The organism is Sphingomonas sp. ERG5, from assembly GCF_000803065.1.
Lineage (GTDB): Bacteria > Pseudomonadota > Alphaproteobacteria > Sphingomonadales > Sphingomonadaceae > Sphingomonas.
The window spans coordinates 230,687-288,357 of the sequence record NZ_JSXI01000024.1; the positions used below are offsets into that span (position 1 = coordinate 230,687).

40 protein-coding genes (2 of these 40 running past the window's edge) are annotated in these 57,671 nt (G+C 64.1%); 18 read left to right on the plus strand and 22 right to left on the minus strand.

Going from position 1 to position 57,671, the window contains the following annotated elements; genetic code table 11:
* From OO12_RS09655 to OO12_RS09680, 6 genes are all read left to right on the plus strand, one after another.
* Positions 1-106: the final stretch of an acetolactate synthase large subunit gene (locus OO12_RS09655; protein WP_034158434.1), read on the plus strand. The gene continues 1,532 nt to the left of window position 1, outside the view; only the last 106 of its 1,638 coding nucleotides appear in the window; its start codon lies beyond the left edge, outside the window; it ends in the stop codon at positions 104-106.
* Positions 103-1,536 carry an aldehyde dehydrogenase family protein gene (locus OO12_RS09660; protein ID WP_034158435.1) on the plus strand — a complete coding sequence of 478 codons (1,434 nt, stop codon included), beginning with the start codon at positions 103-105 and terminating at the stop codon, positions 1,534-1,536. Before OO12_RS09655 ends, OO12_RS09660 begins: the two co-directional genes overlap by 4 nt.
* A gap of 149 nt (positions 1,537-1,685) precedes the next feature.
* Positions 1,686-3,077, plus strand: a complete 1,392-nt coding sequence (locus OO12_RS09665) for a multiheme c-type cytochrome (RefSeq protein WP_082006444.1) — start codon at positions 1,686-1,688, stop codon at positions 3,075-3,077.
* Entirely contained in the window at positions 3,077-5,047 is a 1,971-nt protein-coding gene (locus OO12_RS09670) for a heme-binding protein (protein WP_034158436.1), read from the plus strand. Before OO12_RS09665 ends, OO12_RS09670 begins: the two co-directional genes overlap by 1 nt.
* A gap of 2 nt (positions 5,048-5,049) precedes the next feature.
* Positions 5,050-6,891, plus strand: coding sequence for a hypothetical protein (locus tag OO12_RS09675; RefSeq protein WP_034158437.1), 1,842 nt, complete (start codon positions 5,050-5,052; stop codon positions 6,889-6,891).
* A 35-nt stretch (positions 6,892-6,926) separates the two neighbouring features.
* On the plus strand, positions 6,927-10,865 hold the full coding sequence (locus OO12_RS09680; protein ID WP_034158554.1) for an LVIVD repeat-containing protein: 3,939 nt from the start codon (positions 6,927-6,929) through the stop codon (positions 10,863-10,865).
* Positions 10,866-11,021: 156 nt separating this feature from the next.
* Here the strand turns inward: OO12_RS09680 and OO12_RS09685 are convergent, their stop codons facing one another.
* From OO12_RS09685 to OO12_RS09700, 4 genes are read right to left on the minus strand one after another with little or no spacing between them, the layout of a single operon-like run.
* Positions 11,022-11,867, minus strand: a complete 846-nt coding sequence (locus OO12_RS09685) for a phosphodiesterase (RefSeq protein ID WP_034158438.1) — start codon at positions 11,865-11,867, stop codon at positions 11,022-11,024.
* A 13-nt stretch (positions 11,868-11,880) separates the two neighbouring features.
* Positions 11,881-13,692, minus strand: a complete 1,812-nt coding sequence (locus tag OO12_RS09690) for a cytochrome c3 family protein (protein WP_034158439.1) — start codon at positions 13,690-13,692, stop codon at positions 11,881-11,883.
* A 10-nt stretch (positions 13,693-13,702) separates the two neighbouring features.
* A complete protein-coding gene (locus tag OO12_RS09695) occupies positions 13,703-14,566 on the minus strand; it encodes a hypothetical protein (RefSeq protein WP_082006459.1) in 864 nt (287 codons plus the stop codon).
* Positions 14,567-14,580: 14 nt separating this feature from the next.
* Positions 14,581-17,034 carry a cyclic nucleotide-binding domain-containing protein gene (locus tag OO12_RS09700; RefSeq protein WP_034158440.1) on the minus strand — a complete coding sequence of 818 codons (2,454 nt, stop codon included), beginning with the start codon at positions 17,032-17,034 and terminating at the stop codon, positions 14,581-14,583.
* A 134-nt stretch (positions 17,035-17,168) separates the two neighbouring features.
* Between OO12_RS09700 and OO12_RS09705 the strand changes: the two genes are divergently transcribed.
* Together OO12_RS09705 and OO12_RS09710 are read left to right on the plus strand one after the other, a co-directional pair.
* On the plus strand, positions 17,169-18,107 hold the full coding sequence (locus OO12_RS09705) for a tetratricopeptide repeat protein (RefSeq protein ID WP_235364730.1): 939 nt from the start codon (positions 17,169-17,171) through the stop codon (positions 18,105-18,107).
* A gap of 215 nt (positions 18,108-18,322) precedes the next feature.
* Positions 18,323-18,610 carry a hypothetical protein gene (locus OO12_RS09710; RefSeq protein ID WP_034158441.1) on the plus strand — a complete coding sequence of 96 codons (288 nt, stop codon included), beginning with the start codon at positions 18,323-18,325 and terminating at the stop codon, positions 18,608-18,610.
* A gap of 79 nt (positions 18,611-18,689) precedes the next feature.
* Here OO12_RS09710 and OO12_RS09715 read toward each other — a convergent pair whose 3' ends face one another.
* Positions 18,690-19,814, minus strand: a complete 1,125-nt coding sequence (locus tag OO12_RS09715; RefSeq protein ID WP_034158442.1) for a citrate synthase — start codon at positions 19,812-19,814, stop codon at positions 18,690-18,692.
* A gap of 80 nt (positions 19,815-19,894) precedes the next feature.
* Between OO12_RS09715 and OO12_RS09720 the strand changes: the two genes are divergently transcribed.
* Together OO12_RS09720 and OO12_RS09725 are read left to right on the plus strand one after the other, a co-directional pair.
* Positions 19,895-20,989, plus strand: a complete 1,095-nt coding sequence (locus OO12_RS09720) for a citrate synthase/methylcitrate synthase (protein ID WP_200887429.1) — start codon at positions 19,895-19,897, stop codon at positions 20,987-20,989.
* A gap of 167 nt (positions 20,990-21,156) precedes the next feature.
* Complete coding sequence (locus tag OO12_RS09725; protein ID WP_200887430.1) at positions 21,157-22,968, plus strand: DUF885 domain-containing protein; 1,812 nt, start codon at positions 21,157-21,159, stop codon at positions 22,966-22,968.
* A 90-nt stretch (positions 22,969-23,058) separates the two neighbouring features.
* Here OO12_RS09725 and OO12_RS09730 read toward each other — a convergent pair whose 3' ends face one another.
* Positions 23,059-25,296 (minus strand): CHASE2 domain-containing protein, encoded by a 2,238-nt coding sequence (locus OO12_RS09730; protein WP_160296773.1) that lies wholly within the window; start codon positions 25,294-25,296, stop codon positions 23,059-23,061.
* 227 nt (positions 25,297-25,523) lie between these two features.
* Between OO12_RS09730 and OO12_RS09735 the strand changes: the two genes are divergently transcribed.
* Positions 25,524-26,105 (plus strand): CC0125/CC1285 family lipoprotein, encoded by a 582-nt coding sequence (locus tag OO12_RS09735; RefSeq protein WP_034158444.1) that lies wholly within the window; start codon positions 25,524-25,526, stop codon positions 26,103-26,105.
* Between the two features lie 205 nt (positions 26,106-26,310).
* On the opposite strand, the gene secA is transcribed toward OO12_RS09735, so the two are convergent.
* The 4 genes from secA to OO12_RS09755 all read right to left on the minus strand — a co-directional run bounded on the left by secA (position 26,311) and on the right by OO12_RS09755 (position 31,050).
* On the minus strand, positions 26,311-29,046 hold the full coding sequence (gene secA, locus OO12_RS09740) for a preprotein translocase subunit SecA (protein ID WP_034158445.1): 2,736 nt from the start codon (positions 29,044-29,046) through the stop codon (positions 26,311-26,313).
* A gap of 98 nt (positions 29,047-29,144) precedes the next feature.
* Positions 29,145-29,423, minus strand: coding sequence for a hypothetical protein (locus tag OO12_RS09745; RefSeq protein WP_034158446.1), 279 nt, complete (start codon positions 29,421-29,423; stop codon positions 29,145-29,147).
* Positions 29,424-29,478: 55 nt separating this feature from the next.
* Positions 29,479-30,354 carry an energy transducer TonB gene (locus OO12_RS26830; RefSeq protein WP_052215707.1) on the minus strand — a complete coding sequence of 292 codons (876 nt, stop codon included), beginning with the start codon at positions 30,352-30,354 and terminating at the stop codon, positions 29,479-29,481.
* 93 nt (positions 30,355-30,447) lie between these two features.
* Complete coding sequence (locus OO12_RS09755) at positions 30,448-31,050, minus strand: TonB family protein (protein ID WP_082006446.1); 603 nt, start codon at positions 31,048-31,050, stop codon at positions 30,448-30,450.
* A gap of 169 nt (positions 31,051-31,219) precedes the next feature.
* Between OO12_RS09755 and ppk2 the strand changes: the two genes are divergently transcribed.
* Positions 31,220-32,170, plus strand: a complete 951-nt coding sequence (ppk2, locus tag OO12_RS09760; RefSeq protein WP_034158448.1) for a polyphosphate kinase 2 — start codon at positions 31,220-31,222, stop codon at positions 32,168-32,170.
* Between the two features lie 316 nt (positions 32,171-32,486).
* On the opposite strand, the gene OO12_RS27985 is transcribed toward ppk2, so the two are convergent.
* Genes OO12_RS27985 through OO12_RS09770 form a run of 3 tightly spaced genes read right to left on the minus strand, consistent with a single transcriptional unit; the run spans position 32,487 to position 35,380 of the window.
* A complete protein-coding gene (locus tag OO12_RS27985; protein WP_152616339.1) occupies positions 32,487-32,723 on the minus strand; it encodes a hypothetical protein in 237 nt (78 codons plus the stop codon).
* A 36-nt stretch (positions 32,724-32,759) separates the two neighbouring features.
* Entirely contained in the window at positions 32,760-33,728 is a 969-nt protein-coding gene (locus OO12_RS09765; protein WP_235364731.1) for a CorA family divalent cation transporter, read from the minus strand.
* Positions 33,729-33,778: 50 nt separating this feature from the next.
* The gene (locus tag OO12_RS09770; protein WP_034158449.1) at positions 33,779-35,380 is read right to left on the minus strand and encodes an inorganic phosphate transporter; all 1,602 of its coding nucleotides are present in this window, start codon (positions 35,378-35,380) and stop codon (positions 33,779-33,781) included.
* 151 nt (positions 35,381-35,531) lie between these two features.
* Between OO12_RS09770 and argJ the strand changes: the two genes are divergently transcribed.
* The 4 genes from argJ (at position 35,532) to OO12_RS29405 (ending at position 38,630) form a co-directional block, all read left to right on the plus strand.
* Positions 35,532-36,761, plus strand: a complete 1,230-nt coding sequence (argJ, locus tag OO12_RS09775) for a bifunctional glutamate N-acetyltransferase/amino-acid acetyltransferase ArgJ (RefSeq protein ID WP_034158561.1) — start codon at positions 35,532-35,534, stop codon at positions 36,759-36,761.
* A 5-nt stretch (positions 36,762-36,766) separates the two neighbouring features.
* Positions 36,767-37,375: a glutathione S-transferase family protein gene (locus OO12_RS09780; protein ID WP_034158562.1), complete on the plus strand. Its 609-nt coding sequence runs from the start codon at positions 36,767-36,769 to the stop codon at positions 37,373-37,375.
* A gap of 21 nt (positions 37,376-37,396) precedes the next feature.
* On the plus strand, positions 37,397-38,302 hold the full coding sequence (locus OO12_RS09785) for a glutathione S-transferase family protein (protein ID WP_034158450.1): 906 nt from the start codon (positions 37,397-37,399) through the stop codon (positions 38,300-38,302).
* A gap of 211 nt (positions 38,303-38,513) precedes the next feature.
* Positions 38,514-38,630: an SEC-C metal-binding domain-containing protein gene (locus tag OO12_RS29405; RefSeq protein WP_443024563.1), complete on the plus strand. Its 117-nt coding sequence runs from the start codon at positions 38,514-38,516 to the stop codon at positions 38,628-38,630.
* Positions 38,631-38,665: 35 nt separating this feature from the next.
* Here OO12_RS29405 and trxA read toward each other — a convergent pair whose 3' ends face one another.
* The 8 genes from trxA to OO12_RS09820 all read right to left on the minus strand — a co-directional run bounded on the left by trxA (position 38,666) and on the right by OO12_RS09820 (position 50,355).
* Entirely contained in the window at positions 38,666-38,989 is a 324-nt protein-coding gene (gene trxA, locus OO12_RS09790) for a thioredoxin (RefSeq protein WP_034158451.1), read from the minus strand.
* Between the two features lie 48 nt (positions 38,990-39,037).
* Positions 39,038-42,466, minus strand: coding sequence for a double-strand break repair helicase AddA (gene addA / locus OO12_RS09795; RefSeq protein ID WP_034158452.1), 3,429 nt, complete (start codon positions 42,464-42,466; stop codon positions 39,038-39,040).
* A complete protein-coding gene (addB, locus tag OO12_RS09800; protein WP_034158453.1) occupies positions 42,447-45,416 on the minus strand; it encodes a double-strand break repair protein AddB in 2,970 nt (989 codons plus the stop codon). The genes addA and addB overlap by 20 nt, the downstream gene beginning before the upstream one ends.
* A gap of 172 nt (positions 45,417-45,588) precedes the next feature.
* Positions 45,589-46,353: a nucleotidyltransferase family protein gene (locus tag OO12_RS09805; RefSeq protein WP_034158454.1), complete on the minus strand. Its 765-nt coding sequence runs from the start codon at positions 46,351-46,353 to the stop codon at positions 45,589-45,591.
* Entirely contained in the window at positions 46,350-47,348 is a 999-nt protein-coding gene (locus OO12_RS09810; protein ID WP_200887435.1) for an aminoglycoside phosphotransferase family protein, read from the minus strand. The genes OO12_RS09805 and OO12_RS09810 overlap by 4 nt, the downstream gene beginning before the upstream one ends.
* On the minus strand, positions 47,345-47,788 hold the full coding sequence (gene tsaE, locus OO12_RS09815; RefSeq protein ID WP_034158455.1) for a tRNA (adenosine(37)-N6)-threonylcarbamoyltransferase complex ATPase subunit type 1 TsaE: 444 nt from the start codon (positions 47,786-47,788) through the stop codon (positions 47,345-47,347). Before tsaE ends, OO12_RS09810 begins: the two co-directional genes overlap by 4 nt.
* 3 nt (positions 47,789-47,791) lie before the next feature.
* Positions 47,792-47,944 (minus strand): type II toxin-antitoxin system CcdA family antitoxin, encoded by a 153-nt coding sequence (locus OO12_RS27455; protein ID WP_200887431.1) that lies wholly within the window; start codon positions 47,942-47,944, stop codon positions 47,792-47,794.
* A gap of 53 nt (positions 47,945-47,997) precedes the next feature.
* Complete coding sequence (locus OO12_RS09820) at positions 47,998-50,355, minus strand: sensor histidine kinase (protein WP_034158456.1); 2,358 nt, start codon at positions 50,353-50,355, stop codon at positions 47,998-48,000.
* 245 nt (positions 50,356-50,600) lie between these two features.
* Here OO12_RS09820 and OO12_RS09825 point away from each other — a divergent pair, with 245 nt between their 5' ends.
* On the plus strand, positions 50,601-53,696 hold the full coding sequence (locus OO12_RS09825; protein ID WP_082006449.1) for a TonB-dependent receptor domain-containing protein: 3,096 nt from the start codon (positions 50,601-50,603) through the stop codon (positions 53,694-53,696).
* Positions 53,697-53,793: 97 nt separating this feature from the next.
* Positions 53,794-55,560 carry a tetratricopeptide repeat-containing sulfotransferase family protein gene (locus OO12_RS09830; RefSeq protein WP_052215708.1) on the plus strand — a complete coding sequence of 589 codons (1,767 nt, stop codon included), beginning with the start codon at positions 53,794-53,796 and terminating at the stop codon, positions 55,558-55,560.
* 145 nt (positions 55,561-55,705) lie between these two features.
* Here the strand turns inward: OO12_RS09830 and OO12_RS09835 are convergent, their stop codons facing one another.
* A protein-coding gene (locus tag OO12_RS09835) for a TonB-dependent receptor domain-containing protein (protein WP_052215709.1) crosses the window boundary here: on the minus strand, positions 55,706-57,671 show its 3' portion. Its footprint extends 1,124 nt past the window's final position; 1,966 of the gene's 3,090 nt are visible here — the last part of the coding sequence; the start codon falls outside the window, past its right edge; the stop codon is at positions 55,706-55,708.

The window sequence follows — 57,671 nt, forward strand, 5'->3', positions numbered from 1 at the left end:
GACGCTCAATGCGACGGGCGTGCATGTGATCGATTGCCCGGTCGACTATGCCGATAATGACCGCATCCTCAACCATGAGATCAAGGAATTGAGTGCAGCATTATGAGTATATTGCAGGAGATTTATCCGCTTTATCTCAACAACAAGGCAGCTCAACCTAATACTGACCTTGAGGTTACTGACAAGTTCACCGGCGCAGTCGCGTTTCGCGTTGCGCAAGCCGATGCCGCCACGATCGATGCCGGGATCGCCGGCGCCGTGCGCGCTGCTGAACCGATGGCGCGTCTGGCAAGCTATGAGCGCCAGGCGGTGCTGCAGCATTGCGTCGATCGCTTCAAGCAGCGCTTCGACGAGCTCGCTTATGCGCTATGCGTCGAAGCGGGCAAGCCGATCAAGGACAGCGAGGGCGAGGTCGGCCGGCTGATCGATACCTTCCGCATTGCCGCCGAGGAAGCGGTGCGGATGACCGGCGAAGTGCAACCGCTCGACATCTCGCCGCGCGCTAAGGGTTATCAGGGCATCTGGAAGCGCGTGCCGATCGGCCCCTGCTCGCTCATCTCGCCATTCAACTTCCCGCTCAACCTCGCCGCGCACAAGATCGCTCCTGCGATCGCGGTCGGTTGCCCGTTCGTCATGAAGCCCGCCAGCCGCACCCCGCTCGGCGCGATCATCATGGGCGAAATCCTTGCCGAAACCGACCTGCCCGAGGGCGCCTTCTCGATCCTGCCCGCGCACCGCGAAGGCGCGGACCTGTTCACCGAGGACGACCGGCTGAAACTGCTCAGCTTCACCGGCTCGCCCGCAGTCGGCTGGGACCTGAAAGCCAAGGCGGGCAAGAAGAAGGTGATTCTCGAACTCGGCGGCAATGCTGCGGTAATCGTCGATCATGACGCCGATCTTGACGATGCGCTGGAGCGGATCATCTTCGGCGCTTTCTATCAGTCGGGACAAAGCTGTATCGGGGTGCAGCGGATCATCATCCATGCCGATATTTACGACCGCTTCCGCGACATGCTGGTGGCGAGGACCCGCACACTTGTCGCTGGCGACCCGAAGGACCGCGCAACCTTTATCGGCCCGATGATCTCGGAGGGCGAAGCGCGCCGGCTCGACGGCTGGATTCAGCAAGCCGTGGCAAGCGGCGCGACATTGTTATGCGGCGGCAGGCGTGACGGCGCGATGCTGCAGGCGACACTGCTCGACAATGTCGACCGCGCCACCGCCCTATATCGCGAAGAGGCGTTTGGCCCGGTCGCTTTGCTTAGTAAATTCAACGACTTCAATACCGCTCTTGCCGAGGTGAATGACAGCAAGTTCGGATTGCAGGCGGGTATCTTCACCCGCGACCTGTTCAAGATGTTCGACGCCTGGGACCGGCTCGAGGTCGGCGGCGTGGTGATCAACGACGTGCCGAGCTACCGTGTCGATAACATGCCCTATGGCGGCGTGAAGGATTCCGGGCTGGGCCGCGAAGGTGTGCGCTTCGCGATGGAAGATATGACCGAGATCCGCAATCTGGTCATCCGCCGCCGCTGAGGCGGCGAGCCCTTGATCGTCCTATCCGCAGACAAGATTTTTCTGTTCCGACGCGGCCGTTTCGGGCAGGATTATCAGGAGGGTTGCGTGCGTAAATTTCACTGCCGAGGTGCACGGCATCAGGTGGTCAGAGGGGAATAGCTCGCAGCATGGCGATCGCTGGCCATATCGTTGGATCACGCCTTGCCGCGTTTGTGATGGGCGTGGCCAGCCTGGGCTTGCTGGTGACGGCGCTGCTGGTCGGGTCGCCGCTATCGCGCGCCGACGCCGCCGACCGCGCGCAGGCCAGCTTCCAGGGTGTCGCGAGCTGTGCTGGATCGACCTGTCATGGCCGGATGGAGGCCGATGGCGCGGTGGTCCGCCAGGACGAGCTGATGCGCTGGCAGGAACCGTCCACACCCGGCGGCGCGCACAGCCGCGCCTTTTCCGTCCTGTCGAGCGTACGCGGACGTCAGATCGCAGCGACGCTCGGTCTGGGCGATCCGGCCACCTCGCAGACCTGCACCGGCTGCCATGCCACGCCGGCCAGCGGAACCCACGGTATGCGCTTCCAGCAAAGCGATGGCGTCGGCTGCGAGGCCTGTCACGGCCCCAGCTCTGGCTGGATCGCCTCGCATTATGCGGTCGGCGCAAGCCATGCCGCCAATGTGGCGCGCGGCATGACGCCGCTCGACCAGCCCATGGCGCGCGCCAATGTCTGCCTCGACTGCCATTTCGGGAGCGGTAAACCCGGCCAGTTCGCCTCGCACCGGCTCTATTCGGCAGGTCATCCGCGCATCTCGTTCGAGCTCGACCTGTTCTCGACCATGCAGCAGCATCATGACGAGGATGCGGATTATATCCGGCGCAAGGGTCGGTCGGACGGCGTGCGCACCTGGGCGGTCGGTCAGGCGATGGCGGTCAACCGCGCGCTGACGCTCTACGCCAGCCCGCGCGGCAGCGAGGGCGCCTTTCCGGAATTCGCCTTTTTCGACTGCCATAGCTGTCATCGGAAGATCTACGACCAGGAGGATCGAGTAAAGAGCTGGGAGAACAATCCCGGCCGCCCGATCCCGGCCGGCATGCCGCCCTTCAACGACGAGAATATGATCCTGCTCACCGCTGCGGCGCGCGTCGCCGCACCCGGCATGGCCGCGCGCTTCGACAGCGACAGCCGCGCCTTCCATGCCGCACTGGGCAAGGATCGCGCCGCTGCCATCGTTGCAGGCGGAAAGCTGGCAGCCACCGCCTCCGGTCTCGCTTCAGCCTTGTCGGCAAGTGCGGGCGGCGATACGGCATTCGCCATGGTCGATGCCATTGCCGGTACGGCCATCACGCCGCGCTTCACTGATTATGAGGGCTCGGTTCAGGCCGTGATGGCGATCGACACATTGCTCAACGCACTGGTCAAGCAGGGCCGGATCACGGTCGGCGCGGCGGCGGGCATCCGCGCCAATATCAACCGCGCCTATGCCGCGGTGCGCGATCCGAACGACTATCGCGGCCCCGCCTTTCGCACCGCGCTCGCCGAAGCGGTGCGCAGCATTCGAGTACTGCGCTGATGCGCGCTGGAACCCTGCCCGCTTTGCTCGCCGGCGTATCGCTGCTGCTCGCATCATGCGGCGGTAGCGGAGGTGGGAGCGGAGGCGGCAGCGGGGGGACGCCGACACCAACGCCCGGTCCGACCGGGAACAACCTCTACGCCGTGCCCGCCGCCGAGGCGCTGAGCATCGCCGATGTCCAGACGATCATCGCGCGAGCCGCCGCCGAGGCGCGCGCGCATAACCTGCCTGCCGTGATCAGCGTGGTCGACCGGGTCGGCAATGTGCTAGCGGTGTTCCGCATGACCGGCGCTCGCGCCGCCGCGACAACCAGCGCCGCCCCGAATGGCGCCAATATCGACGCGCAGAATTTGCTCATCCCGGCCGAAGCCGGGGCGATCGCCAAGGCAGTGACCGGAGCGTACCTGTCGAGCAGCGGCAATGCCTTTTCGACCCGGACCGCGAGCCAGATCGTCCAGCCGCATTTCCCGCCCGCGCCCTCCACCGCCGGTCTTGAAAGCGGCCCGTTGTTCGGCGTGCAGTTCAGCCAGTTGCCCTGCTCCGACCTGTCGGCGCGCTACGTATCGGGCGGCAGCGGCGCGCTGATCGGTCCCAAACGCTCGCCGCTCGGTCTGTCGGCCGACCCGGGTGGCTTTCCGCTGTATAAGAATGGCGTGGTGGTCGGCGGGATCGGCGTGATGGCCGATGGAATTTATGGCTTCGACCCCAACACACTCGATATCGATAACGACCCGGAAGAATATATCGCGCTCGCCGGCACGGTCGGCTTCGAGGCGCCCGAGAATATCCGCGCCAACCGCATCTTCGTCGACGGCACGCAATTGCGCTTCAGCGATTCGAGCTATGCCGGGCTGATGAGCAGCGGCACGCCGAGCTATGCCGCAACTGATCCGGCGCTGGGCAACCTGGTCGCGGTACGCGGTTATTTCGGCACGCCAAGCCCGATGATCCTCGCCGGCACGGCCTATGGCAGCGAGGCATCGGGCATTCGCGCCGCCACGCCGGCCGAATTCTCCAACCGCGACGCCTTCATCCTGACCGACGGGTCGGGCGTCAATCGCTTCCCGGTCCGCGCCGGCACCGATGGCGGCGACATCGCGCAACCGCTCTCCGCTGCCGAGACAAAGGCTGTGCTGGAAGAAGCCTTCACCATCATGAGCCGCGCCCGCGCACAGATCCGCCAGCCGCTCGACAGCCGCGCGCAAGTCACTGTGTCGCTGGTCGATACGCGCGGCGCGGTGCTTGGCATCGTGCGCTCGCCCGATGCGCCGATCTTCGGTACCGATGTCTCGCTGCAAAAGGCCCGCACCGCCGCCTTTTTCTCCAACGCCGGTGCCGGTGCGCAATTGCTCGGCGATCCAAGCGCCGACGTGCGCGGCTTCGTCGCCGCGACCCGTACATTCCTGAACGATTCCACCGCATTGACCGGCAGGATCGCCTTTACCGACCGCGCCGGCGGCTTGCTCTCGCGTCCTTATTTCCCCGATGGCGAGGTCGGACGCCCCAATGGCCCGCTGTCGCGTCCGATCGCGCAGTTCAATCCCTTCTCCACCGGGCTGCAATCGGCGCTGATCCTGAGCAATCTCGGCCAGCATCTTGCCTTCGTCACGGGCGCGAACCCGACCGACACGCCGCAACGCTGCACCTTCATTCCCGATGCCGCGACGGGCCAGAACCGGCTGCAGAACGGCATTCAGATTTTCCCCGGATCAGTGCCGATCTATCGTGGTTCGGTGCTGGTCGGCGCGGTCGGCGTATCGGGCGACGGCATCGATCAGGATGACATGATCGGTTTCCTCGGCCTCAACAATGGCGGCCAGCGCGTCGGCGGGATCGGCAATGCGCCGGTCGCGATCCGCGCCGACACCATCGTCGTGCCAGTCGGCAGCGGCGTGCGCCTGCGTTACATCAATTGCCCCTTCGCGCCGTTCCTCGATACATCCACCCAGAATGTCTGTGCGGGGCTATAGCCATGGCGCCGTCGCTCATGCCGATGCTCGCGCTGGCGCTGCAGGCGACCGCTCCTCAGGATGCGTCGCCGCCGCCACCGCCGCAGGAAAAGGTCGAGGAGAAGGACCCGCTCGCCTCGCCGGTCGATACGATCGAGGGCCGCCGCCGCCCGGGTTATGAAAAACCGCTGCCCGACCCGGTCACGCAAAACAATATCGGCGCAGTGCGCGCGCCACCGCCCGAGGCCTTCCCTACCGATCAGGTGCCGGTACCGGATCGCTGGCGGCTTATCGAATCACTGGGCGTGGTCAAGGAACGCTGGTTCGATCCGTACAACCAGAACACGCTGAAGGGCGACCGCCCGATCGATCGTGCCAAGGTGCCATGGCTGCCGATCCGCCATGACGACTGGTTCTTCGCGGCAAGTGCAGTCAGCGACACGGTGCTCGAGCCGCGCACCTTCCCGATTCCGGTGGGCGTGCAGACCACCGAACGGCCGCAAAGCCTGGACGTGTTCGGCAAGGATGCGAGCTATATCCTGTCGCAGACCTTCATCGTCGGCGCGGCGCTGATCAAGGGCGCGACCGCGTTCAAGCCGCCGGAGATCGAATATCGCCTGAGCCTCGCACTCAATGTCAGCCATGTGAACGTGCCCGAACGCCGCATATTGTTCGTCCAGCCAAGCAAGCCGAGTCACCGCACCGATCATTTCCTTGGCGTGCAGGAAGCCTTTATCGACTATCACCTGCGCAACACGTCGGACCGCTACGACTTCGAATCGATCCGCATCGGCATTCAGCCGTTTCAGAGCGACTTTCGCGGTTTCCTGTTCAACGACCAGCAACTCGGGGTGCGCTTTTTCGGCAATCGCGACAATAACCGCTTCCAGTTCAATCTGGCGGCGTTCTGGCGGCTGGAGAAGGATACCAATTCCGGCCTCAACAGCGTCGTGCAGCGCCCACGCGACGATTGGGTGTTCGTCGCCAATCTCTACCGCCAGGATTTTCTCATCCCCGGCCTGACCAGCCAGATCACCGCGGTCTATAACCGCAACCGCGAAGGCGGCCGGATCGAGATCGACGATAATGGCTTTCCGGTTCGCCCCGCCCTGCTCGGTGATTTGCGCGGGCGCGATTATGACGTGGTCTATCTCGGCTATAATGCCGATGGCCGGATCGGGCGGCTCAACCTGACCGCTTCGGCCTATGCCGCACTGGGCGAAGACCGGAACAGCTTCTTCACCAGTCGCCCGGCGCAAATCCGCGCCTTTTTCGGCGCGGGCGAGTTGAGCTACGACCATGACTGGATCCGCGTCCGCGCCTCCGCGCTCTACGCCAGCGGCGACAGCGATCCCTATGACAACAAGGAAGGCGGCTTCGACGCGATCTTCGAGAACCCGATTTTTGCCGGCGCCGACACCAGCTACTGGATCCGCCAGAGCATCCCGTTCGCCGGCGGCGGCCGCGCGGTGGCGATCAATGGGCGCAACGGCATTCTCAATTCGCTGCGCTCGTCGAAGGAACAGGGGCAGTCGAACTTCAACAATCCCGGCACGGTGCTGGCCGGCGCGGGCGCCGATTTCGACCTGACTCCCGGCATTCGCCTGTCGACCAATATCAACCATCTCTGGTTCGCCTCGACCAATGTGCTGCAGACGCTGCGCAATGAGGGGAGCATCCCGAAGAGCATCGGCTGGGACCTGTCGGCAGCGGCGATCTGGCGGCCCAAGGCGACGCAGAATATCGTCTTTCGCCTGTCGGGCGCGATGCTCGTACCGGGTGCGGGCTTTCGCGACCTGTTCGCCAATAGCGACCGGAACCGGGCCTATTACTCGATCCTCGCCAATGTGATCCTGAGCTACTGATGCGCAGGCCGCGCCTCTCCGCATGGTGCCTGGCGATGGCGGTGCTGGCCTTTGCCGCGTCGCTGTTCCTGCCCAGCGCTTTGCATGCAAGCGATGAGGAGCAAGCGGTAGCGCGCGTTTATCTCGCCGCGCCGCCCGCGCCGATGAGCCAGACGCCCGAGCAAGTCGCGGAGAAGTCCGCCGGCTGCTATTCCTGCCACACGCGCACCGACGAACCGACCATGCACAGCTCGCCGGCGGTGATGCTTGGCTGTGTCGATTGCCATGGCGGCAATGCCGGTGTGATCGGCGACCCGGCCAGGGGGTTCGACGATCCGGACTATGTCGCCGCGCGCGACCGAGCGCATATCCTGCCGATGTACCCGAAGAGCTGGAATTTCCCGGATTCGGCCAACCCCAAGCGCAGCTACACCCTGCTCAACCGCGAAGCGCCGGAGTTCATCCGCTTCGTCAATCCGGGCGATTACCGCATCGTGCGCGAATCCTGCGGCGCGTGCCATATCGAGGTGATCGAAAAGGCCGAGCGATCGATCATGGCGTCGGGCGCCATGCTGTTCGGCGGCGCGGCCTATAATAACGGCATCATTCCCTACAAGAATTACCTCTTCGGCGAGGCCTATACGCGTGACGGGAAACCGGCGAAGATCGTCTCGCCCGGCACGCCGCCGGGCACGGTGACCGCTGCGGAAAAGGCGCGCGGGGCACTTGCCGCGATGTATCCCCTGCCCACCTGGCAAGTCACGCCGCCCGGCGATGTGTTCCGCGTGTTCGAGCGCGGCGGGCGCAACGTGAACACGCAGTTCGCCGAGGTCGGCCTGCCCAATCCCACCGGATCGATCCAGCGACTGGAGGAGCCCGGCCGGCCGGATCTGAAGCAATCCAATCGCGGCCCCGCCACGGGCCTGCGCGCCGCGATCCCGATCCTCAATATCCACAAGACCCGGCTCAATGACCCGTTGATGTGGTTCATGGGCACCAACGACCAGCCGGGCGATTATCGCGGCTCGGGCTGTACCGGATGCCATGTGATCTACGCCAATGACCGCGAACCACGGCACAGCCTGATCTATGCCCAGTACGGTCGTGACGGGCAGAGCCAGACGGTCGATCCGACCATCGCCGCCAGTGCTGCGCGCGACAGTCATGGCGGCCTGGTCCAGCCCGGCGTCAAGCCGAGCGGCCATCCGCTCAAGCACAGCTTCACCCGCGCCATTCCCACCGCGCAATGCATGTCGTGCCACATGCACCAGCCCAACATCTTCCTGAACTCCTATCTCGGCTACACGATGTGGGATTATGAGGCCGACGCGCCGAAGATGTGGCCGGAGAAGCAGAAATACCCGACCGCCGCCGAACAGCGCGAGATCCTCGACCGCAATCCGGAAGCAGCGGCGGTGCGCGGCAAATGGGGTGACGTCGATTTCCTGCGCAACGCGTACGACCTCAATCCCGAACTGAAGGACACGCAGTTCGCCGATTATCATGGCCATGGCTGGAATTTCCGCGGCGTGTTCAAGCGGGATCGCGAAGGCAATCTGCTCGATGCCGAGGGCAAGATCGTCTGGCCCGACGATCCCGAGAAATGGCGCCGGAAGGACCAACCCAAGTTCGCGCCCGTGGGCACCAATCCCGGCAAGGCGGTCCATCTGATGGACATTCATGCCGAAAAGGGCCTGCAATGCGCCGATTGCCATTTCGCGCAGGACAGCCATGGCAATGGCCTGATCCAGGGCGAAGTCGCCAACGCGGTCGAGATCGGCTGCAAGGATTGCCACGGCACCGCCGACGCCTATCCGACCTTGCGTACCTCGGGCCCGGCGGCACGGCCGCAAGGCAGCGACCTGACCTTGCTGCGCAATCCCGACGGCCAGCGCCGCTTCGAATGGATTGCCGAAGGCGGCGGGCGACGCAAGCTCGTGCAGCGATCGATCGTCGATCCCAGCCTCGAATGGACCGTCCATCTGGTGCGCGACAGCGTCGATCCGGCCAGCCCCTACTTCAACGCCAAGGCGGCGCGCGCCAAGCTGATGAGCCGGTCGGGCGCCGATGACGGGCGCTTCGCCTTTGGCCCCGGCGTGCCGATGGACGACCGCGCGCACCGCGAGAATGACGTCGCCTGCTTCACCTGTCATCTGAGCTGGACGACCAGTTGCGGCGGCTGTCATTTGCCGATCGAGGCCAACCAGAAGACCAAAAGCCATCATTATGAGGGCGAGGAAACGCGCAACTTCGCGACCTACAACCCGCAGGTCGCGCGCGACGACATGTTCCAGCTCGGCCGGCACCAGACCACCAAGGGCAACCAGATCGCACCGGTACGATCGACCTCCGCGCTGGTGCTGTCATCGACCAACGTCAATCGCGAGCGCATCTATATCCAGCAGCCGCCGATCAGCGCGATCGGCTTTTCGTCCCAGGCGTTCGCACCGCATTTCCCGCACACCGTGCGCACCACCGAGACCAAGACGTGCAGCGACTGCCATCTGTCGGTGAAGGACGACAATAATGCGATCATGGCGCAGTTGCTGCTGCTCGGCACCAACACCGTCAACTTTGTCGGGCTCAATGCCTGGACCGGGCTCGATGGCGGGTTCGAAGCCGTGCGCGTGACCGAATGGGACGAGCCGCAGGCAGTGATCGGGTCGTACCTGCAGAAATATGCCTATCCCGATTATTGGCGCATGCATGTCGAGCAAAATGGCCGCGAGCTGCGCAATTGGGTGCGCGGCAAGACCTTCGACAGGAAGCTGTCGGGCGAAACCCACCCCAAGGAGGAATTCCGCAACGTCGTTCAGGGCACGTCCGACCGCGTCGGCTGCCTGCAGCTGCGCGGCGAATATATGTATGTCGCCGAGGGGCGCGGCGGTTTCCGCGTCTATGACGTCGCGTCGATCGCCAACAAGGGCTTCTCCGAACGGATCGTCTCCGCTCCCTTTTCCAAGCTCGGGCAGGACACGCATATCGCTTCGCCCAACGCGACCTGCATGGCGCTGCCGACCAATCAGCCGATCAATCCGCTGCGCAATACTCAGGCGATGCGTGACGCCAACCAGGAACAGCCTTTCCTGCCGATCTACAGCTATGCCGCGGTCACCGATGCGGTCGAGGGGCTGATCCTCGTCAATATCGAGACGATGGCCGATGGCGAGTTCCGCAACAACTTCCTCAAGCGGGCGGTGACCTGGAATGAAGGCGGCGTGCTGAAGGGCGCGCGGCACATCATAGTGGCGGGCGAGGTCGCCTATATCACCGCCGATGCCGGGCTGGTGGTGGTCGATCTGGCCGATCCGCTGCATCCGAAGCTCGCCGCCGTGCGACCGCTGCGCGACGCGCGGGCGAGCGCGATCCAGTTCCGCTATCTCTGGGTGACCGATGCCGAAGGCGTGAAACTGTTCGACGTGACACGGCTGCGCAATCCGGTCGCGGTGCCTTCGGGGGCGATACCGCTCGGCGATGCCCGCCGCCTCTATGTCGCGCGCACCTATGCCTATATCGCCGCCGGCACGGACGGACTGGTGATCGCCAACGTGACCAATCCGACCAGGCCGGTAATCTATGCACGGGAAAGCTTTGGCGGGCGGATGAACGACACGCAGGACGTGATCGTCGGCAGCACCAATGCTTCGCTGTTCGCCTATGTTGCCGATGGCCGCAACGGGATGAAGGTCATCCAGCTCACCTCGCCGGCGAGCCAGCCCAATTTCTACGGCTTCTCACCCGCGCCCAAGCCAGAGCTGATCGCCTGGGCGAAGACACCGAAGCCGGCTTTGTCGATGTCGAAAGGCCTCGACCGCGACCGTGCCGTGGACGAAACCGGCGGGCAGATCGCGGTATTCGGACGGCTGGGCTCGCGACCCTTTACCCGGCCGGAGATGGAGCGGCTGTTCCTCAATCGCAGCGGCGTGCCGTACAAGGTCAGCGATGTGGTCGATATGACGGCCTGGCGGCCGCCGCTAAAGCGGCCGGACGACTGATCCTTTCCCCGTTCGTGCTTACGAGGGCACCATCGACTTGGGTGGAATCGCCTTCCACCGTTCGGGCTGAGCTTGTCGAAGCCCATGCGCTGTGCGTGCCCTTCGACAGGCTCAGGGCGAACGGGCGGCGGTGGATCGACTCAGCTCGAAACGGCTCTAGGGCTGCTCGGCACATAATTGGCGTACCAGCGGTTGCATCTTCCCGTCATATTTCGCCAGCGTCTCGCGCGGCTGCGCGGTGTCGAAATGCGTGACCAGTCCGCCGTCCTGCCAGCGGTGCAGCGCATAGCCGGGCGGATCGCCGACCACCATCGGCCGGCAATCCATCACCGCCGGATCGATCGGACGCAGATCAAGCGCGAGTTGCGCCGAGGTCGCCGGGCAGACCGTTACCGGCACGCCTTGCCACGGCGCGACGATCGCGCGGTGAAGATGCCCGCACCAGATCGCCCGGATCTGATCGTGCCCGGCGATCGCGCGAGCGAAACGCGCGACCCAGGGTTCGTCGCTCCTGGTGCTCATCCAGTCGATCCCCGCGTCGAACGGCGGGTGGTGCATGACGATGATCGTCGGCACGTCACGCTGTTCGGCAAGGCGTTCCGAGAGCCATGCCTCACGCACCGCGCAGAAGCCGCCTCCATGCCGCCCGGGCTCGAGCGTATCGAGGAGGATGATCCGCAACCCGTCAAGCGCGATGCAATAGTGCGCGAAGCCCGAGGGCATCGGCACGTGCGGGAAGACCCTGGCGAAGGTCTCGCGATCGTCGTGATTGCCAAGACATGGATAGACCGGAAACGGGCAAGCCGCGAACGCCTCGGCACAGCGCTGATAGCTTTCCTCGTCACCTCGATCGACCAGGTCGCCCGAAACGATCATCAGATCCGGCCGGTTCACGCCCTGCGCCAGCATCGCCAGTACCGCATCGAGCCGCCGGCGGTTCGGTTCATCCGGGTCACCGGGTTCAAAGCCGAGATGGGTATCGGTGATCTGGGCAATCAGCACATTGCCTCTCCTGTCATGGGGCAGCTCCGCCGCCGGGATCCCCCGGTTTCATCGCCGCGATACGTCCAAGGGACAAGCGCGAGACCCAGGGGGCCTCGGGGCCGGCATGATAGCTATGGCATGACGCGCAGGTCGAGGGCACCTTCGCTTGCGATCGCTCCCCGCCATGGCAGTTGCGGCAGGTGGCGATGCCAGGCAGCAACAAGTCCCTCGAACGTGTCGAGGTCGGGGCGGCGTGGCAGCTGACGCAGGCTTCGGTGCGGTGCGGTTTATGGTCGAACCAACCCTTCATCATGTACCGCGACGCCTGATGCACCGGCATCACCGTCCAGTCCGCCGCACCACCGACGCCGGGCGGCTTGACCGTGTGGCAATCGAAGCAGGCGCCCCCCGGCGAGAACACCGCGCGGATCGCCGCATCGCCGGCGGCGGGGCGTCGCGCGGCCGCGCCAAAATAGATGTTGTAGATCTGCCCATCGGCATAATTGCCCGGCCGTCTGCGCGCCATCCCGCCAAGCTGGATCGGGCGTGGTGGCGCGGTCGAGCGATAGAGCGCGCGCAGATCGGCCATCATCTGCGGCGCGTCGCCGTGGCGCAGCGTGCGCACCGTCCCGCCGATCCGGTCGAAGGCGAGGCTGTGACAGGCCCGGCAATCCCGCTCCATCTCGACCGGCAGGAAGCGCACCCCATCCGCAGTCGGCCGGTGACAATCGGCGCAGACCAGTACATCGCCATAGCCCTGCCGGGCCTTCAGCGTTCGCGCCATCTGCGCCACGCCGCCCCGCGCATCCAGATGCAGCTTGTGCGGGAACTTCAATCCGCTCTCGTCGATCCTGCCGGCGTCGAGAGACACGCGCGCCACCACCGGTTTCACCCCGGCCAGGGTCGTGACCAACGGGCGAAATTGCGGATGCGCCGTGCCGAAATCATCGGCATTCTCGATTCTCGTATCGGCCAGCCTTTGCTTCAAAGTTGCGTGACAGTCGGTGCAGAAGGCCTGTGCAGTCGGCGGCATCGGCCCGGCGCCCTCATGCTCGGTATGGCAGTCGACACATGCTCCCGGCCCCGGCTTGCCGAACGCGGTCGCGACGCGCTGCAGCAGCCGCCCGCCAAAGCCCGGCGTCGCACGCGCTCCGGCAAGGCGCGAAGGCGGCGCATGTTCGTGCGCGTCCTTGTGGCACGCGATGCAGCTCGAATCGCGCACCGAGACAAAGGCCTGCTGGTGACAGGCGGTGCAATTGCCCTCCAGCTCATGATGCGCCTGGCTGAGCGGCCCGCTCGACCAGTTATGGTCGGCCTTGAGCGCGTAGATGCTGCGCTGGTCCGTCGCGGGATGAGTGAAAGTCCAGACCGGCCAGGCAAGGAAGGCGAGCAGGATGGCGATGGCGAACAGATAGGCGGAGACACGCTTGCTGAGCATCAGGTCCTGCAGCGAGAAGGCCACCGCTTCCTCGCGATACTCGGACGCGTCCGACACCGCCTCGACCCGCTGGACGGTCAGCACGACGCGATCCTCGGCATCGCGCGAGACGGTGATGCGATGGCCGCCAATTGCGATCTCCGCACCCTTGGCGCTGTTGATGTCGCAAGTGCGCCGTGTCCGGCCATCGACCTCGAAGCCAAGCGTGCCCAGCGCGACGATGGCGATATGCGGGTCGTCGCGTAGTTCGATCCGCGCATGATTGGGCGTCACCGCCAGATCGGGCAGTGCGATATCGTTCGTCGCCGCGCGTCCGATCGTGACGCTGTCGCCTTCATGCGCCACGCCGCGCACGATCTCGCGCCCGTCGGCGGTGTGGCTGATCTGCCGGATCAGGAAGGTCATGCGCCCCGCCTCACCAGTAGAAAAACACGCTGACGATATGCGCGGTCAGCGCGGCAAGCAGCGCGAAAGTCATCGGCACATGCACATAGAGCCAGATTTCCAGCATCGCCTTGTAGCGCAGATGTCGCCGCAACTGCACCAGCATCGCCATCTTGCGGTCGAGCAGCGCGTCGATCTTCTCCAGCGGATCCGTGCCGACATCGGGGCGCGGACCGGTGCTTTCGCGGATTTCGGCGAAGCTTTGCGCGGTCGCACAGCGCGGATAGCGGCCGGTCAGCCGCGCGACGATCCCGCCACCGAACGGATCCTGTTCGAGCGAGCTCTGCACGATCGCCGCATTGCGCTGCGCCAGGGTCTGCGCCGCATCATGCAATTGCCGGTCGACCGCACGCAGGCCGTCAAGCATCTGCATTTGCGTCATCTGCTCGCGATTGTCGCTCATCCGGCGCGGGATCGCGGCATAGACCGAGATGCCGAAGATGCCCGACACGATCACCAGCAGCATCAAGGCATAGGCCAGAGTGTGGACGTTCCAGCCGAACTGGAACCCGGTGTGCAACGTCCCGATCACCACCAGGCTGAGCCCGAGATAGACATGGGCGCTGGTCCAGGCCTTCAATGACCAGCGCCCGCTGGTCATCGCGCGCTTGCGCAGGCCGAGCGCGGTCAGCCACAGGATCAGCAGCACCCCGATCGTGCCCAACGTATAGCCGTACCAACTGCCGCCATTGGGCCGTGGCTGCACATCGATCAGCACGTAACCAAGGATCGCGACGATGCTGAGCGCGGCCGAGAACTTCAGCCAGCGGAAGCGCTTATGGCGCAGGAATCCATCATGCCGCGCCGTCGCATTGGTCGCCCCCCGGACGGCAATGGCCGAGCGGCCGACTATGACTGCCCCTCGCTCTCGAGCCGCGCGACGGTGAGGAATTCCTCCGGCGCGACGCGGATCGCGGCGCCGGTCGGGCACGCCCGGACACAGGCGGGGCCACCGGTGATGCCCGAGCACATGTCGCACTTGATGGCCTTTTTCGGCTTCTCCACCCCTGGCTTGCTGTGCTTCGCGCGCCACTTCTTCGATGGCTCGCCCGGCCCCGGTCCCGCACCGAGCATCAGCCAGCTCATCAGGCCGGGCTTTTTCGGCGGCACGCTTTCCATCCGGATCACGCCGTAAGGACAGTTGCGCTGGCAATTGCCGCAGCCGATGCAACTGTCGTCGATGAACACTTCACCGTCCGGCCCCCGATGGATCGCGTTGGGCGGACAATCGGCCATGCATTGCGGATGCTCGCAATGCCGGCAGCTCGTCGGCACATGGAGATGGGCATAGGTCCGCCCGGTCTCGCGATCGAGCCGCGACAGGCCATCATGACTGTCGGCACAGGCCTTTTCGCAATTGTCGCAGCCGACACACAGATTCTCGTCGATCAGCAGCACGTCGGTCGCCTCGCCGATGCCGTTTTCGACCAGGAATGTCGCGGTCTGCGAATACATGTCGACCACGCCGGAAAAACTGTTCTTGCGGCTTTCGACAAAGGCATTGACGTTCTGCCGTGCGGCCATGTCGGCGCGGGTGCGTTCGAGCAATCGCGGCTTGGCCAGCATCAGCCGACGGAACGCCGCACCGTGCAGCTTGATCACCTCCGACTTGACCGCCGCCTTGACCGTCGCGGTACGTGGCCCGCCGGAGATCAACGCCATCTCCCCGACATAGGAGCCGGCCGGAAGATAGGAGAGGAACACCGGCTTCCCGCCGACCATCTTCTCGACGATCATGCTCCCGACGCGGACCACGAAAATATCCTCGCCCTCCTCCCCTTCGGTGATGATCGACTGGCCGGCGCTGACGGTGATCAGTTCCGACGTATCGAGAATCTCGACCAGATCGGCCGAGGTCAGGCCGGACGCGAACAGCTGCAGCAGCTGCCGCTCGATCGAGATGCGCGTGACGGCGCGCTTCGCCGCCGGAACCGCGGCCATCAGCTTGAGCGCAGCGGTGCGCGGCACCTCGACCATGATCGCCTGGCTGCCCGCGACCACCGTCGCGCCACGGCGGCGGCCGGAGATCAGCCCGACCTCGCCAATGATCGAGCCCTGTTCGATCGTCACGGTGTTCGCCGGATCATCCTTGTCGACCTGAACCAGCGCCGTGCCTTGCGCGAGTGCGAACAGCGACGATCCGGTGTCGTTGCGCTCGAAGATCGTCTCGCCCGGCTTGAACGCCCGCACCTCCGCGCCAAGCATGAATTCACGCATCTGCAACGGCGACAGCTCGTTCAGGATCGAGATGTTGGTGCGCAGCAATTCGAGCCATTCATCGACCGAGCGCCCCGTGCGCAAACGGTCGAACTTGGCCTCGAGAATCGGCTCGTCGGCGGGCTTCAGCGAATGGTTGCCGTTGATGAACTCGACCACGTCATGGCCCTGGTTCATGCAATGCTTGATCAGCGGATAGCCGGCGAGTGCGCCGATCACGAAGATGCCGGGACTGGTCGATTCGAACACCGGCGATAGTTTCGGAAACGCCTCCCGGTCGGCACTGCTGAACTCGATCCCGCACGCCTCGACAAAGGCACGCGGTGCGGCCGAGCCCATGCGCGCGATGATCCGGTCGCAGCGGATCCGGGTTTGCCCATCGGGCGCATCGAGCATCAATTCGCCGGCGCGCACTTCGGACGGGGTGGTCTGCAGCCGGATGGTGATCCGCCCGGCCTCCGCCGCCTCGGTAAGCAATTTCACATTGGCGTTCTTGGCGCGCGCGAAATCGCCCGAGCGGTTGAGGATGGTGACGACATTGCCTTGCGCGGCGTCGGCGGCAAGGCCGAGCGCATTCTCGATCCCCGCATCCCCCGACCCGATCACCGTGATATGTTCGTCGATATACTCGCCGGGATCGTCGAGCTGATACTGGACATGGCCCAGGCCGCTGCCGGTGCAGCGCATCAAATTGGGATTGCCCTGTGTGCCGATCGCCAGCACCACCGTCTCGGCGGCGATGGTCGTGCCGTCGGCCAGAGCGAGCGCGAAATCGCCTTGCATCCCGGTGATCGCCGTCACTTCGCTGCGATAGCGGACATTGATGCCCTGTTCCGACGCCAGCCGGTTCCAGGTATCGAGGATCGCCTCGCGCTTGCCCGCGGCGAAAGCCATGTCGGAGCGCAAGGTCAGCAGGCTGGGCGTCGCCATGACATGCTTGCCCTTCTGGTATTTGAAGATCGTGTCCGACAGATGGTCGGTCTTCTCCAGCAGGATATGCGACAGGCCGATTTGCGCCGCGCGCGCGGCGGCACTCAGGCCCGCGGGGCCCGAGCCGATGATCGCGATGCGGACCTTATCCGCCACGCATTTACTCCCCTGTTGCCCCCATCGTACAAAAGCGACACCCGATCGGGATTGCACTTTCGACAGACCAGTAGACACTAGCACGGGCGGCACCTTATGCCACCCTTTCACGCGGGCATTGTGCAGGAACGGCAATGGATCAGACCAGCAATTCATCGCGAACCGGCAAGTTAATCATGGGGTTGGCGGCAATCGTCTTGGCCGTGTCGATCGGCTATGCGTCGTTGCGGAGCGCGGGAGAGGCGGCAAAGCCGCTGGGTGATCCGGCGCCGATGACTGCCGGCCAGCCGGCCAGCCTCGCGACATTGCGCGAGCAAGCGCGCGCGTCACCGGACAATGTCGAGACATGGCAAGCGCTTGGCGCGGCGGCCTTCGAGCAGCAGCAATTCCCGGAAGCGGCAATCGCATATGAACGCGGCACGAAGATCGCGCCACAGCGCGCCGATCTGTGGTCGGCGCTGGGCGAAGCGCGCGTGATGGGCAGCCCGACCGACCCGATGCCCGCCGCCGCCCTCTCCGCATTCGAAAAGGCGATCGCGATCGACGCGAAGGACCCGCGCAGCCGCTATTTCCTGGCGGTGAAGCGCGACCTGTCGGGCGATCATCAGGGCGCGATCGACGACTGGCTGGCGCTGCTGCGCGATACGCCGCCTGGGGCATCATGGGAAAGCGACTTGCGCCGCACCATCGCGCAGGTCGGCAAGATCAACGGCATCGATGTCGCCGGTCGCCTTGCCGCGATCAGCCCTGGCGATGCGCATGCCGGCCTGACACCGGGCGCGGGCGCCGGCAGCGCGATGCCGGGACCGACAGCGGCCGAGATCCGCGCCGCCGCCGCCCTGCCGCCCAGCGAGCAGAATAATATGGCGCGCGGCATGGTCGCCAGCCTGGAGGCCAAGCTGAAGGCCAATCCCGCCAATGTTGACGGCTGGATGATGCTGATGCGCAGCCGGATGACACTGGGCGAACCGGCCAGCGCCACGGCGGCACGCAAGGCGGCGATCGCGGCGAACCCGGGGGCCAAGGCACGGATCGAAAGCGAGGCGAGTGCACTGGGCGTACCGACGGGATGATTCCAGCCTGCCCTGTCGCGGATGGCCCGCCTGCTGTGTTACGATGGCTCAGCCAGCGGGAAAGGATATGGCGTCGGCCAGCCACGCGAACCAATCACTCCGACCATATCGGGTGTGCAGAAGCGACCGCGCCCGAAGCCGATCAGGATGGCGGTATCGCACCTCTTTCAGATATTGCTGACTGTCGGGCGCCGTCATCATATTCAAGGTCTCTCATGGCAAGGAAGAAACAGTATCTGACGGCAACCCTACCGGACGGCTATGTCAAGACGATCGGCCCCACCGCGGTGGAATTCTCGCATTATTGGCGGATCGTCGCCCATCTCTCAAAAGGCGGAACCGAAGTGTTCTGGGGACATACCAAGTCGCTGGCCGAGGCGAAGAAAAAGCGGAATGCTGCGATCGAGGCGGTCGCCCGGCGCGGATGGACATCTTATGATTTCGATGTGGTCGAGCTGGTAAAGACATCCGAGCAGCCCGATCGGATGCTCAACGACTGCTGAACGCCGGCTCGACCCGGATTCCGTCCTGGCGCGCTGGTCAGCGCGTGTCGGGAAGCGGCAGGATCGGCGTGGGGTCCATTCAGGCAATGCCCGGCACAGAACCGCTATAGGTCGCCCGCGGCCGGATGATGGTGCCGCCCGCATATTGCTCGATCGCATGCGCTGCCCAGCCGACGCTCCGTGCGACGGCAAAGAGCCGGAAGCCGGCATCGATGGGAAGCCCCGCTGTACGGATGACCGCGAGGAGACCGAAGTCGATGTTCGGCAACGCGCCCGTCATCTCGGCAGCCGCATCGCGCAGGAGCGTCAGCGCCGGATCGAGCGTGAGGTTCGCCAACAAGGCGGCACTGCGCGGGTCGCCGTGCGGATAAAGCGGATGGCCGAAACCGGGCAGTCCGTGCCCGGTCGCCAACCAGCGTGCGACCGCAGCCTCCGCACCGACATGTTCCGCCTCCGTCAACAATGCGGCAAGCGCAGCCCCTGCCCCGCCATGCTTCGGTCCGGACAAGGTGCACAGGCCGGCCAGCAGGGCGGCGGGAACCGACGCGCCGGTCGAGGCGGCAACACGGACGGCAAAGGTCGATGGATTGAGTTCGTGATCGGCAAGCAGCACCAGCGCGCGGCGGATCAGATCCTCACCCGCGCGATCCACTGACCACCCGCCTGCCAACCGGCGATGGATCGGCGCGTCGCCATGACCGCCCACGGCACCGGTAAGGACGGCAACCGCCGATCCGGCATCCAGTGCCAGCTTTGCGCGCGGACGTCCGATGATCGAACGCCCGCCAGCGACTTCACCGGCAAGCGCGACGAATGGGTCGCCGGCCATGCCCGAGTGGGGAAAAGCGACGCCGCCGGGCTGTTCCCAGAGCAGTGCCGCCATCTCTTCCAGCGTTGCCGATTCCGCCAGCGAGACAACATCCTGTCCGCGAAAGATCAATCGGCCATGAATCACCGTGGAGATTGACGTCTCGATCACGGGTTCCCCCCAAGCGATCGCGCTGGCGGCGATCGCGGCGGGACGGCGCCCTCGTGCGCGGCGCTGCGTCAGCTGCAGAATATCCTCGGCGCGATACAGGCTCTTGCGTGGATCTCCGGCATCTGGGCGGCGTTCGACCAGACCGCGGCTGACATAAGCGTAAAGAGTTTGCGCCCGGACTCCGAGCCGGTTCAATGCCTCGTCGCGGGCCAGCCATTCCTGCATGATTGATTCACTTGATCAAGATTGATTGAAGCCCGGGATGCCATCATTTTCCCGGCCAGAGATCAAGAAGGAACTGGCAGATGAAAAACAAGCTGGTGAGCAGCGGGCTGGAAGACGTGGTCGCGGCGGAAACCATATTGTCGGATGTGGACGGCATCGGAGGACGCTTGATCATCCGCGGCTTCCCGCTCGATGCACTGGCGGGCAGGAAGCGCTTCGAGGATGTCGTCCATCTGTTGTTCGATGGCTTTTTCGAGCCACTGCCCGAGCCGGCGCGCTTTGCCGCGATGCTGGGTGAGGCAAGGCTGGAAGCGTATCGGATCATTGCCCCCTTCCTTGACCGCCTTGCCGAACGGCCGGTCTATGACGCGATGCGGATCGGGGTGGCATACATGCCTGATGGGGCAGGCCTCGCCGACGCGCTGCGCCTGATCGCCGCACCGGCAGTTCTGCTTCCCGCGCTGATCCGGCGGGCGGCGGGCTTGACGCCAATCGCACCCGCCCCCTTGCGTGGTCATGCGGAGGATATTCTGCGGATGCTCGGCCGTTCGAAGGGAGCCGCCGCGCTGGACGCTTATCTGGTGACGGTTTGCGACCATGGCCTGAACGCTTCGACATTTGCGGCGCGAGTCGTCGCCTCGACTCAGGCAGGCCTGACGTCCGCCGTGCTGGCGGGCCTCGGCGCGCTCAAGGGACCATTGCACGGCGGCGCACCGGGTCCGGTGATCGAGATGCTCGACGCGATTGCCGAAGCGGGACCCGATGCGGATCATGCCCGCCGATGGTTGACCCGCGCCGTGGCGGACGGTCAGCGCCTGATGGGGTTCGGGCATCGCATCTATCGCACCCGCGATCCACGTGCCGACGCGTTGAAGGCCGCGCTGCGCGATCTCGACCGGAATGCCGGGCGGCTGATCCAGGCCGAGGCGGTCGAACGCATCGCGCTTGAGGTTTTGCGCGCGCACAAGCCGGATCGGGTGCTGGAAACCAATGTCGAATTCTACACCGCATTGCTGCTGGAAGCGGTCGGCTTTCCGACCGACGCCTTTACCGGCGTGTTCGCCATGGGGCGCGTCGCCGGGTGGATCGCCCATGCGCGTGAGCAAGCGATGACTGGCCGGCTGATCCGCCCGCAATCCCGCTACATCGCACCATCCGGCGAACTGGCCGCCTGAGCGCTCGCGCGCTTGAAAGGCGCGGATATCGCAGCGGTTGGGGTTCCGACCGTTCCGCGCAGCACCATTTCCCTGCATGTGATGCCGGCCACCACTGGAATATGCCGGGAAGCGATTGCGCAGGACGCGGCGGCGCGCGACAAGCGCGTCACATATAGGAGATTCCGATGCGTTCAGCCGTTGCCTTGCTCTTGCTACCGATCGTCCCGCTCATCCAGGCAAGCGCTCCCGCGCCGGCCCCGGTGGCGCAAGCGGCCACGCAGGATAAGGCCTTGCTCGAGTTCCTGGACAAGGCATTCGATGAACAGACCAGCCTGAGCCCGGAAACCCAGACGCAGCTCGGATTCAAGACCAGCTATGATCGGCTGGACGATTATACCGACGCCGCGGCGATACGCGCGCGCGATCTGGCCGAGCGGCAACTCAAGGAAATGCATGCCCGGTTCCGGCCCGATCAGCTGGGGCAGAGTGCGCGCGTAAGTTATCGTCTGTTCGAATATGAAGTGACGCGCGGTCGTGAATCATTCCAGTTCCGCAAACTGCGCTTTCCGGTCTCCACCAATGGCAGCCCGGCGGGCGAAATTCCGGTCCTGCTGATCAACAATCACAAGGTCGACACGGTTGAGGACGCCCAAGCCTATATCGCGCGCCTGCGCGACACCGAACGCGTCATGCGGGAAACCGCCGCGCTGATGCGGGAGCAGGCGGCGGCGGGAATCATACCCAACAAGGTCAATTTCGCGCCGGCCCGCGCCGACGCGCGCAAGATCATCGCCGGCGCGCCGTTCGACAATGGCCCGGATTCGACGCTGATGGCCGACTTCAGCAAGAAAGTGGCCGCGCTGAACGCACCGGCGGCGACCAGGGAAAAATTGCTGAGCGACGCGCGCGCGGCGCTGGCCGGTCCGTTCCGGCGTGGCTATGACCTGCTGGGCGCGGCGCTGGATGAAATCGAGCCCAAGTCCAAGGGCAATTTCGGGGCCTGGAGCTTGCCGGACGGGGCGGCCTATTATGCCGACCGGCTGAAAAGCTCGACCACCACCAACCTGACCGCCGACGAGATCCACCAGCTGGGTCTCAGGCAAGTCGCCGCGATCCGCCAGGAAATGGAAGCGATCAAGCAGGAGGTTGGCTTCAAGGGGACGCTGGAGCAGTTCTTCGACCATATCCGGACCGACCCCCAGTTCAAATATCCGAACACCGAAGCCGGCCGTGAGGAGTATCTTCGCGACGCACGCGGGGTGATCGCGTCAGTGATGGCGGTGGCGCCGCGTTACTTCCACACGCTGCCCAAGGCGCCGCTGGAAGTACGCGCCGTGGAAAAATGGCGCGAAGGGACCGCGCCGACGGCATTCTACAATCCGCCCTCGGCCGACGGATCCCGGCCCGGCATCTATTATGTCAATCTGGTCGACATGAACCAGACGCAAAAGGTGCAGGTGGCCGGCATCGCCGCGCATGAAGGTGCGCCGGGGCACCATTTTCAGATCGCGCGGCAGCAGGAGCTGACCGGCATCCCCAAGTTCCGCAAATTCGGCGGCTATGGCGCTTACACCGAGGGTTGGGGGCTCTATTCGGAGCGCCTTGCCAATGAGATGGGCGTGTACAAGGACCCTTATGCCCGACTGGGCATGTTGTCGCTCCAGGTGTGGCGGGCGATCCGACTGGTGCTCGACACGGGCATCCATTCCAAGCGCTGGACGCGCGAACAGGCGATCGCCTATTTCAAATCGAACAGTTCGATATCGGAGAAGGATATCGAGCGCGAGGTGGATCGCTATTTCAACTGGCCGGGCCAGGCGACCAGCTACATGGTAGGGCAACTCAAGATCGCCGAATTGCGGGCACGGGCCGAGAAGGAATTGGGGCCCCGCTTCGACATCCGGGACTTTCATGAGGCGGTGCTGAGCCAGGGCGCGCTGCCGCTTGACGTGCTCGAGGAGCAGGTTGACCGCTACATCGCGGCACATCGTCAATAATTGCCGCGGGATTGACCGGTTGCCGCCGCGCCAGATGATGGTGCGGCGGCGACTGGCCTTCCGACGGGGTTGGTCAATCCGCAAATACCATTATTTCTCGGTCGCCTCGAACACCCCGTCCCAATCGCCGATCGGCGGGCTGGCCCGAAATCGCTCGATCCTGTCGCGCATCAATGCATAATGCTTCGCCATCCCATGGCTGGCCGCTGCCTCTTTTCCCGCGTCCAGCAAGGCTTGTGCCGCCACCCAATCCTGCGCCCAATAGGAGTCGAGCATCCGTGCATGCCGTTCGGCAAACGCCCGATAGTCGGGCCGCGCCGCCAATGTCTCGTCACCCAGCAGCGCAGACACCGTCTCCGGCGCGTCGCGCCCGACCACCCGCACCCGATCCAGCGTCACGATCGCGAACCCGGGCAAATGCCGCGCCAGCGCCGCGCCCATCGCGATGCGCACGCCATAATATTTGGTCAGCCCCTCGATCCGCGACGCCAGGTTTACCGTGTCGCCGATCAATGAATAGGACAGGCGCTGCGCCGATCCCATATTGCCGACACAGCAGGGCCCCGCATTGAGGCCGATGCCGATATTGACCTCGCCCGGCCAGGGTTCGGTTCCTTGCGCGGGCATGTCGATATTGAGCTGTTCGAGCCGCGCGACCATCGCCAGCGCACCGCGCGCTGCATTGGCATATTGATCGGGATCGTCGAGCGGCGCGTTCCAGAAAGCGAGAATCGCGTCGCCGATGAACTTGTCGATCGTCGCCTTGCGGTCGAGCAATATGTCGCACATCGGCGTCAGGAACGCGATCAGGAAGCGGATGATCTGCTTTGGGCTGAGCGTCTCCGAAATGCGCGAAAAGCTGCGGATGTCGCAGAACAGCACGGTCATCTCGCGTTCTTCCCCGCCCAGCTCGAGCTGGCCGGGGTCATCGACGATGCGCTTGACCAGGGTCGGCGAAAGATAACGGTCGAACGCGTGATGGATATAGGCGCGCTCCCGCTCCTCGCGATAATAGGTGAAGCCCGTGCTGCAGATATAGACCAGGACCAGCGCCAGCACCGGATAAGTCGGGTCGAGCAGGTAATGCTGGCGCGAATAGGCGAACCAGCTGCCCGCCAGCATGCCCCCGACCAGCGCCAGCCCGAGGATCGCGCCCCGCGTCGCGCCAAGCCGCGGCAGCGACAGCGCCATCAGCAAGCCGAAGACGAGCAGCAAAGCGCGCTCCAGCCCCAGCGCCCAGTCGGGCCGGACGACGAACTTGCCGAGAATCATCTGCTCGACCGCCTGGGCATGGACCATCACGCCCAGGTCCCGGTCCTGCATTGGCGTCGACACCAGGTCGCGCAGCCCGACCGCACCCGCCCCGACGAACACGATCCGGCCCGAAAACTCTTTTTCCATCTCCGCCGGCGACAGGGCGTCGGTGAGGATCTTCCATGCCGGCACCACACGCTCGGGACGCGACTGGGTGTAATGCATCCATAATTCACCAGCGGGGGTGGTCGGCACTTCGAACGCGCCGATCTTGAGCGAGACGATTTCCGCCCCCGACCCGCCAAGCTCGCCGCTGGCGTCGCTCGACTTGACGATCACTGACCCCGCGCCCTGTGCGGTCCGCAACGCCTCGACCGCCAGCGAGGGAAGCAATTGCCCATTCTGCGCTGCGATCAGCGGCGCCTTGCGCAGGATGCCGTCGCTGTCGCCGGTCAGGCTGACGAAACCCAGGCCCCGGGCGGCGGTCCGCAGCGGGGCCAGCGGCTGGAGCGCATTGGTGTAGCGCGTGACTCCCGCATCGGGGGACGATCCGGCGACCGCCATTCCCGCCTTGGGCTCGACCGTTGGCCCCTTGCCGCTGCGAGTCAGGAAATAACCGAGCGTGACCGGCGACCGGCCAATGGCTTCGGCAAATGCGGCGTCATTGTCGGGCAGCGACCGCAATGCCGCGAGAACCGCCGGCGCGCCATGCTCGCGCTGCAACCGTTCGGCGAGCCGCGTCGGCGAGGTCCGGTCAGGTTCGGAAAAGACGATGTCGAAGGCGATCGCCGAAGCCCCCGCATCGGTCAGCCGCTGTGTGAGTTTCGCGACATCGGTGCGCGGCCAGGGCCATTGCCCGAGCCGCCGGACCGTCTCGTCATCGATATCGACGATCCGGACCGGCGCGTCCTCATAGGCCCGCGGCGCGGCACGTTGATAGCTGTCGAACAACAGCAAACCGACCCGGTCGAGCGGGGCAAAACCGATGAATTGCAACAGCGCGATGATCAGCAGCGCCGCCAGGCCAGGCAGCACCAGCACGCCCTTGCCGCGCAACAGTTTCCGCAAGGACATGCCCGCCATTCCGCCCCGTCACCATTTCGTCGCATTTCCGACGATTTGGGTACCCTAACACAGAGAATAACGCTTGCGAAACGACCCCGTTAAGCCGTTAGTCAGGTCCGGGAAAACAAAGTGAAGCCGTAAAAATCCTCACCGGAAACTTACGGCTTTTGGATCGTTCCACCGTTAACGGCATATGCGGCTCGTTCAATCGCATCTTGCCGTATTGGAGAAATCGAATGTCTGCCTCCCCGCTCCGCCGTCGCCTCGCCACCGCCGCCCTTGCTTCCGCCCTGCTGGCTGTTGCCGGCTGTGCGACTGAATCCACCTATCGACCCGCCACCGGGTCGGGCTTTTCCCGCCAGGGTTATAGCGACCGCCAGGTCGAGCCGAACCGTTATCTCATCAGCTTTTCGGGCAATAGCTATACCTCGCGCGACACGGTCGAGCGCTACTTGCTGTTCCGCGCCGCCGAGTTGACGGTGCAGAGCGGCAATGACTATTTCATCCTGACGGAGCGCGATGTCGATCGCCAGTCGCGCACTTATACCACGCCATCGTTCGGCGGCGGTTTCGGTGCTTATGGCGGCTGGGGCCCAAGCTGGCGCTATTTCGGCCGGGGCTATGGCTGGCGCAGCTGGAGCCCGTTCTGGGGCGACCCCTTCTTCGACCGCGACATCGACGTGCGCACGATCGACCGGTTCGAGGCAACCGCCGAGATCATCACCGGCAAGGGCCCCAAGCCGCGCGACAATGTCCGCGCCTTCGATGCCCGCGCCGTGATGGACTCGATCGGGCCGAGCGTCGTTACGCCGAAATAAGCGCCGATCGTACAAAAAGGGCCGCGCCGACCGAGGTTGGCGTGGCCCTTTTTCGTGTCCGGTAAACGGGCGTGAGGCACTTTCCCCTCCCCGTTCGTGCTGAGCTTGTCGAATCACCGCTTTCTCATTCTCTATCGTCGAGAAGAAGAACGGCCCTTCGACAGGCTCAGGGCGAACGGCTTTTCGGGGAGCGGCAGAGCCGTCCTCAAACCGCGCCGTGGCAATGCTTGTACTTGCGCCCCGACCCGCAGGGGCAGGCCGCGTTGCGGCTGACCTTGCCCTCCCAGTCGGCGGGGTCTTCGCCGGTTTCCACGCCGCTGGGCAGAGGGATCGACAATGGCGGGAGGCGCGTGGTGATCAGGCCCGAACCGGCGTCGATATCATTGGTGTCGTCGTCGCCCGAGAATGGGTCGAAATGCGTGGTGATGAAATCGGGCAGGCTGGGCAGCGGCGGCGGCTCGTCGTTCATGCGGAACTCGGCATAAGCGATGGTCCGCGTGACGTCCTCGCGGATGCTGTCGAGCATGCGCTGGAACAGCGAGAAGGCTTCCTGCTTATATTCGTTGATCGGCGTCTTCTGCGCATAGGCACGCAGATGGACCACCTGGCGCAGCGCATCGAGCGTCGCCAGATGCTCCTTCCAGTGATGATCGAGATTCTGCAGCAGGATCGACTTTTCGACCTGGACCCAGGTTTCCGGGTCGAGCTCGCTCGCCTTTTGCGTGACATGCGTATCGGCCGCTTCGCGCACGCGTTCCTCGACCATTTCCGGGTCGACCGCTTCTTCCTTGAGCCAGTCGGCAAGCGGCACGTCGATGTTGAGCGTGTCGGCCAGCTTGGTTCTCAGCCCTTCCACGTCCCATTGCTCGGGATAGGAATTGGGCGGACAGGAATCGCCGACGATGGCATTGACCGTTTCGGAGCGCATGTCCTCGACCACGTCGCCGACCGTGTCGGCATCCATGATGTCGCTGCGCTGTTCGTACACCACCTTGCGCTGGTCGTTCATCACGTCATCATATTCGACGACTTGCTTGCGGATGTCGTAGTTGCGCGCCTCGACCTTTTTCTGCGCGGTCTCGATCGCCTTGGAGAGCCATTTCGAGCCGATCGCTTCGCCGTCGCCGATGTTCGACCGCATCATCCGCGCGAACAGCGTGTCCGGGCCGAAGATGCGCAGCAGATCGTCATCGAGACTGAGATAGAAGCGCGACAGGCCGGGATCGCCCTGACGGCCCGAACGGCCGCGCAGCTGGTTGTCGATACGGCGGCTTTCATGGCGCTCGGTGCCCAGCACGAACAGCCCGCCCGCCGCGAGCACGGCGGCCTTTTCGGCCTCGATCTCGCTTTTGATCCGGGCGATCGCAGCGTCGCGTTCCGGCCCTTCGGCGATTTCGGTCAGTTCGTCATTGATGCGGAATTCGAGATTGCCGCCAAGCTGAATGTCGGTGCCGCGGCCCGCCATGTTGGTGGCGATGGTCACGACACTCTTGCGCCCGGCCTGCGCCACGATATGCGCCTCGCGCTCATGCTGGCGCGCATTGAGCACCTCATGCTTGACGCCTTCCTTGACGAGGAATTCGCTGAGCAGTTCGGACTTTTCGATCGACACGGTGCCGACCAGCACCGGCTGACCCTTTTCGGCGTGGAACTTGATCTTCTTGGCGATCGCCTGGAACTTGTCGGCGGTGTCCTTGTAGAATTCGTCTTCCTCATCGACGCGCTGCACGCCGACATTGGTCGGGATCGTCACCACATTCATCTTGTAGATGTCGAAGAATTCCGCCGCCTCGGTCGCCGCGGTGCCGGTCATGCCCGACAATTTGGGATACATGCGGAAATAATTCTGGAAAGTGATCGAGGCCATGGTCTGGTTCTCGGGCTCGATATCGACGCCCTCCTTGGCCTCGACCGCCTGGTGCAGGCCGTCCGACCAGCGCCGCCCATCCATCATGCGGCCAGTGAATTCATCGATGATGATGACCTTGCCGTCCTTGACGATATAGTCGGTGTCGGCCTTGAACATCACGATCGCGCGCAACGCCTGGTTGAGGTGATGCACGACCTGGGTATTCTCGAAGTCGTAGAGATTGGCGCCCTCGAGCAGCCCGGCTGTCTCGAGCATGCGCTCGACCTTCTCGGTGCCATCCTCGGTCAGGATGATCGTCTTCTGCTTTTCGTCCTTCTCGTAATCGCCGGGAACGAGCTGCTTCACGACCAGGTCGACGCTGCGATACAGGTCGGACTTGTCATCGGTCGGGCCGGAGATGATCAGCGGCGTGCGCGCTTCGTCGATCAGCACTGAATCGACTTCATCGACGATCGCCATGGAGAAGGCACGCTGCACCATCGACGTGCGCTCATATTTCATGTTGTCGCGCAGATAATCGAAGCCGAATTCGTTGTTCGTGCCGTAGGTGATGTCGGAATGATACGCCTCGCGGCGCTGCGCGTCGGACAGGTTGGGGATGATCACCCCGACCGTCATGCCGAGGAACTTGTACACCCGGCCCATCCACTCCGCGTCGCGCGCGGCGAGATAGTCGTTGACGGTGATGACGTGAACGCCCTGCCCCGGCAGCGCGTTGAGATAGACCGCGAGCGTCGCGACCAGCGTCTTGCCTTCGCCGGTACGCATCTCGGCGATTTCGCCGCGATGAAGCACGATGCCACCGATCATCTGCACGTCGTAATGGCGCTGGCCGAGCACGCGCTTGGCCGCCTCGCGCACCGTGGCGAAGGCCTCGGGGAGAAGATCGTCGAGCTTGGTGCCGTTCGCCAGCCGCTCGCGGAACCGCGCGGTCTGGTTGGAGAGTTCTTCATCGGACATGGCCGAGATGGTCGATTCGAACGCGGCGATCTTGTTGACGATCGAGCCGAGCGACTTGACGTAGCGGTCGTTCGAAGAGCCGAAAAGCGATTTGGCAAGGCCGCCGAGCATAGGGAATTCCTGTAAGTCTGGAGATACCGCGGCGGGGCGCACCCCTGCCGTCGAAATGGAGAATGATGAGATACGGCGCGATCAGGCGCCGACGCGTCTCACTCGCGAAGTTTGCTCAGATACAGTGGGACCGGCGCGAAAAGCACCAGATCCGGCGCTGCGACCCGTACCATTGCGGTGGTGGCGAGCCGAGGTTCGACCACCAGCGCCAGCCAGGCGCGGGCTTGCCGTACGGCCGCGACACGTGACACGGACAAAGCCTGCACACCGGCAACCGCGCCGGCGCTCTGGTGAAACTGCGCTTCCGGTGCGCGCACGCCCGAAATCGCGCCGGTTAGCGCGCTCAGCAGAGCGGAAAGGAAAAGCAGCAATTGCATAGCCGTGACCGCATGTAGTGCGCCGGACGCCGGTCGTCCATCCGTTACGCGCGGATCACGGCTGTACCGCTTCAACGCTCGAACTGACCAACATAGCCCCCGATCTCGGCCTCGAGCCGGAGGCCTCGGCAATGGGTGCGAACGGGCCGATGAAAGACAGGCAAAGTCGCGTAGGACCGATTCCGTCCAGCGTTTCGCTTTCGGTGATGCGGCAATTGATCACCGTGCCGTCGGGGGCAATGTCGAAGGTCGCTCGCGCCACGGACACCGTCGTGCGCCCTTTGACCCGATGCTCTTCAAGCACCGGTGGATCGCCGTCCATTCGCAACGACATCTGAGTCGTCACGATCGCATGCCGATCAGCGAACGGTCCCTTCATGCGCCGCAATCCCTCCGCATCATCGAAAATCGTGCACGGCGCGCCAACCTGCTTTGCTGGATCGCCTTGGCTCTGAGACGTGCAGGACAGCCGTGTGCCATCTGCCGCGACGTCAATCCGCTCAACGATCGAAAAGGATAGGGCGGGCAACCGGCCCTCATCCTGGATCGCCCATTTAATCGCCTTCGACCAGGTCGAACTGACCGGCTTTCCGTCCCGGCCTATCGCCGGCTTGAAGTGAGCGTTGGCCCGCGCGAGATCGCAGGTCACGGTATCGAGCGCCACCGATCCGCTCGACCCCACCACCGCGCATGCGATGACGGCGCCGGTTGCGTCGATATCGAGTCGAAACATGACCCTGCCTTCCTCGTGCATACGGCGCGCCGCAGCGGGATAGGCATCGAGGGGAAACCAGTCACCGACATTGCCGATCGGCTGCGGCGCGATACCGAGTTCCGCCGCTCCATCGGGGCGGACCGCTCCGGCGACTGCTACGCCCGATGACGCTGCAAAAAACACTGTGACGGCAAGCGCCGGGAAACTGACTCTCATTGCCCGATTCTTCCCTTCTCGCCCATGTCGCCGAACGGTCGACCCAGAGCAGCGGCACTACGCGCGCCATTTCCCGTAACCGCTATGGAGCGATCATCTCGTAACGAACGTCAGCGTCATGTACCGAACCGCGCGAGCGGCAACCCGTGATCCGGATTTTGGCGGCGCGATGACCGTTTCCCGTATGGATTGGCGACACCCGATCTGATCGAGCGCTGCGCTGCCGCTTGATTCGGTGACATGGCAGGCATCGTTATGGCCCATCGCATCGAATTCGAGCCTCAGCTTGACCGGGCGGCTATAGTCCGACGGCAGCTTGAGGACCGCCAGGGTCGATGCGAAACCGACGGGATATTCCGCGTCGCCGAGCGACCAGCTCAGCACGGTTCGGAACATGCCCGAAACCGGTGTCCCGGCTGCATCGCGCGCTGGTTTGAATCGCAGGCGCTGCATCGCCAGCTTGCACGAAGTGGCATCGAGCCCGAAAGATCGGCTGGTCTCCGTCACGGTACAGCTTGTTGGCGCCCCCCGAGCGGACACTTGCAGTTCTATCGAGACAATGCCCGACTCACCCTTTTGCAGGGCGAACGCCGGATAGTCCCCGGGTCCAATGAGATTGAGCAAACCCAGCGGCTCGGGCTCGCTGGCCGGCGCTACCGGTGCCAGCAATGCCATCATGATCGCAAATGACATCATCGATGCCTCCCCCCGTGCCCTCTTCGCCAGCTTTCTATGGGCTGGATACCGCGTCGTCCATCTCCTCTGTACTTCTTCCGCCCAGGCTGAGTCTTGCCCCGGTGGCGGCAGGTCACACAGCTGTCACAGCCATCCGCCAGTGAGGAGGTCCACGATATGGACACTCATCATGGCGTTCACGTTCGATCCCCGCTCCTCGGCCGAAATGGACCGTATCAAGCAGGAGATCGCCGACAGTTTCGATGAGGAACTGGAGATGGAGATCGACGAAAGCCGGCTCGAGACATTGCTCGCCGACCTGTCGGATCACCCCGATCGCGAACAGGTCGAACGGCAGGTTTATTTCCGCGAGCTGTTCCGCCTCCAGCATGAACTGGTCCGGCTGCAGGACTGGGTCCAGCACAAGGGCCTGAAGGTCGTGATCATTTTCGAGGGCCGCGATTCCGCCGGCAAGGGCGGCGCGATCAAACGCATCACTCAGCGGCTCAACCCGCGCGTCTGCCGCGTGGCGGCGCTGCCCGCCCCCAATGAACGCGAGCGGAGCCAATGGTATTTCCAGCGTTACGCCGCGCACCTTCCGGCAGCGGGCGAGATCGTGCTGTTCGACCGCAGCTGGTACAATCGCGCCGGGGTCGAACGCGTGATGGGCTTCTGCACCGAGGAGGAATGCGAGGAGTTCTTCCGTTCGGTGCCCGAATTCGAACGGATGCTGGTGCGCTCCGGCATCATCCTGCTGAAATACTGGTTCTCGATCACTGACGAAGAACAGCAGTTTCGCTTCAACATGCGCATCCATGATCCGCTCAAACAGTGGAAACTCTCGCCGATGGACGTCGAATCGCGCCGTCGCTGGGAGGATTATACCCGCGCCAAGGAAGCGATGCTGGAACGCACGCATATCGCCGAAGCGCCATGGTGGGTGGTGGAAGCGGTCGACAAGAAAAAGGCCCGGCTGAACTGCATCGCGCATCTGCTCGATCAAATTCCCTATGGCGATGTTCCCAAGGCGCCCGTCACCCTGCCCGACCGGGTGCGGCACGACGATTATATCCGCCACCCGGTGCCGGCCGAACTGCACGTGCCGGATCGGTATCAGGGCGGATCGGGCGCGACGGGCTGACCGTCTCCACGGCGTTGCGCGCGCCCAGTCTCCGTTGAATGCCTCCGTTGAATGTCTCCGCTGAACTTCGGGCGAATCCGCATGTCGGCCCGATTCAACTCGCCCTCTGATGTCGTCATGCCGGTTCTCCGACGCAGCGTTGCGCGTCACGGATAAAACCCATTCGACCGGCGATTTGAATCAGCCGAACCGGAAAGCGCTCAGACGATGACACCCACCCCGGATCTTTCCCGATTTTCCCGCAAGGACCTCGAAAAACTCCCGTGCGGATCCATCAAAACTCCCGCAGCTTTTCCCGCAGACTCCCGCAGAACCCTCAAAAAGCATTTTCCCCCAGAAACTCCCGCAACAACTCCCGCAGCTGCGGGAGTTTGACCGCCGACGGCGGCGCACCGGAAGTCGCATTGCTTCGGATCCGGCATGACCTCATCGATTCAACCCCGCCGATCGATCCGTTAGCAACACTCCCGGACAGCGCCTCGCCATCGCCGTCCCGCTCTTTCACATGACGAACACCATAATCACGTGCCCGTTCCAGCGGAACAAAGGGCATCCGATCCCCATGCTCCGCCCCTGTGTCGAGCGCCCCTTATCGCCGCATGAAGCCCAGCCAGCGCAGCAGCAGATACGTCGCCACCGCCGCGCCGAGCGCCAGCGCGGTGGCCCCTGCCGTCCCGATCGGCGATGCCAGCGGCATGCCGCCGGTATTCATCCCGAAAATGCCGGTGACCAGCGTCGCGGGCAGCATCAGGGCGGTCATGATCGACAGGATGTAGAGATTCTGGTTGGTGCGCTGCGCCGCCTGAATATCCAGCTCTTCGCGCAACAGGCGTAATTGCCCTTGCACGGCAATGACATCGCCATCGAGCGATTGCAGCCGCTGGACCAGCTTTTCTACCGTGGGGAGCAAGGCTTCGGGCAATTCCTCATCCTCCTCCAGCCGGTGGAAGACGTCGCGCATGCCGCCGAGCAGCCGGTGAAGCTGCGCGATGCGCCGGCGGATACCGATCAGGTCGCGCGGGGTCGGCGGATGATGCCCGTCGAGCAGCGCGTCCTCCGCGACCCGCACATCGTCGCTCAGGGTGCGGCTGATCCCCGAGACATTCTCGGTGATCGCGCCGACCAGCAGATCAAGCGCCGCCGCCGGGCCACCCAGCGCCGGAAGCCGCTCCAGGCGCTGGCGCACGATATCCGCCGACCGGATCGGGTGCGACCGGGTGGTGAGGATCAGCGTCGGGGTCAGCGCGATGCGCAATGCGCCGATCCGGGCCGTGTCGGCGACGTCGAAATCGCGCTCGAAATCATGCAGCACGCAGCCGACCGTATCGCCATCGACCAGTGCGCGCTGATGCGTGTCGGGCGACAGCAGTAATTCGCGGACATCGACCGGCAGCGGCGCGCCGTCGATCCAGGTGCGCGTGCCGTGATCGGCAAGATTGAGGTGAAGCCAGCGCAATGCCCCGGGCTGCGGGGCGTCGCATGTCTCGACCGCAAGGCTGCCCGATGGCGTGAAATCCAGCCCCCAGATCAGCCCCGGCCGCATGCCGCCAAAGGGCATGAAACCGGGAATGAGCGTCTCGCGCGTGTCGGGCGTGGCCCTGCCCTCCCCTATAATATCTGCGAGAAGAGCATGTAGAGGCCGCCAGCGAGCGCGATCGAGACCGGCAGCGTCAGGACCCAGGCCATCAGCATGTTGCGGATCGTGCTCATCTGCAGCCCCGATCCGTTCGCCGCCATCGTGCCCGCGACGCCCGACGACAGCACGTGCGTGGTCGACACGGGCAGGCCGAGATGGTCGGCGCCGAAGATCGTGCCCATTGCGACCAGCTCGGCCGACGCGCCCTGCGCATAGGTCAAATGGGTCTTGCCGATCTTTTCACCCACCGTGACGACGATCCGCTTCCAGCCAACCATCGTGCCGAGGCCGAGCGCGAAGGCGACGGCGATCTTGACCCAGATCGGAATGAAGCGCGTGCCGGCATCGAGCGACGCCTTGTAACTGGTCAGGGTCTGGCGGTTCGCCTCGGACAGCGTGCCCGCCTTATCCTTGTTGAGCCGCTTGATCGCCTCGGACGCGAGATACATGTCGTTGCGGATATTGCCCACCGCCGCCGCCGGGACCTTGGTGAACGAGCCATATTCCGCGACCTGCCGGTCGACATCGCCGATCAGCGTGGCGAGCGCCGGGACCGTGGCAGGGGTGAATTTCTTGTCGGCAATATAGACGGTCACGACCTTGCGCGCCGCCCCGGGCGACGCGCTCGTCGGACGCCCGCCCAGCGCATCGGTCGCGACGACTGAATTGGTGTGGAAATCGGCCGAATATTTGGCCGGCACCGCGCGGTTCAGCGCGTAAGCGGTCGGCACCGTGCCGATCAGGATCAGCATGATCAGGCCCATGCCCTTTTGCCCATCGTTCGAGCCATGCGCGAAACTGACGCCGGTGCAGGTGAAGATCAGCAAGCTGCGAATCCACAAGGGCGGCGGCACGCCGGGCTGCGGCTCCTGATACAGCGCCTTGTTGCGGATCAGCAGCTTCATCGCGAGGAACAGCAGCGCCGCGATGCCAAAGCCGACCAGCGGCGAGATCAGCAACGCCTGGCCGATCTCGGCCGCCTTGGACCAATCGACGCCCGATGTGCCGCTCTTGCCGTGCATCATCGCATTGGCGACGCCGACGCCGATGATCGATCCGATCAGGGTGTGCGACGAGGAGGACGGGATGCCCAGCCACCAGGTCGCCAGGTTCCACGCGATCGCCGCGATCAGCAGCGCGAAGACCATGGCGAACCCGGCATTGGAGCCGACTTGCAGAATCAGTTCGACCGGCAGCAGCGAAACGATGCCGAACGCCACCGCGCCGGTCGACAACAGGACGCCGAGGAAATTGAAGAAGCCCGACCACACCACCGCCACATTGGCCGGCATCGCGTTGGTATAGATGACCGTCGCGACCGCATTGGCGGTGTCGTGAAACCCGTTCACGAATTCGAAGCCGAGCGCGATCAGCAGCGCGATGAACAACAGGATGAAGGGCAGATAGGTCGTCGCCTCGACCCCGACCGCGCTGGCATCGGCGTAAACGCTGTATGCGACATAAAGCAGCGCGGCGAGGACAGCGGCGCCAAAGCCCAGTTTTCCGGCGATCCCCAGCCCCTTGTCGAGGTCGGGCCGTGCCTGGGGCGGTTCTGCGGCGATCGTTGCGTTCATGGGAGCGCGGCCTTTATCGTTCGGCTTTTGGGGTACAATCGGGTTGTGACACGCACATGTCGGTCGGATGCGCGGGCCGGGTGACCATCATAAATGCGATGGCGACGAAACCTGCGGTGACCTCTTTGGTAATCATGGTTATGGGGTGCGCATGACGTCCCCTGTCTCCCCGCTCGCCCCGGCCGGATTCCCCGCGCTCCCCGTCATCCCCGGCGTCACGCTGCGCATCGCACGCGCGCGCTACAAGACCTGGGACCGCTGCGACCTGACTTATGTCACGCTTGACCCGGGCACGGCCGTGGCCGGCGTGCTGACGCAGAGCCGCTGCCCCTCACCCGAGGTGGAATGGTGCCGCAAGGCGCTCACCTTGGGCCAGGCGCGTGCACTGGTGGTCAATGCGGGCAATTCGAATGCCTTCACCGGCGATCGCGGACGCGCCGCGGTGGAGAATCTCGCCGCGCGCGCCGCGCAACACCTCGGGTGCCAGCCCTCGGACGTGTTTCTCGCCTCGACTGGGGTGATCGGCGTCCCGCTGCCGATCGACAAGTCGGAGGCCGGGCTTGCCGCCGCCTTCACCGCCGAACCGTGCGGCTGGGAAGACGCCGCCGCGACGATCATGACCACCGACACCTTCGCCAAGGCGGCGGTCACCACCGCGATCGTCGATGGCCGCACGGTCAGCCTGGTCGGCATCATCAAGGGGTCGGGCATGATCATGCCCGACATGGCGACGATGCTTGGTTTCATCTTCACCGACGCCGCGGTCGATCCGGCGTTCCTGCAAGCCGCGCTGAGCGATGCCAATCGCGCGACCTTTTCCTGCATCACGGTCGATAGCGACACCTCGACCAGCGATACGGTGCTGGCCTTTGCCACCGGCGCGGCGGGCAATGCCGCGCTGGCCAGCGATGAGGATGCGGGCGCCGACGCCTTCCGCGCCGCGCTGGCCGATCTATGCCGTCAGCTGGCGCATCTCGTGGTGCGCGATGGTGAAGGCGCGTCGAAGTTCATCACCATCGACGTGACCGGCGCGGAGAGCGATGCCAGCGCACACCGCATCGCCTTGTCGATCGCCAACTCGCCGCTGGTGAAGACCGCCATCGCCGGCGAGGACGCCAATTGGGGCCGCGTGGTCATGGCGGTCGGCAAGGCCGGCGAACCGGCCGAACGCGACAGGCTCGCGATCCGCTTCGGCGAAACCCAGGTCGCGCGCGATGGACTGGCCGTCACTGGCTATGACGAAGCGCCGGTCGCGGCGCATCTGAAGGGCAGCGACATCGATATCGGCGTTGACCTTGGCCTTGGCGAAGGCCGCGCAACGGTTTGGACGTGCGACCTGACGCACGGCTATATCTCGATCAACGGCGATTATCGGAGCTGATGCGGATGTTGACGATCTGGGGCCGGCTCAATTCGCACAATGTGAAAAAGGTCGCGTGGCTGGCGGCGGAAATCGGCATGCCGCACGTGCGCCACGATGTCGGCGGGCAATTCGGCATGGACGACGCCTATCGGGCGCTCAACCCCAATGCGCTGATCCCGACGATCGAGGATGACGGCGTGGTGCTCTGGGAATCGAATGCGATCCTGCGCTATCTTGCCGCCCGTTATGCACCCGATTTGTGGCCGCAGGATCCGGTCGAACGAGCGCAAAGCGACAAATGGATGGACTGGCAGTTCACCTTTTCCAGCGCACAGCATCGGGCATTTCACGGGCTGATCCGCACCGCTCCGGCGGATCGGGATCAGGCGGCGATCGAACAATCGGCCGCCAAAGCCAATCAGCTGATCCCCATTCTGGAAACCACGCTCGGCAGGCAATCCTGGCTGTCGGGCGACCGGTTCGGCATCGGCGACGTGCCCATGGGCGTCTATATCCACTCATGGTTCGCGCTTGCGATCGACCGGCCGGATATGCCGAATGTCGCGGCCTGGTATGAGCGGCTCAAGGCGCGGCCGCACTATGCCGAAATCGTGATGATTCCGCTCACCTGATCCTGCTCATCGGAGTTCCGCATGGCCGACCTGATCCTGCATCACTATCAGACGTCACCCTATAGCGAGCTGCTCCGTCTCGCTCTCGGCATCAAGGGCCTGGCGTGGAAATCGGTGACGATCCCGAACATCGCGCCCAAGCCCGACCTGACGCCCCTGACCGGTGGCTATCGCAAGACCCCGGTGTTCCAGATCGGCGCGGACATCTATTGCGATTCGGCGATCGCGATCGACGCGATCGAGGCAGTTCAGCCCGAGCCCAGCCTGTTCCCGGCACCGCTCGGTCAGCTTGGCGCGCTGGTCGCGCTGCAGGCGGGCGGCGCCACCTTCAGCCAGGCGGTCGGATCGGCGATGGCGCCGTTCATCGACCGGATCGACGATGAATTCTTCGAGGATCGCAAGAAGCTGTTCGGCTTCGACCGCGACCGGGTGAAGAAGGGGGCGCCGCATCTGACCGCGCAGTTCAATGGCTGGCTGGCGCGGATCGACGACGCGCTGTCCGATGGCCGCGCTTTCCTGGGTGGCGACGCGCCGGGCTATGCCGATTGCGCGGCGGGGATGAATGTGTGGTTCCAGGGCAATTTCGGCCTGAAGGGATCGCGCACCGCGCCCTTCCCGCACGTTGCGGCATGGATCGCCCGGGTCGAGGCGATCGGCCATGGCTCACCCAGCGACATGACCGCGCAGGAAGCGCTCGATGTGGCGCGGGATGCCGAGCCGATGGTCGCCGAGCGGGTCGATCAGGATAGCGGCTTCACCGCCGGTCAATCGGTCGTCGTGCGCACCGAAGACCCGGGCGCCGACCTGGTCGCCGGCACGTTGGTGCGGCTGACCGCGCGCGACGTGGTGGTGCTGCGCGACGATCCGCGCGTCGGCACCGTCGCGGTGCATTTCCCGCGTATCGGACAGATCGTGCTGCCCGGCTGATCCTTTACCACAGCGGTGAAAACCGGCATGGCGACCGCGCGCCGGTCATGGCGCCAATCAAAGGAGGCCGACATGCCACGCATTACCAACGATCGCGCCGACCTGCCCTGCTTTCGAGATCATCAGCAAGCGGCGTAAGGGTTTCCCGTCCGAGACGAACGTCAAACGCGGCGTTCGTATCGTCCATGGCGACAAGCATCTGATTGAGAAACTGGGCCGGAACGATCCGTGCCCGTGCGGCTCAGGCTTGCGGTTTCAAGCGCTGCTGCCTCGTCACGGGGCGCTTTCGATGGGGCCGGGCGCCATGATTATTGGCGCGACTAGATGATCGTCCCCGGGCCGCGAGGCCCGGGGAAATCCGGATCAGTCGAGTTCGTTCTCGAGCCAGGCCTTGAGCTGGCTCTTCGGACGCGCGCCAAGCAGTTCGGCGACCGGTGCGCCGCCCTTGAACAGCTTGAGCATCGGGATGCTGCGAATGCCCATTTGCGCGGCGATGTCGGGATTGTCGTCGATGTTGAGCTTGGCGATCGTCACTTGCCCGCCCAGCTCATCGGAAATCTCCTCCAGGCTCGGCCCGATCTGCTTGCACGGTCCGCACCATTCCGCCCAGAAATCGACGAGCACGGGCCCGTCGGCCTTGAGGACGTCCGCGTCCCAGCTCGAATCGGTAATCTGTTTGGTGGCCATGATGGTATCTCCTTGTTGTCACTAATTTAGGGAAGGCGTTGGGTCCGCTCAAGCACCCTGGATCAAGCTTTGCTCCGGCGCGGCATAGCCCGGCTTGTGCGTTTCGAGCAGGTTCGGCGGCAAATCGAACAGCACAGGGCCTGCCGTGTAGAGCAAGGCCATGTCGATCGTACGATCCGGAAAGATCGCCGCGAGCGCCGCGCCATAGGCTGCCATCTGGCGCAGATGATATGGTGGAATGTCCGCCAGCGTTGCCGGCGCATGCCGCCCGGTCTTGAAATCGATCACCCGCACGCTGTCACCGGTGACCAACAGCCGATCGACCGTGCCCGACACCACCACGCCATCGGCCACGACCGCGGCAATCGGCGCTTCGGCAAGCGAGTCCGGGCCGAACAGATCGGCGAAGCGCGGGTCGTCGAGCACCGCGAGCACGATCCTGGTGATGGCGGCGCGATCGGCGGCAGACTCGACGCCACCAGCGCCCTCCAGCCAGCGCTCGGCCACCGTTGCGCGCTGCTCCGCCGCCACGGCCGGCAAACGCTCGAACAAGGCATGGATCAGCCGCCCGCGCTCCGCCGCCAGACGCATGACCGGCGATGGCGGCGGATCGGCGACGACGTCCTCACCCAGTGACGAGGGGGCGAGTGGCCGTGGCGGTCGTGCCTCGATCGGCGCTTTTCGCCTCGTCCAGCCGGGCAAGTCGACCGCCGACGCACGGCCTTCGGCAGCCCTTTTGTCCAAAGCGACGGGGCGTTGCGGCACACGCCCGGCATAGCTGCGCGCCTCCTCCGACGCTTCGATGCCGAGCGCGGTAAAGGCGCGATGCGACGCGGCGTACCAGCTCGCCTCGGGCGGCACGCCCTTGGCCATCGGCCCGAGCGCCCCCGCCACGATCAATCGCTCCTCGGCACGGGTCGCAGCGACGTAGAAGAGCCGCCAATGCTCCTCCAGCTCGCGCCGCGACGTCCGCTCGACCAGCTCGGTCAGCGGCCCACCAATCTCGGCGGCGCGCGGCCGGAAGATCGGAAAGGCATCCCCACCACTTGGGCCGCCATCGGGCGCCCATTTCAGCACCCGCGCCGGCGTACGCGACGGATCAGCGGTCGCATCGGCGAGGATGACCAGCGGCGCCTGCAACCCCTTGGCGCCATGCGCGGTCATCACCCGCACCGCGTCGAGCGGCGCCGACGGATCGCGCACGATCTCGACATCGCCGCGATCGAACCAGTCGAGGAAGCGCTGCAGCGACGGCGTGGATTGCGTCTCGAAATCGAGCGCGGCGTTGAGCAACTCCTCGATCGGATCGCGCGCTTCCTGCCCCAGCCGGCGCAGCATCTTGCGCCGTCCATCGAGCGGACCCGAGAGCAATTCCTCCAGGAAGCGATAAGGCGTGGCAATGTCCGCCCGCGCCAGCATCGCGAGCAGCGGCGTCAGTCGCCCGACCGGCTGAGTGCGGCGCAAATGCGCCCACAAACTGCCCGAACCACGCGGCGCGGCGGTCATCAGATCGTCCTGGCTCCACCCAATCAGCGGCGAGACGAGCAGGCTAGCCAGCGACAGGTCGTCGCCCGGTTGCAGCACGAAGCGGATCGCCGCGAGCAGATCCTGCACGCTGAGCGGCGCATTGAGGCGCAAGCGGTCGACCCCGGCGACCGGCACGCCCTCGGCATAAAGCCGCGCGACGATCAGCGATGCGAGCTCGCCGCGCCGCTTGACCAGGATCATCACATCCTCGGGCCTGAGCGCGCGCCCCTTGCTTTCCAGCATCAGCGGGACCGGGCCGTAGAGCCAGTCCTTCACCGCACGCGCGATCTGCGCGGCGAGCGCACGGGTCGCGTCGGGAATCCACCCCTCGGCATCCTCCTCGCTGCCGCCCGTCACGACCGGCGGCCACAAGGTCACGGTGCCGGGGCCGGCTACTTCACTCGCATGGAGTTCACGATCGGCAATCTCGCCCAGCCCCGGGTCACCAATCGCATCGATCGCGGCATCGACGAACTCCAGCACCGGCCGGGTCGAGCGGAACGAAGCGGTGAGCGACAGCCGCTCGAACGGCACGCCATCGTCACCGACCGCCTCCGCCTTGGTCAGAAAACGCTGTTCGGCGGCGCGGAAGAAGATCGGGTCGGTGCCCTGAAAGCCGAAGATCGCCTGTTTGTAATCGCCGACCGTGAACAGCGTGCGGACTCGCTCGCCATGCACGCCAAGGCCGGCAAAGAACTCCTCGGCCAGCGCCGCGACGATCGCCCATTGCCGCGGATTGGTGTCCTGCGCTTCGTCGATCAGGATATGCTCGGTGACCTGGTCGAGCTTGTAACGCACCCATTCGCCCATGCCCGGCTGCGCGAGCAGTTCGACCACCGAATGGATCAGATCGTCGAAATCGACCGCGCCGACGCGGCGCTTGGCCAGCGCATAGGCATTGGCATAATCGCGCCCGACGCTCAGCGCATCAGCGAGCAAATCGGCATAAGCGCCGCGCACGCGCATCTGCAGCAGGCTGGCGCAATAGTCGTACATGCCGGTCGCGAGATCGGCATAATCGGGATCCTGCGGCGCCTGCCCTTTGCCAAACGAGCGGATGTCGAGATCGGCCTTGGCCCAGATCTTGTTGAGCTCGCCCAGCGTCGCGGCGCGCTGGACCGGCGAACGATCGAGCCAGGCCGAGACCAATCCAGCGCGCTCCAGCCCGCTCTTGGTGGCCCAGCTGGCGTTGAAGCCGCCGATCGCATCGAGCGTTTCATGATCGAACACGCTGTCGTCGCACGCCTCGGCGATCGCCAACTCGATATCGCCTTCGGGCAAGTCCAGCTCGCGGCGCAGGAACGATTGCAGATCGATCGGCAATTGCTGCAACGCGGCCAGCGACCGGGCGCAATCGCGCAGGAAATTCTCCGCCTCGCCTTCGCCCAGCCTGAGGCTCAGCGCGCCGACGGTATCGATCGCGTGCTGGCTCGCATCGACCAGCATCTCGGCCAGCGCCTCGCGCGCCAGCACCGATTCCTCGCGCGCCTCGAGCGGGCGGAAACCTGGCACCAATCCGGCCTCGATCGGAAAGGCCGCGAGCAAGCTTTGGCAAAAGCCGTGGATGGTCTGGATGCGGATGCCGCCACCCGGCGCATCGAGCACCTTGGCGAACAAGGTCCGCGCCCGTTCGGCCAGCGCATCGTCGGGCTTCTCGCCCAGCGCGTTCAAATCGCTGAACAAGGCCGATTTCGGCATGCGCACCCAGGCGGCGAGCCGCTGGCTGATCCGCCCGGCCATCTCCGCCGCCCCGGCCTTGGTGAAGGTCAGGCACAGGATCGCGCCGGGATCGACCCCTTGCAGCAACAGCCGGAACACGCGCGCGGCGAGAACCTGGGTCTTGCCCGTGCCCGCCGACGCCGACAGCCAGACATGCGCGCGCGGGTCGCTCGCCCGCGCCTGATTGTCCTTGAGGACTGGAAGCGGGCGGTTATCCGCGCTCACGGCCATACCATTCGTCGCGGCGCATCAGCTGATCATAATCGGCGTATGGCGCATATTCGGGATGAAGCTTGGCGGTGAACGGCGCGTCGCCGGTCAGCCATTCGCGCACCGCCTCGGTAAAATTGCGCGCGGCGACGGTGGTGAAGTCGGCCGTGACGATGCGGTTACGCTTGCCGTCAGGATCGACCGGGCTTTCGATATAGCCGAACTTGCCGTTCTTGCGCGACAGCGACCAATATTCGAACGCGTCCGCCCTGCCCTTCGCATCGGGGAAACCGCCGCGTTCCGCGATCAGCCCAAGCAAGCCAAGCTGCAAGCTATAGCCTTCCGCGACCGCCGCCGCCGAGGGCGGCTTGCCGGTCTTATAATCGATGATCGCCAGACCACCCGCCGCGAGCCGGTCGACCCGGTCGAACTTGCCGGTCAGCTCGACCCCGGCAATCTCGCATTTGCCATCCTGTTCGACCGCGACCAGCATCCGGCCATCGGCGACATGGCGCGCGGTTTCCTCGACGATCCAGTCGATCGCTTCCATCAACCGCGGTTGCCACAGCGCCTGCATCAAAGGGTGCGCATCGGCGAGCATGGTCAGCGCGCGGGCGTGGAGCTTCGCCGGATCGCATTGATCTTCGCGCGCCCACATCTCCAGCACTTCGTGCACCGCACTGCCACGCCACGCCGCGCTCGGATCGGCATCAACCGGATCGAGCGGCATCAGCCGCAGGATACGCTTGGCGTAAAAGGCGTAAGGGTCGGCCTTCAACCGGTCGACATCCGTCACAGCGATGCGTTTGGGGCGCAGTTCGGCGGGCGGCGATGGCGCGGGCTGCGTCTCGGGCACGTGCTCGCCCGGATCATCGAGTGCGCGAGTCCAGCCTTCCAGCGCGACGGCGCGCTCGAACCGCTCACCCGCCAGTGCCTGTAGCCGCAACCAGAAACGCGACGCGATCGCAGGCGACTTGGCGTCACGGCGGGCACGGGTCAGCAAAGCGGCCGGCGCACCCAATGCTCCAGCCAGATCATGCGCGGAAATGCCGACACGCCGTTCCAGGCCCGGCAAGCCAAGTTCGCTCCTGATGCGCGGCGCAAGCCAGGGATCGGGCGCGGGCTGCCCCGGCCAGGTGCCTTCGTTCAGGCCGCCCAGGATCATCAGATCGGCGGTCTGCAAGCGCGCTTCGATCAAACCATAGATCGCCAGACGTGGATGCCCGCCCTGTGGCGGCCGCACCGCGACTTCGTCCATCAGGGTCTTGAGCAAGGGCGCGAGACTCTCCGGCTCGACCATCGCCGGGCCTGATCCCGCCTGCGCTTCCAGTTCGGCAAGCAGCTCCGCGGCGGCGCGCCCCGCGGGACCGCCCCATAGTGCGTCACCACACAGCGCCTGCGCCGTTTCGCGCAACGCTGCGATCATCATCGGCAGCGGCTGGGCTCCACCACCGAACAGCCCCTCGATCGGCGCGAGCAACGCGCGCGCTTGCGGCCACCAGACGGCGGCTTCGGCACGCCGTTTCGCTTCGCGATCGGGTGCGTCGGCCAGATGCGTATCGATTCCCGCCAGCCCCGCCGCCGGCCGGGGACCGCGCAGCACCCGGTCGAGACTGCGCGCGCCATCCAGCCATGCCGTCCGTCCTTCGCCGAAGCGCACCAACGGGTGCTTGAGCAAAGCCAGCAACGCGAGTGGCGCAAAACGCTGCACCGCCGCCTCGGCCAGCGCGGTGAGCAAGGTCCCCGATGGCAGGATCGACAAAGGCCGCCCGGCGGTATCGTCGATCTCGATTCCCCAGCGGTCGAGATGCGCGGCCACCCGGCGCGCCAGGGCGCGGTCGGGTGTGACCAGCGCGGCGGTCTTGCCATCGGTCTCCAGGACTTCTCGCAGCGCCAGGGCCACCGCCTGGGCTTCCTCGGCGGGCGTCGCCAGTTCAGCCGCCACGATCCCCGTCAGCCGTCGCTGATCGGCGTCGAGCGTGGTCCATTTGCCGGTGAATTCAGCTGGAGCCAGCGCATTGGCGATGGCGCGGCCGCGCGCAATGGTTGCGTCATGCCCCCCGCCTTCGCGCCACAACGTGAATTCGCTCCGGTTGACGCTCATCCGCTCGAGCAGCAGCTTCAGATGGAATTGCGGATGCGTCTCGATCGACCGGCGGCGCAGGCCAGTCACCGGATCGGGGGCATGCGGCCCCAGCGCCAGCCATTCGCGCTCATCCATATCGAGCGCGAGGTCGGCAAGTACGACCATGCCATGCGGTAATTCCGAGACGCAGCGCATCAGCCCGGCCACGGCGGGCGCGCTGTCGGTGATGCCGGCGGCACAGACGAACCCCGCAGGCGGGGTGTGTCGCCACCGATCGGCCAGTCGCCCTAGCAACCGCGACCGGCGGTCGGCAAGATCGATCCGCTTGAGTTTTTCAAGTTCTCCCGGCCAGCGGTCGAGCACGGTACCGAACAGCGACAGCGCCTTTTGCCAATGGTCCGACAGTTCCTGCGTCAGTTCCAGCTCGCGCAGCTTGCGCGGGTCGACTTGCTCGACCAGCAACTGATCGAGCGTCCGTGCCAGCTCACCGGCCAGCCGCACCGCCTCGGCCGCGTCGACCGGCTGTCCGGCGCGCACGCGTTCTTCCGACACCAGCCGGGCAAGGATCATGCGCCGCTGCAACGGCGCAACCGCAGGGGATACCGGCTCCGGTACGTCGGCCGGGTCGATCGCGGCGCCCGCGGCTTCGTCGAGCGACGGATCGCCGATCGCCACCAGCCTTGGCAGCAACAGCCCGCCGCCGCTGGCGCGCACGAACGCATCGGTCAGTGCGCGCCTGGCGCGATTGTTGGGCAGCAGGACCAGGCCACGGGCAAGCCCCATGGTCTCCCCGCCGAAACGCCGGATCAGGCCTGCTGCCAGTGCATCGGCAAAGGCCCGGTGCGCCGGGATCGTGTAGAGCGTGGGCTGAGGATGCAGACCCATGCTCTACGAGGATCGAGACAGGTTGATCCGGGATGCCGTGGAAGGAGAGCCGTGAAAACCGGGGCTTGTCCCCCGGTTGAACGGCTCGACGTACCACCGCGCCTGGATCAACCTGCCCTTCGGGTGGGGTGAATATCGACCTCGTAGAGCATGGGTCTGCATCCTATCGCCCTCACCCATCGGCGAGCATGGCTTCGGTCTTGGCGATCGCCCCGGGCGTGCCGACATCGAACCATAGCCCCTGATGCACCAGCCCATATGCACGCCCTGCGGCGATGGCGCGTTCCCAGAAGACCATGGTCGAGAACGGCCCTTCCGGCCAATCCGCGATGATGCGCGGCGAGAGGATTTGCACGCCGGTATAAACGAACGGTGCGATCTTGCCCGGCTGACGCCGGCCGATGATCCGCCCATCGGGCGCGACACGGAAGTCGCCTTGCCCCGTATGGCAATGCGCGCGCGCCTGCGGCACGAGCAGCAGCAGCGCATCCATCTTGTCATCGTCCCAGCGCGCGGCGAGCGCGCGGATCGCATCGGTCGGTCCATCAATCCACAGATTGTCGGAATTGATCACCAGGAAGGGCTTGTCGCCGATCAGTTCGCGCGCCTGGACGATGCCGCCGCCGGTTTCCATCAACTGCTTGCGTTCGTCGGACACGACGATCTCGATGCCCTTCACGCGATTGTCGAGATGCGCCTGCAACGCGTCGGCGAGATAATGGACGTTGACCACCGCCCGTTTCACCCCGGCGGCGCGCAGCTTGTCGAACACATGATCGAGCAGCGCCTTGCCCCCGACCTCGACCAAGGGCTTGGGCCGGGTCGCGGTAAGTGGGCGCATGCGCTTGCCCAATCCCGCCGCCATCAGCATGGCCGTTTCGGGCACCTCGCCACCCGGATCGGGACGGATCGCGAGCGTTCGCTTTTTCAGGCTCATTGCCCAAGTGCCTTGAGGCTCAGCGTCATCGGATCACCACGCAATGCGGCAGGGATATTGGTATCGAACCAGGCTGCCACCGGTGCCAGCGCCGGATGTGCCAGATCATGTTCGAGATAGCGCCAGACGCGTGGGCACATGCCGGGATAACGCGGCTTGCCGTCGCGCTTCCACAGCCGCGTGAAAATGCCGACGATCTTCGCGTTCCGCTGCGCGCCAAGCACATGATAGGCGGTGTCGAAATCGTCGCCCACACCGGTGATGCGGCGATAACGATCGAGCATCGCGGCCTCGAGCGCGGGCGGCACGTCGCGCCGCGCATCCTGCAAGAGCGAGACAAGGTCATAGGCCGGGTGCCCCGCCAGCGCATCCTGGAAATCGAGCAGGCCCAGCGTCTCGCTGCCGCCCTCGACAGCGGCGCCGATCAGCATCAGATTCTCGGCATGATAGTCACGCAGCACGGTTACGCGCGGGCCGGTCAGCGTTGCGCCGAACACTGCGTCCCAGGCGTCGCGATATCCCTGCAGATCGGCCTCGATGCCAACCGCCGGGCAATACCATTCGGTCAGCAAGCCGACCTCGCGGTGCAATTCGCTGAGATTATAATCCGGCAGCGGTCCCGCTTCGTGATCGCGAAGCCGGATCAGGATGTTGATCGCCGCCTCATACAGCCGCAACTCGCTTTCCGGCGCCGCATCGACGGTCTCGCGCATGCGGGCGTCACCAAAATCCTCGATCAGGACGAGACCATTGTCGAGATCGATGCCATGGATCGTCGGCGCGGCGAACCCGCGTTCGCCAAGCCAGCGCGCGATATCGATGAACGGGCGTGGATCCTCGTGCGGCGGCGGCGCGTCCATCAGCACCGCGCTGCGATCATGATCGACGACGCGGAAGTAACGCCGGAACGACGCATCGCCCGCCAGCGGCAGGATCGATGCCTCCGCCCAACCGATGCCGCGAAGAAAGTCGGCCGCGGCGGCCGGGGGATTCATATCTGGTGCCATCGCGCCCTCCATGCCGCCGGGACCCGCGCTGTCAAGGCGCGCGCGCCATCGGGCATGATCTGCAGGGTGAGCGCCAGCGCATCGGGCCAGAATCCCGGAGCGCGTTCGGGCCATTCGACGATCAGCAGCGAATCGGACGCGGCATCGTCGAGCCCCAGTTCCTCCATCTCGTTCGGGTCGTCGATGCGATAGAGATCGACATGCAGCACCGGCATGCGCACCTCGGGCGGAGCATAGGGCTGAACGATCGCAAAGCTTGGGCTCGGCGCTTCACCCGCCAGACCAAGCGCGGCAAGCAACCCCCGCGCGATGCTGGTCTTGCCCGCGCCGAGTGGTCCTTCGAGCGTGATGACATCACCCGGCTGCACCAGCTCTGCCAGACGCTCACCAAATGAATGGCTTTCGTCGGGTCCGTTCAGCGGCAGCATCCGTCAGCGTCCCGCCAGCAGCATATCGATCGCGTCCCTGCACGCGCGGGAAACGTTTATTCCCAGCTCTTTTGCTTCACCGATCAACGCAGCATCCAGCGAGACATTGGTCGGTCGGCGAAAGACAGGCGTTTCGCGAACCGTCGACTTGCTCATATCCCTCCCTCTCATGCGCATATGACATGCGCATAACTCGGCACATTCAACTGCTAGCGCCGTGGCAATTCGACCGTGATGAAAGTCCCCTGCCCTGGCTCCGACACCAGGGAGATCGTCCCGCCATGCGCCTCGACGAACTGCTTGGCGAGCGGCAGCCCCAGGCCAAGTGCCCGCTCGCCGCCGCGCGTCACGCCGGGCTGGGCGAAACGGTCAAAGGCATGCTTGACCGCTTCCTTGCTCATCCCCGCGCCATCGTCGGACACGACGATCCGCGCGGCCACCGCGGTGCCATCGGCATGAAGCAGGATGCGCCCGCCCTCGGGTGTTCCGTTGACCGCGTGACGCAGGAGATGCTCGATCACTTGCCGCAAGCGGTTCGCATCGCCCTTGGTGCTGCCGATCGACGGCAACACTTCGACCGCGAAATCGAGCTTCTTGCGCTTGGCGAGCGGCCCGATCTCGTCCGCCGCCGCCCGCGCCGCCTGTTCGAGGTCGACTTCGAGCATTTCCAGGGCAGGCGTCCTGCCATCATTCTGAGTCAGGTCGAGCACTTCGTCGACCAGCAGCCCAAGGCGCTCGACGGCTTCCATGATGGCATCGACATAGCCATCGGCCGCCTTGGTCAATTTACCGGCATAGCCTTCGCTCAACATCTCGGCGAAGCCGCTGATCGAGGTGAGCGGCGTGCGCAATTCATAGCTCATATTGGCGACGAACGCGGTCTTCACCTGGTCCGCCGCCTCCAGCGCCTCATTACGGTCGCGCAGCGCGCGCTCGATTCGGCGGCTGTCGGAAATGTCGAGCATGGTGAACAGGCCATTGCCGTCGGGCAGCGGCACCGCGGCGAATTCGAAATGCCGGCCGTCGGCAAAGGCGACCCGACCACCGCGTTGTTGCCGCTCGACGGTCGCTGCGCGCACCAGATCCGCGATCAATTGCGCGCGCGCCGGATTGGCGAGCTTCCCCGACGCGGCCTCGGCCAGCACGTCGACACGTGGATGAGTCGAGAGAAACTCTTCGTCGAACCCCCACAAGGCGCGGAACTTGTTGTTCCAGATCTGCAGCCGTCCATCCGCCGCGAACACGCCGAGCGCCTCGTAGAGGTTGTCGAACGTCGCCGTACGCACCCGCAACAGAGTGTCGCGCGCGCTGGCCAGCTGGACTTGCTCGGTGCGGTCCTCGAAAATCAGCAACAGCCCGCCATCGGGCAAAGGCTGCGCCACGACGCGGAGATGCACGCCGCCGGGCAGATGCCAATTTTCCTCGATCGCGCCACTCGTCGCGACAAACCAGTCGCGCCGCTCCGCTTTCCAGCCAGGGAAATCGCGCACTTCGGGCAAGCGGTTCGCCTCGCGCATGCGTTCCAGTACGCGATCGAATTCGGGCCGGTCGGACAACCATTCGCTGCGCATCGCGAACAACCGGCGGAACGGCTGGTTGCAGAAAACCAGTGTCCGGTCGGCAGCGAACTGCACCACCCCGGCCGATAGCCGGTCGAGCATCGCCCGCTGCGCATCGCCGAACCGCTTGATTCCCGAGCGCGCCTGTTCGAGTTCCTCGATGTCCACGGCAAAGCCGGCGACACCGCCGGTCGGCAGCGGCACGTCATACACGCGGAGCATGCGCCGCGCGCCGCGAATGGTCGCCGGCATCGCCTGCATCTGCGGCATGTCGGTATCGCGCGCCAGCACCGCGCTGGCCAGCGGACCGCCGACTCCCGACCCTTCGACCAGTTCGACGCCGCGCCGCACGACGTCCTCCGCATCGGCGCCTTCGACGGCCTCGACATAAGCCGAATTGACCATCGCCAACCGGAGGTCGGCACCGCGATACCACATCGGCAATGGCGCGGCCTCGATCAGTCCGGTCAGCGCATCGAACGCCCCGCGAATGTCCGAGCCCTCTTCACCCAGCCGCGCGATCTCCGCCTGGCTTTCGGTCGCGTCGAACACCCACAACACAACGCCACCCGGCGCCTGAAGGTCGCGCGGCGCACGCACCCCCTGGATCATCAAGGTGCGCGAAGACCCTTGCGCCCGCACCGTGCGCTTGAAATTCCGCCCCGCTTTCTGCGCCGCCGCGACATCCGTTGCCAGAGCGGCGGCATCGTCCGGCGTAAGGCCGACTTTCCCGCCGGCCAGATCGGCGAGATACCGTGGCGGCGAGGACAGGCCGAACCAGTCGGCAAGGCGGTCCGGGAGTTCGAGTCGACCATCCGCGCGAACGACCATCGCCAGCGCCGGCGCGACGGCAAGCAGCGCTTCGAGGCGGGCGTTTGCGGCAAGCGTTGCGGCAGCGCCACGTTGGGCGCGAATGCCACGATACAGGAAGAAGCCGGCCACACCGATCAGGGTTGCCAGCAACACTCCGGCCCAAACACTTCCGAGCGTCGAAACCTCGATCACCATAGCCCCTTTAGGCGGACGCCACCGATACGACGCATCATCCAACTGTCTCTAGGCGATAGATTGCCCGATTTCAAAACGCTCGATTTCTGAAATGGCCATGGCGCGCGATCAGGCGTTTTCACGATCGACCCGTGTGACATTTATGAAACAATATTGTCCGGTTTAACGCGTCAATGCCTCAAAGACTTGAACGAAATAAAAACGAGCGCAAGATCGCCATCCTAGCTTCGTCACAGGGGTGTGTAATGAGCAAGAACCGTTTTAATGCGTCGAGTGCGCTTGGGTCAGTGATATTTATTGGAGCGTTAATGACAACGCCCGCTCTAGCTCAGGATGCTGCATCGCCAGTATCTGAGAAAGCGACAACCACCGCCAAGGAAACCGACGATGTGGATATCGTCGTCACTGGTTCGCGCATCCGCCGTCCCAACCTCGAATCGACCGTCCCGATCACAAGCATCAGCGGTGACGAATTCTTTCAGACCGGCAAGACCTCCATCGGCGATACGCTGAACGAGCTCCCCGCTTTACGCAGCACATTCAGCCAGTCGAATTCCACGCGCTTCCTCGGCACTGCCGGTCTTAACCTGCTCGATTTGCGTGGCCTGGGGACACAGCGGACACTGGTTCTCGTCAACGGCCGCCGCCATGTCGCGGGCGACATCCTGAGTAACGCCGTGTCACCGGATACGAATACTTTCCCGACCGACCTAATCGAGCGGGTCGATATCGTCACCGGCGGCAACTCCGCCATCTACGGATCGGACGCGATTGCGGGCGTGGTCAATTTCGTCCTCAAGGATCACTATCAGGGGGTGCAGATTCGGGGACAAGGCGGCATCAGCCAGGAAGGCGATGCCGGATCCTATTATATAAGCGCGCTCGCCGGCACGAACTTCGCCGAAGGGCGGGGAAATGTCGCAATCAATTTCGAATATGCCCGCCAGAACGACTTTTACGCATCAGGCCGTAAGAATCTTCGCAACAATCAGGGCTTCGTCACTGTAGATTCTGATCCGCCCGGCGCTGTGAACGGCAGTGATGGTGTCTTCGATACACGATTCGTGACCGACATTCGCAGCGGTCTGTACAGCAACGGCGGCACATTCCTCTCGTCGCTAAGCGATGGAGCCTACACACCGTATCTGTTCACGCCATCCGGAGATCTTGTCCGGCAGACCGGAACCCGGGTTGGGCTTGGGCGGTTTCCAAGCTATATCGGCGGCAACGGCGACAATTTCCGCGGCGGCACGCAATTTGGCCTGTCTCCGAAGCTCGAACGCTACAGCGCCAATCTGATCGCTCATTATGAAATCAGCGAAGCGTTCGTTCCGTTTATCGAAGCCAAATATGTCCGTACGGATTCGCTCGGCAACTCAAGCGGGCCGTTCTTCTTCTCGGGCGGCACCACCGGCTCGCCGCGCGAGCGCTTCCGCACTGACAATCCTTACCTTAGCCCGCAAGCCGCCGGCGTGATCCGTGATTATTACGGCCTTACTCCAGACCAGAACACGTCTTTCACATTTCTCAAAAATGCCGTCGAGCTAACGAATCGCGAAGAGAAGGCACGTCGCGAAACCTATCGCGCGGTTGGCGGCGTGCGTGGCACATTCAATGACGATTGGAACTATGAGGTCAGCGCCAATTATGGTGAGTTCCGCGAGAACACCCGCCTATTGGGTAACGTCAATCTGCAGCGCTTTCTTCTTGCCATCGATGCAGTGGATTCTGGCCTTGCGGCCGGCGGCGCTGCGACCGGCAATATCGTTTGCCGCTCCAAGGTTGTGCCCAGCGCTCGCATTGCGCTCGAAGGGCTTACGGGAGCGGCTGCGGCCTATGCGCAGGGTCAATTAGCCAACGACGTGGCTTCATGCGTTCCGATCAACCTTTTCGGGCAAGGCAAGATCACGGACGCGGCGCGCAACTATCTCCTCCAGGATTCGGTCGCCCGGGGCAAAATCACTCAGTTCGTCGGCTCCGCATTTCTTAGCGGCGACACGAGCCAATGGTTCAGCTTGCCGGGTGGACCTGTGGGTTTTGCGGTCGGCGCCGAATATCGGCGTGAAACCGCATCTTACGATCAGGATGCAGCCACGGCAGCAGGACTCACATTCTATAACTCCATTCCGCCGTTCAACCCGCCGGCGTTCGAAGTGAAAGAGGCCTATGCAGAGCTTAGACTGCCCTTGATCAAGGACAGTTTCATCAATGAACTGACGCTCAGCGGCGCAGGTCGTGTGGCAGATTATAAAGGGTCGGCTGGGACGGTTTATTCTTACAATGCCGGTGTCGACTTCGCCCCAGTCCGTGACCTTCGGTTCCGCGCAAATTATTCTCGCGCGGTACGGGCGCCGAATTTGGTCGATCTGTTTACCCCTTTGGGTCAGAATTATGCTCCCGGATTTAGCGACCCCTGCTCCTCCGATAATATAGGAAAGGGCTCTTCTACACGCGCAGCGAACTGCGGAGCGGCCGGCGTTCCTACGACTTATAACTTCGAGTACCAGCAATCTCTGGCCTTCTTGTCGGGTGGCAATAACGCACTCAAATCGGAAAAGTCTGACTCCTACACTGTGGGTGGCGTGTTCCAGCCGCGCTTCGTGCCTGGCTTCTCGCTATCGGTCGATTATTACGACATCACTGTCAATAATGTAATCACCGCGCCATCGGCGCAGGATATTGTTGACGCCTGTTTCGATGCGGCATCACTCAACAATCAGTTCTGCAAGCTTTTCTCGCGCGCGGGAGCGGGCGGTGGACCTCGTGGAGAAGAGCCAAATCAGATACTTGAGAATAGCCTGAACGTCATACCGCTGAATTATGCAAAATTGAAGGTACGCGGCATCGATTTCGAAGCAAATTACCGGCGCAAGCTTGGCTTCGGTGAATTTAACTTCCGCGCCATTTACACCCTCGCGCTCCAGAACGACTCTTTCTTGAATCCGGTCGATCCCAATCGCGCCGATCAAATCTTGGAAGAACTGGGCGATCCCAAACACTCGTTCAATATCAACACCAGCCTGAAGATGGGTGCGTTCACCATTGGCCATAAATTGCGCTATATCGGCAAGATGGTTCCCAACCAGTATGAGGATGCCCACAGCAAACAGGGCCGTGCACCGCAAAATGCCGACGCGTTCCCGATCGTCTACTATCCGGAACGTTGGTACAATGACGTGCGCCTCGATATCGATGCCACCGAGAAGTTCAATTTCTATCTCGGCATCGACAACGTTGCGAACGAGATCCCGCCCTATGGTTTGACGGGCGTCGGTGGCGGCAGCGCGATCTATAATAATATCGGTCGCTTCTTCTATTTCGGCGCTGTCGCGAAGTTCTGATCTCGCGACCATGTCCTCTTGACGGGGTCGGTTGCCATATGGCAGCCGACCCCGTTTCCTTGACTACCCGCACCCGATCGCAACAAGGACCCAAGGTGTGACATTCCCGGCGATCGACGACATCGAAACCCTGTTGCGCACCGACCCCGAGCCGGATCAGGCCCGTCCGGCTATCGAGCGCTTCCTCGCCGCCTGGCCGACCCGCCACGCCAATCTTCGATTGCTCGCGCGCGCGTTGCGCAAGGATGGCCTGCGCGCGCAGGCAGCTCTCATCGACCAGGCAATATTACTCGCGGCAAGTCGAACGCCCCTCGTGTCGACCGCCATTCGCGCATTCGCCGCTGGACGACATGGCGACGCCGAACATCTGGTCCGCGACGCGTTGGCGCATGGTCGCGAGAATATGGCCGCGACGCTGCTGTTGGCGGAAATCGCGGCAGCCGCCGGGCTGGACGAGGAAGCGGTCAAACTCTACCGCACCGGCCTCTCGGCAATGCCCGACGATCACGAGATCAAATTCAAGCTGGCCAACGCCCTGTTTCGCCTGAATCAGGTCACCGCCGCGATCGCCATCGTCGACGATATCGTCGCGACACGCCCTGACGATATGTCGGCCGCACTTCTCCGGCTGACCATGCTCGGACAAATCGGCGAATATGACGAAGCGGAGCGCGGCTATGGTGAAAGCCTGAGCCGTTGTGAGGATTTCGCAATGCTGTGGGTCGGCTATGCCCATTTGCTCAAGACTTCCGGCAAGATCTCCGACAGCATCGCCGCCTATCGCCGTGCGCTGATGCTCGAACCGGGACTTGGTGAAGCATGGTGGGGTCTCGCCGACCTTAAATCGGGGGTTCTGGGCGAGGCCGACATCGTGACGATAGAAGAGGAATTACGCCACAGCGGCGATAATGCCTATCAGGCGCTGCATCTGCACTTTGCTGCGGGCAAGGCGCTTGAGGACGCCCGTCAATATCCGGCATCTTTCAAACATTATGCACGCGGCAATGCCATTGTTGCGGCAGGGGCAAACCACGACGCAGCCGCTCAATCCGACGAGACCGACCGCACGATCAGGCTGTTCGATCAACCTTTCCTTGCCGATCGCAAGGGTGCCGGCCACCCGTCGCGCGCACCGATCTTCATTCTCGGCATGCCCAGGGCCGGCTCGACTCTGATCGAGCAGATTCTCTCCAGCCACAGCCTGATCGAAGGCACCGCCGAACTGCCCTATATCTCCCTTCTGGCGCACAGGCTGGTCGCCGAACGCTGGTCAAGCGGGTCGGTGCGTTATCCGGATGTCGTCGCCGGGGTGGATCCAGCCGCGCTGGCCGCCTTGGGCGAACTCTATCTCGAAGCGGCTGCCGTGCATCGCAAGACGGACCGCCCTTATTTCATCGACAAATTACCGGAAAACTGGCTGCATATCGGACTGATCCATCTCATCCTGCCGAATGCGATCATCATCGATGCGCGGCGCGATCCGATGGCGTGCGGCTTTTCCAATTTCAAACAGCATTACGCCAAAGGACGGTCATTCGCGTCGTCGTTAGGCGATATCGGCCGATACTACAGCGACTATGTGCGCTTGCTCGATCATATCGATACGGTCCTGCCGGGCCGCGTGCATCGCGTCGAGCATGAGACGCTGGTGACCAATACCGAAAGCGAAGTCCGGCGATTGCTGACGCATATCGGCGTCGAGTTCGAAGCTTCCTGCCTGCGCTTTTACGAAAATGCGCGTCCAGTACGCACCGCCAGCGCATCCCAGGTCAGGCGACCGATCGATCCGACCAGCGGCCAGGCCTGGCAACCCTATAGCCAATGGCTTTCACCACTGGCCGACGCCCTTCCCCAAAGAGCCTGAACCGGCACCCGGCCGAGCCGGACATCCACTGGTGAGATCGCCTGCGCCACCATGATGTGCCGCGCGAACAAGAAAAGGGCGGGCTCGACCATGCCGAACCCGCCCCTTCCTTCATCAGACGCCCCTTAACGAGACGCGAGCACGCTTAGAACTTGGCGGAAACACCAACATACATGAAGCGGCCGATGTTATCATAAATGCCGTCATTGCCGGAGGCGTTACCACCGACGCCGAGCAACCCGTAAGGCGGCTTCTTGTCAGTCAGATTGTCCACGCCGCCATAGAGCGTGAAACGCTTGTCGACATCCACCGACGCGCGAACCGCATGATAGATAACCTTCGGATAATAGACGACATCGGCGTAGTTCGGGTTGAGCGCTGGCACGCCATTGGTGTCGTGCTGCGCTTCCCAATCAGTGATCGATTGCCGTCCGATATAGCGAACCTGATACCCCAGAGTGAAATTCTTGTGGGTCAGATCGATCGATGCGTTGACGTTCCAGACCGGATCACCAAGCTCGCCCTTGACCCGATCCGGCTGATCCGGGTTATCGAGATAAGGGTAATCGGTACGGTTACGGACCCAGGTTCCGATGACCCGGAACACAGCTTTGGTATCAGGGCCGAACCGGCGATTGTAGGAGGCATCGAAATCGATGCCCTTGGCACGCAGCGCGGAGAAATTGACCGTGCTTTGCAACAGCGCGGGGCGGGCGAAATTACTGTCGGATTGCCGTGGGTTGATGAGCTTGCAGAAATCGTTGTTGAGCGATGCTCCGTCATAACAAGCATCGAGGATCGTCTGGGCATCGACCGGGCTGATCACCTTGTTGATCTTGATGTCGTAATAATCGACCGTGATCGCCAGGCCGGGAACGAAGCGGGGCTGGAAGATGGCGCCATAAGTCCAGCTTCGTGACTGTTCCGCCTGAAGGTTTGGATTACCACCCGACAGGAATTCGGTGCTGCCGGCACGCGCAACGCCATTCTGGAACCCGACCGGCACGCCCGCCGCCGCACAGTTCGCAACTCGGGTCGATTTGCCGGTGTTAATGTAGTCAACATCGCAAGGGTCGTTCAACTGATCGAAGTTCTGCGACGGCGGCGAATAGAGATCGCCCAATGTGGGCGCCCGCACCGACTTCGAATAGTTGACGCGGAATTTCAGGTCGCGGACCGGCGCATACAGACCGCCGACATTATAGGCCCAGACCGTACCGGTCGATCCCTTGTAATCCGCGACTCTGCCGGCTGCGCTGATCGACAGTTCATGGGCGAACGACAGATCCTTCAACAGCGGGAGTTCAAGCTCGCCATAGGCTTCCTTGACCGAGAATGACGGCGGGCGGAAATCCGGGATGGCGTTGAAGAACGTATCGCCGCTCTTGATGGTATCGTCATAGGCATAGGAAGCCGTCTCGCGACGATATTCCCCGCCGATCGCGAACTTCACCGGTCCACCGGGAAGTTCGAACAGTTGCGAGCTGTCGCCGACCACGTTCGCCGTGACGTCGAACTCGGTCGCCTTGCCCCGACGAGTCGACGTCGTGTTGATGTAATTGAGCGCAGCCTGGCTCGGCGCACCATTGCCGAACAGGTTCAGCGGCACGCAAGCGGCGTCGGTAACCGTGACCTGATTGACGCGGCAGACAATCTGGCCGCTCGCGTTGCGCACGGCATCCGCCGCCTTTTGGAAACGCGACTCGATCCGGTTGTTGTAGAATTTGGACCGGCTCTGGAATTCTCCATAGTTGACCGAGAAATCATATTTCCAGTCGTCGTTGAAGGTTCCTTCCGCGCCCACCACGATCCGATAGGTATCGCGACGATCGAATTCATCGCGGGTCCCAAGATCGGCATTGCTGCGATTCAGGCGAAAATATTGCGAACCGGCCGGCAGAAGCGACCGAATAGTGGCAGCGGCTTCAGGTCTGAGAAAGGCGTTGTCGAAGTAGATCGGCACGCCGGAGCCAAGATACGTCTCTCCTTTAGCAGGGCCACCCTTGCCATCGCTTCCCTGCGTCCCGCCCTGACCGAAAGTAGGCGTGCCCTGGCTGAAGCTTTCGACGCGTACGAACTTAGCCTCGATAAATGGTTTGAAACCTTCCGAG

Bases quoted from the DNA above. Each gene is read 5' to 3' on its own strand.
- OO12_RS09660 (WP_034158435.1), top strand. From the start codon at position 103: ATGAGTATATTGCAGGAGATTTATCCGCTTTATCTCAACAACAAGGCA.
- OO12_RS09665 (WP_082006444.1), top strand. From the start codon at position 1,686: ATGGCGATCGCTGGCCATATCGTTGGATCACGCCTTGCCGCGTTTGTG.
- OO12_RS09670 (WP_034158436.1), top strand. From the start codon at position 3,077: ATGCGCGCTGGAACCCTGCCCGCTTTGCTCGCCGGCGTATCGCTGCTG.
- OO12_RS09675 (WP_034158437.1), top strand. From the start codon at position 5,050: ATGGCGCCGTCGCTCATGCCGATGCTCGCGCTGGCGCTGCAGGCGACC.
- OO12_RS09680 (WP_034158554.1), top strand. From the start codon at position 6,927: ATGGCGGTGCTGGCCTTTGCCGCGTCGCTGTTCCTGCCCAGCGCTTTG.
- OO12_RS09690 (WP_034158439.1), bottom strand. From the start codon at position 13,692: ATGACCTTCCTGATCCGGCAGATCAGCCACACCGCCGACGGGCGCGAG.
- OO12_RS09705 (WP_235364730.1), top strand. From the start codon at position 17,169: ATGGATCAGACCAGCAATTCATCGCGAACCGGCAAGTTAATCATGGGG.
- OO12_RS09710 (WP_034158441.1), top strand. From the start codon at position 18,323: ATGGCAAGGAAGAAACAGTATCTGACGGCAACCCTACCGGACGGCTAT.
- OO12_RS09715 (WP_034158442.1), bottom strand. From the start codon at position 19,814: ATGCAGGAATGGCTGGCCCGCGACGAGGCATTGAACCGGCTCGGAGTC.
- OO12_RS09720 (WP_200887429.1), top strand. From the start codon at position 19,895: ATGAAAAACAAGCTGGTGAGCAGCGGGCTGGAAGACGTGGTCGCGGCG.
- OO12_RS09725 (WP_200887430.1), top strand. From the start codon at position 21,157: ATGCGTTCAGCCGTTGCCTTGCTCTTGCTACCGATCGTCCCGCTCATC.
- OO12_RS09730 (WP_160296773.1), bottom strand. From the start codon at position 25,296: ATGTCCTTGCGGAAACTGTTGCGCGGCAAGGGCGTGCTGGTGCTGCCT.
- OO12_RS09735 (WP_034158444.1), top strand. From the start codon at position 25,524: ATGTCTGCCTCCCCGCTCCGCCGTCGCCTCGCCACCGCCGCCCTTGCT.
- secA (WP_034158445.1), bottom strand. From the start codon at position 29,046: ATGCTCGGCGGCCTTGCCAAATCGCTTTTCGGCTCTTCGAACGACCGC.
- OO12_RS09745 (WP_034158446.1), bottom strand. From the start codon at position 29,423: ATGCAATTGCTGCTTTTCCTTTCCGCTCTGCTGAGCGCGCTAACCGGC.
- OO12_RS26830 (WP_052215707.1), bottom strand. From the start codon at position 30,354: ATGAGAGTCAGTTTCCCGGCGCTTGCCGTCACAGTGTTTTTTGCAGCG.
- OO12_RS09755 (WP_082006446.1), bottom strand. From the start codon at position 31,050: ATGATGTCATTTGCGATCATGATGGCATTGCTGGCACCGGTAGCGCCG.
- ppk2 (WP_034158448.1), top strand. From the start codon at position 31,220: ATGGCGTTCACGTTCGATCCCCGCTCCTCGGCCGAAATGGACCGTATC.
- OO12_RS27985 (WP_152616339.1), bottom strand. From the start codon at position 32,723: ATGCCCTTTGTTCCGCTGGAACGGGCACGTGATTATGGTGTTCGTCAT.
- OO12_RS09765 (WP_235364731.1), bottom strand. From the start codon at position 33,728: ATGCCCTTTGGCGGCATGCGGCCGGGGCTGATCTGGGGGCTGGATTTC.
- OO12_RS09770 (WP_034158449.1), bottom strand. From the start codon at position 35,380: ATGAACGCAACGATCGCCGCAGAACCGCCCCAGGCACGGCCCGACCTC.
- argJ (WP_034158561.1), top strand. From the start codon at position 35,532: ATGACGTCCCCTGTCTCCCCGCTCGCCCCGGCCGGATTCCCCGCGCTC.
- OO12_RS09780 (WP_034158562.1), top strand. From the start codon at position 36,767: ATGTTGACGATCTGGGGCCGGCTCAATTCGCACAATGTGAAAAAGGTC.
- OO12_RS09785 (WP_034158450.1), top strand. From the start codon at position 37,397: ATGGCCGACCTGATCCTGCATCACTATCAGACGTCACCCTATAGCGAG.
- trxA (WP_034158451.1), bottom strand. From the start codon at position 38,989: ATGGCCACCAAACAGATTACCGATTCGAGCTGGGACGCGGACGTCCTC.
- addA (WP_034158452.1), bottom strand. From the start codon at position 42,466: ATGGCCGTGAGCGCGGATAACCGCCCGCTTCCAGTCCTCAAGGACAAT.
- addB (WP_034158453.1), bottom strand. From the start codon at position 45,416: ATGGGTCTGCATCCTCAGCCCACGCTCTACACGATCCCGGCGCACCGG.
- OO12_RS09805 (WP_034158454.1), bottom strand. From the start codon at position 46,353: ATGAGCCTGAAAAAGCGAACGCTCGCGATCCGTCCCGATCCGGGTGGC.
- OO12_RS09810 (WP_200887435.1), bottom strand. From the start codon at position 47,348: ATGAATCCCCCGGCCGCCGCGGCCGACTTTCTTCGCGGCATCGGTTGG.
- tsaE (WP_034158455.1), bottom strand. From the start codon at position 47,788: ATGCTGCCGCTGAACGGACCCGACGAAAGCCATTCATTTGGTGAGCGT.
- OO12_RS27455 (WP_200887431.1), bottom strand. From the start codon at position 47,944: ATGAGCAAGTCGACGGTTCGCGAAACGCCTGTCTTTCGCCGACCGACC.
- OO12_RS09820 (WP_034158456.1), bottom strand. From the start codon at position 50,355: ATGGTGATCGAGGTTTCGACGCTCGGAAGTGTTTGGGCCGGAGTGTTG.
- OO12_RS09825 (WP_082006449.1), top strand. From the start codon at position 50,601: ATGAGCAAGAACCGTTTTAATGCGTCGAGTGCGCTTGGGTCAGTGATA.